This window comes from Blautia parvula, from assembly GCF_020215665.1.
In the GTDB taxonomy this organism is placed as follows: Bacteria; Bacillota; Clostridia; order Lachnospirales; family Lachnospiraceae; genus Blautia; species Blautia celeris.
In genome coordinates, this window is the sequence record NZ_CP084061.1 from 4,082,231 (window position 1) to 4,139,901 (window position 57,671).

General features: G+C 48.4%; 49 protein-coding genes, 1 tRNA gene and 1 riboswitch (2 of these 51 running past the window's edge). Of the genes, 8 read left to right on the plus strand and 42 right to left on the minus strand.

Features of this window, described 5'->3' with window-relative positions; all coding sequences use genetic code 11:
* From LC508_RS18965 to LC508_RS18980, 4 genes are all read right to left on the minus strand, one after another.
* Nucleotides 1-159 carry the 5' end (the start) of an SPFH domain-containing protein gene (locus tag LC508_RS18965; protein ID WP_033143338.1) on the minus strand. It extends 777 nt beyond the left edge of the window, so 159 of the gene's 936 nt are visible here — the first part of the coding sequence; it begins with the start codon at nucleotides 157-159; its stop codon lies beyond the left edge, outside the window.
* 1 nt (nucleotide 160) lies between these two features.
* A complete protein-coding gene (locus tag LC508_RS18970) occupies nucleotides 161-622 on the minus strand; it encodes an NfeD family protein (RefSeq protein ID WP_052099685.1) in 462 nt (153 codons plus the stop codon).
* Between the two features lie 108 nt (nucleotides 623-730).
* Nucleotides 731-3,313, minus strand: coding sequence for an ABC transporter permease (locus tag LC508_RS18975; RefSeq protein ID WP_103732533.1), 2,583 nt, complete (start codon nucleotides 3,311-3,313; stop codon nucleotides 731-733).
* Nucleotides 3,306-3,989, minus strand: coding sequence for an ABC transporter ATP-binding protein (locus tag LC508_RS18980; RefSeq protein WP_033143336.1), 684 nt, complete (start codon nucleotides 3,987-3,989; stop codon nucleotides 3,306-3,308). Before LC508_RS18980 ends, LC508_RS18975 begins: the two co-directional genes overlap by 8 nt.
* A 234-nt stretch (nucleotides 3,990-4,223) precedes the next feature.
* Nucleotides 4,224-4,319: riboswitch (purine riboswitch) on the plus strand.
* A gap of 147 nt (nucleotides 4,320-4,466) precedes the next feature.
* Here LC508_RS18980 and LC508_RS18985 point away from each other — a divergent pair.
* Nucleotides 4,467-5,840, plus strand: coding sequence for an NCS2 family permease (locus LC508_RS18985; protein ID WP_225305227.1), 1,374 nt, complete (start codon nucleotides 4,467-4,469; stop codon nucleotides 5,838-5,840).
* Nucleotides 5,841-5,937: 97 nt separating this feature from the next.
* On the opposite strand, the gene LC508_RS18990 is transcribed toward LC508_RS18985, so the two are convergent.
* The 22 genes from LC508_RS18990 to LC508_RS19095 form a co-directional block, all read right to left on the minus strand.
* A complete protein-coding gene (locus LC508_RS18990; RefSeq protein WP_103731898.1) occupies nucleotides 5,938-6,801 on the minus strand; it encodes a sensor histidine kinase in 864 nt (287 codons plus the stop codon).
* A gap of 4 nt (nucleotides 6,802-6,805) precedes the next feature.
* Complete coding sequence (locus LC508_RS18995) at nucleotides 6,806-7,492, minus strand: response regulator transcription factor (protein WP_081960525.1); 687 nt, start codon at nucleotides 7,490-7,492, stop codon at nucleotides 6,806-6,808.
* Nucleotides 7,493-7,602: 110 nt separating this feature from the next.
* The gene (locus LC508_RS19000; protein WP_103731892.1) at nucleotides 7,603-8,568 is read right to left on the minus strand and encodes a cell wall hydrolase; all 966 of its coding nucleotides are present in this window, start codon (nucleotides 8,566-8,568) and stop codon (nucleotides 7,603-7,605) included.
* 241 nt (nucleotides 8,569-8,809) lie between these two features.
* On the minus strand, nucleotides 8,810-9,613 hold the full coding sequence (locus LC508_RS19005) for a TrmH family RNA methyltransferase (protein WP_103731893.1): 804 nt from the start codon (nucleotides 9,611-9,613) through the stop codon (nucleotides 8,810-8,812).
* Between the two features lie 10 nt (nucleotides 9,614-9,623).
* The gene (locus LC508_RS19010; protein WP_103731894.1) at nucleotides 9,624-10,289 is read right to left on the minus strand and encodes a potassium channel family protein; all 666 of its coding nucleotides are present in this window, start codon (nucleotides 10,287-10,289) and stop codon (nucleotides 9,624-9,626) included.
* Nucleotides 10,290-10,301: 12 nt separating this feature from the next.
* Nucleotides 10,302-11,699, minus strand: coding sequence for a TrkH family potassium uptake protein (locus tag LC508_RS19015; RefSeq protein ID WP_103731895.1), 1,398 nt, complete (start codon nucleotides 11,697-11,699; stop codon nucleotides 10,302-10,304).
* A gap of 42 nt (nucleotides 11,700-11,741) precedes the next feature.
* Nucleotides 11,742-12,740: a 6-phosphofructokinase gene (gene pfkA / locus LC508_RS19020; protein WP_033143329.1), complete on the minus strand. Its 999-nt coding sequence runs from the start codon at nucleotides 12,738-12,740 to the stop codon at nucleotides 11,742-11,744.
* Between the two features lie 95 nt (nucleotides 12,741-12,835).
* Nucleotides 12,836-16,318: a DNA polymerase III subunit alpha gene (locus tag LC508_RS19025; protein WP_033143328.1), complete on the minus strand. Its 3,483-nt coding sequence runs from the start codon at nucleotides 16,316-16,318 to the stop codon at nucleotides 12,836-12,838.
* Nucleotides 16,319-16,355: 37 nt separating this feature from the next.
* Complete coding sequence (locus LC508_RS19030; protein ID WP_033143327.1) at nucleotides 16,356-16,955, minus strand: class I SAM-dependent DNA methyltransferase; 600 nt, start codon at nucleotides 16,953-16,955, stop codon at nucleotides 16,356-16,358.
* A gap of 92 nt (nucleotides 16,956-17,047) precedes the next feature.
* The gene (locus LC508_RS19035) at nucleotides 17,048-17,884 is read right to left on the minus strand and encodes a CvfB family protein (protein ID WP_103731896.1); all 837 of its coding nucleotides are present in this window, start codon (nucleotides 17,882-17,884) and stop codon (nucleotides 17,048-17,050) included.
* Nucleotides 17,875-18,597 (minus strand): acyl-[acyl-carrier-protein] thioesterase, encoded by a 723-nt coding sequence (locus LC508_RS19040; protein ID WP_103731897.1) that lies wholly within the window; start codon nucleotides 18,595-18,597, stop codon nucleotides 17,875-17,877. Before LC508_RS19040 ends, LC508_RS19035 begins: the two co-directional genes overlap by 10 nt.
* Nucleotides 18,598-18,679: 82 nt before the next feature.
* Nucleotides 18,680-18,751: transfer RNA gene (locus LC508_RS19045), tRNA-Gln, on the minus strand.
* Nucleotides 18,752-18,913: 162 nt separating this feature from the next.
* Nucleotides 18,914-20,263: a glucose-6-phosphate isomerase gene (locus LC508_RS19050; protein ID WP_103732479.1), complete on the minus strand. Its 1,350-nt coding sequence runs from the start codon at nucleotides 20,261-20,263 to the stop codon at nucleotides 18,914-18,916.
* Nucleotides 20,264-20,291: 28 nt separating this feature from the next.
* Nucleotides 20,292-21,257, minus strand: coding sequence for a D-2-hydroxyacid dehydrogenase (locus LC508_RS19055; protein WP_103732480.1), 966 nt, complete (start codon nucleotides 21,255-21,257; stop codon nucleotides 20,292-20,294).
* A gap of 105 nt (nucleotides 21,258-21,362) precedes the next feature.
* Entirely contained in the window at nucleotides 21,363-22,646 is a 1,284-nt protein-coding gene (locus LC508_RS19060) for a TRAP transporter large permease (protein WP_225305228.1), read from the minus strand.
* A 6-nt stretch (nucleotides 22,647-22,652) separates the two neighbouring features.
* Complete coding sequence (locus LC508_RS19065) at nucleotides 22,653-23,192, minus strand: TRAP transporter small permease (protein WP_033144058.1); 540 nt, start codon at nucleotides 23,190-23,192, stop codon at nucleotides 22,653-22,655.
* Nucleotides 23,193-23,213: 21 nt separating this feature from the next.
* A complete protein-coding gene (locus tag LC508_RS19070; protein WP_103732481.1) occupies nucleotides 23,214-24,257 on the minus strand; it encodes a DctP family TRAP transporter solute-binding subunit in 1,044 nt (347 codons plus the stop codon).
* 18 nt (nucleotides 24,258-24,275) lie between these two features.
* Nucleotides 24,276-25,814, minus strand: a complete 1,539-nt coding sequence (locus LC508_RS19075; RefSeq protein WP_103732482.1) for a xylulokinase — start codon at nucleotides 25,812-25,814, stop codon at nucleotides 24,276-24,278.
* 34 nt (nucleotides 25,815-25,848) lie between these two features.
* Nucleotides 25,849-26,691 carry a class I fructose-bisphosphate aldolase gene (locus LC508_RS19080; protein WP_033144055.1) on the minus strand — a complete coding sequence of 281 codons (843 nt, stop codon included), beginning with the start codon at nucleotides 26,689-26,691 and terminating at the stop codon, nucleotides 25,849-25,851.
* 71 nt (nucleotides 26,692-26,762) lie between these two features.
* Nucleotides 26,763-27,800 carry a zinc-dependent dehydrogenase gene (locus tag LC508_RS19085; RefSeq protein ID WP_033144054.1) on the minus strand — a complete coding sequence of 346 codons (1,038 nt, stop codon included), beginning with the start codon at nucleotides 27,798-27,800 and terminating at the stop codon, nucleotides 26,763-26,765.
* A gap of 375 nt (nucleotides 27,801-28,175) precedes the next feature.
* The gene (locus tag LC508_RS19090; protein WP_033144053.1) at nucleotides 28,176-29,024 is read right to left on the minus strand and encodes a MurR/RpiR family transcriptional regulator; all 849 of its coding nucleotides are present in this window, start codon (nucleotides 29,022-29,024) and stop codon (nucleotides 28,176-28,178) included.
* A gap of 122 nt (nucleotides 29,025-29,146) precedes the next feature.
* The gene (locus LC508_RS19095) at nucleotides 29,147-31,513 is read right to left on the minus strand and encodes a PAS domain-containing hybrid sensor histidine kinase/response regulator (RefSeq protein ID WP_052099756.1); all 2,367 of its coding nucleotides are present in this window, start codon (nucleotides 31,511-31,513) and stop codon (nucleotides 29,147-29,149) included.
* Between the two features lie 157 nt (nucleotides 31,514-31,670).
* Between LC508_RS19095 and LC508_RS19100 the strand changes: the two genes are divergently transcribed.
* Both LC508_RS19100 and LC508_RS19105 read left to right on the plus strand, forming a co-directional pair.
* Nucleotides 31,671-32,225 carry a M15 family metallopeptidase gene (locus LC508_RS19100; RefSeq protein WP_033144052.1) on the plus strand — a complete coding sequence of 185 codons (555 nt, stop codon included), beginning with the start codon at nucleotides 31,671-31,673 and terminating at the stop codon, nucleotides 32,223-32,225.
* Nucleotides 32,226-32,537: 312 nt separating this feature from the next.
* Nucleotides 32,538-34,001 (plus strand): nicotinate phosphoribosyltransferase, encoded by a 1,464-nt coding sequence (locus tag LC508_RS19105; protein WP_033144060.1) that lies wholly within the window; start codon nucleotides 32,538-32,540, stop codon nucleotides 33,999-34,001.
* A 79-nt stretch (nucleotides 34,002-34,080) separates the two neighbouring features.
* Here LC508_RS19105 and spoVT read toward each other — a convergent pair whose 3' ends face one another.
* The 5 genes from spoVT to LC508_RS19130 all read right to left on the minus strand — a co-directional run bounded on the left by spoVT (nucleotide 34,081) and on the right by LC508_RS19130 (nucleotide 39,470).
* Nucleotides 34,081-34,623, minus strand: coding sequence for a stage V sporulation protein T (spoVT, locus tag LC508_RS19110; RefSeq protein ID WP_033144051.1), 543 nt, complete (start codon nucleotides 34,621-34,623; stop codon nucleotides 34,081-34,083).
* A 136-nt stretch (nucleotides 34,624-34,759) separates the two neighbouring features.
* Nucleotides 34,760-35,701, minus strand: a complete 942-nt coding sequence (locus LC508_RS19115; protein WP_103732251.1) for a DMT family transporter — start codon at nucleotides 35,699-35,701, stop codon at nucleotides 34,760-34,762.
* A gap of 56 nt (nucleotides 35,702-35,757) precedes the next feature.
* On the minus strand, nucleotides 35,758-36,654 hold the full coding sequence (locus LC508_RS19120; protein ID WP_033144049.1) for an NTP transferase domain-containing protein: 897 nt from the start codon (nucleotides 36,652-36,654) through the stop codon (nucleotides 35,758-35,760).
* Between the two features lies 1 nt (nucleotide 36,655).
* Nucleotides 36,656-38,416, minus strand: a complete 1,761-nt coding sequence (locus LC508_RS19125; protein ID WP_033144059.1) for a phosphotransferase — start codon at nucleotides 38,414-38,416, stop codon at nucleotides 36,656-36,658.
* Nucleotides 38,417-38,624: 208 nt separating this feature from the next.
* Entirely contained in the window at nucleotides 38,625-39,470 is an 846-nt protein-coding gene (locus LC508_RS19130; RefSeq protein ID WP_103732252.1) for an HAD family hydrolase, read from the minus strand.
* A 206-nt stretch (nucleotides 39,471-39,676) separates the two neighbouring features.
* Between LC508_RS19130 and LC508_RS19135 the strand changes: the two genes are divergently transcribed.
* Entirely contained in the window at nucleotides 39,677-40,867 is a 1,191-nt protein-coding gene (locus tag LC508_RS19135; protein ID WP_103732253.1) for a MalY/PatB family protein, read from the plus strand.
* A gap of 63 nt (nucleotides 40,868-40,930) precedes the next feature.
* Here the strand turns inward: LC508_RS19135 and LC508_RS19140 are convergent, their stop codons facing one another.
* Together LC508_RS19140 and melA (LC508_RS19145) are read right to left on the minus strand one after the other, a co-directional pair.
* The gene (locus LC508_RS19140; RefSeq protein ID WP_033144189.1) at nucleotides 40,931-41,188 is read right to left on the minus strand and encodes a hypothetical protein; all 258 of its coding nucleotides are present in this window, start codon (nucleotides 41,186-41,188) and stop codon (nucleotides 40,931-40,933) included.
* A gap of 303 nt (nucleotides 41,189-41,491) precedes the next feature.
* Complete coding sequence (gene melA / locus LC508_RS19145) at nucleotides 41,492-42,814, minus strand: alpha-glucosidase/alpha-galactosidase (protein WP_103732254.1); 1,323 nt, start codon at nucleotides 42,812-42,814, stop codon at nucleotides 41,492-41,494.
* 300 nt (nucleotides 42,815-43,114) lie between these two features.
* Between melA (LC508_RS19145) and LC508_RS19150 the strand changes: the two genes are divergently transcribed.
* Nucleotides 43,115-43,936, plus strand: coding sequence for an AraC family transcriptional regulator (locus LC508_RS19150; RefSeq protein ID WP_103732500.1), 822 nt, complete (start codon nucleotides 43,115-43,117; stop codon nucleotides 43,934-43,936).
* 7 nt (nucleotides 43,937-43,943) lie between these two features.
* On the opposite strand, the gene LC508_RS19155 is transcribed toward LC508_RS19150, so the two are convergent.
* From LC508_RS19155 to LC508_RS19185, 7 genes are all read right to left on the minus strand, one after another.
* Nucleotides 43,944-44,762: an AraC family transcriptional regulator gene (locus LC508_RS19155; protein ID WP_103732499.1), complete on the minus strand. Its 819-nt coding sequence runs from the start codon at nucleotides 44,760-44,762 to the stop codon at nucleotides 43,944-43,946.
* A 78-nt stretch (nucleotides 44,763-44,840) separates the two neighbouring features.
* On the minus strand, nucleotides 44,841-45,881 hold the full coding sequence (locus LC508_RS19160) for a zinc-dependent alcohol dehydrogenase (RefSeq protein WP_054351601.1): 1,041 nt from the start codon (nucleotides 45,879-45,881) through the stop codon (nucleotides 44,841-44,843).
* 15 nt (nucleotides 45,882-45,896) lie between these two features.
* Nucleotides 45,897-46,895, minus strand: coding sequence for a Gfo/Idh/MocA family protein (locus tag LC508_RS19165; RefSeq protein WP_103732498.1), 999 nt, complete (start codon nucleotides 46,893-46,895; stop codon nucleotides 45,897-45,899).
* Between the two features lie 59 nt (nucleotides 46,896-46,954).
* Nucleotides 46,955-47,797 (minus strand): carbohydrate ABC transporter permease, encoded by an 843-nt coding sequence (locus tag LC508_RS19170; protein ID WP_225305229.1) that lies wholly within the window; start codon nucleotides 47,795-47,797, stop codon nucleotides 46,955-46,957.
* Nucleotides 47,798-47,810: 13 nt separating this feature from the next.
* The gene (locus LC508_RS19175) at nucleotides 47,811-48,701 is read right to left on the minus strand and encodes a carbohydrate ABC transporter permease (protein WP_033144183.1); all 891 of its coding nucleotides are present in this window, start codon (nucleotides 48,699-48,701) and stop codon (nucleotides 47,811-47,813) included.
* Between the two features lie 100 nt (nucleotides 48,702-48,801).
* Nucleotides 48,802-50,160: an ABC transporter substrate-binding protein gene (locus LC508_RS19180; protein WP_103732497.1), complete on the minus strand. Its 1,359-nt coding sequence runs from the start codon at nucleotides 50,158-50,160 to the stop codon at nucleotides 48,802-48,804.
* 467 nt (nucleotides 50,161-50,627) lie between these two features.
* Nucleotides 50,628-51,416, minus strand: coding sequence for an HAD family hydrolase (locus LC508_RS19185; protein ID WP_033144181.1), 789 nt, complete (start codon nucleotides 51,414-51,416; stop codon nucleotides 50,628-50,630).
* A gap of 690 nt (nucleotides 51,417-52,106) precedes the next feature.
* Here LC508_RS19185 and LC508_RS19190 point away from each other — a divergent pair.
* The gene (locus LC508_RS19190) at nucleotides 52,107-53,048 is read left to right on the plus strand and encodes a 3-isopropylmalate dehydrogenase (protein ID WP_118594065.1); all 942 of its coding nucleotides are present in this window, start codon (nucleotides 52,107-52,109) and stop codon (nucleotides 53,046-53,048) included.
* A 102-nt stretch (nucleotides 53,049-53,150) separates the two neighbouring features.
* Nucleotides 53,151-53,999 carry a delta-lactam-biosynthetic de-N-acetylase gene (pdaA, locus tag LC508_RS19195; protein WP_033144178.1) on the plus strand — a complete coding sequence of 283 codons (849 nt, stop codon included), beginning with the start codon at nucleotides 53,151-53,153 and terminating at the stop codon, nucleotides 53,997-53,999.
* Nucleotides 54,000-54,176: 177 nt separating this feature from the next.
* Here pdaA and melA (LC508_RS19200) read toward each other — a convergent pair whose 3' ends face one another.
* Nucleotides 54,177-55,643 (minus strand): alpha-glucosidase/alpha-galactosidase, encoded by a 1,467-nt coding sequence (melA, locus tag LC508_RS19200; RefSeq protein ID WP_103732655.1) that lies wholly within the window; start codon nucleotides 55,641-55,643, stop codon nucleotides 54,177-54,179.
* Nucleotides 55,644-55,912: 269 nt separating this feature from the next.
* Between melA (LC508_RS19200) and LC508_RS19205 the strand changes: the two genes are divergently transcribed.
* Nucleotides 55,913-56,863 (plus strand): AraC family transcriptional regulator, encoded by a 951-nt coding sequence (locus tag LC508_RS19205; protein ID WP_033141710.1) that lies wholly within the window; start codon nucleotides 55,913-55,915, stop codon nucleotides 56,861-56,863.
* Nucleotides 56,864-56,985: 122 nt separating this feature from the next.
* On the opposite strand, the gene LC508_RS19210 is transcribed toward LC508_RS19205, so the two are convergent.
* Nucleotides 56,986-57,671, minus strand: partial view of a galactokinase gene (locus tag LC508_RS19210; protein ID WP_033141709.1) — the 3' portion only. 571 nt of this gene lie beyond the right edge of the window; 686 of the gene's 1,257 nt are visible here — the last part of the coding sequence; its start codon lies beyond the right edge, outside the window; its stop codon occupies nucleotides 56,986-56,988.

The window sequence follows — 57,671 nt, forward strand, 5'->3', positions numbered from 1 at the left end:
CGGAATTTTAAAGTGAAGTCCTGTTCCCCATGTCTCCTTATACATTCCCAGGCGTTCAATGATCATGGCGTGTGCCTGGGGCACGATCCTGATACAGGACGCTATCACGATAAGCAGAAGTATAACCGCAATAATCAGTAATACTGTTCCTACATTCATATTATTTTTCCTCCTCTACAATTAGCTTTACTCCCTCGACCGCCACAATTCTCACGACTTTTCCTTCATCGATAATTGTTTCGTCCTTGGATTTAGCGGACCATTCCAGTCCATTTACCACAGCCTGCCCGGTACCTCTCAGATTATCTATGGTTTTTATAACCACGGCCTTTTCGCCGGGAAGACTGTCTACATTTGTCTTTGATACATTTTTGTTCATGTACTTTATTGCTATCGGCCTGGTAAAAATAAGCAGGAGTATAGAGACCGCAAAAAACAGTATGATCTGCAGCCATAAAGGTCCGCCTGCCAGCGCTGCAAGAAACGCGGCCAGTGCTCCTCCCGCAAACCAGATGGTTGTAAGCCCCAGGGTGATGATCTCAACCACCAGAAGCACCCCCAAAAGGATCAGCCACATCACTGCTATGGAACCTGCTGTAAAAGCTGTAAAGAATGTCAACATACCCATCTCTCCTTTCCGGATGATTTCAGGTAAAAAAAATCAGTCCTTTACGAATAATATATCCATTTGTTGATATTATATCGTAAAAGACTGAAAATAACAATATTTTTATTCCGCTTTTCTCATTCTTTCCGTCACGCTTGTCCTGCACATACTCCTATAACACAGCGCGGGAACTGCAAGCACAACCAGTACGAGAACCGGGAGACAGAGCAGTATGGGTGTGACCGTAAATCTCCAGCTATAGAAGAAAAGAGCGTCTCCTAAGCCGCGGATCGCTGTGGCATTCAGTATCCCGCCTAATATGACGGACGCTGCGCCTGTAAAAAGCGCGTACAGAAGGCCTTCACATCCCAGCATCCGGCGGAGCTGTGTCCCGGTCATCCCCACTGCCTCCATCATGGCAAACTCCTGCTTTCTGGACAGGACTGACGTCACCATGGTATTGATAAAGTTTAAAATACCAATGGCCGCCAGGATCAGTGACAGAAGCCCGCCAACTATGACGTACATATCTTTATCTTCCTCAAACTCTGCGGCTACTGTGGCTTTTGACGTATAATCCAAGTCTGCATTTACATTTTCGCAGTAGTTGGAAAGCCATTTTTCCATGTCAGCCTCTTTGTCCTTTTCCACATTGAAAAGTGTTCTCATGGGCAGCCTGTCTCCGATAAAATCCAGGTATTCCCGGTCAGGAAGTACGAAATTATATTCAAATACACCATAGGACTGAAGTCCGCAGGCATAGGGCAGATCCCCTACAGCCATCACCTCATACTCTCTGCTGCTGCCGTCATCCAGGCGGACCGTCACTTTGTCTCCGACTTCGTAATAATTGATCCGGTTCTCATCCGGGCCCAGATGTCCGAACTTTGAGGTTATCACGTATTTTCCCGTTTTAAACTTCTCCCAGTCCAGTTCCCCCTCCGAGAGTTCCATCTTCTCATAGATGAGGCGTCCGATTCCGAATATTTTGCCGTCTATAATGTCAAAGGTGCCGTTTGCAATGGATTCCTGGTAGGCTTCCTCTGCAAAATATTTTCCCAGATATGGCTGTGCCTTTGGATTCTGCAGTATTTTCTTATTAAACGCAGACCGCTCTTCCTCCGTAAAATTGGGTTGATTTATATAATTCATGTAAACATTGGAGATTTCCTCCACCCTGCTCTGCTCTGACAGCACATCCAGAAATTCTCTTGTCACACCCTCCACCGGTTTATCAATGATCGTAGGGTTATCAAGACCGGCTTCATATACGGAATAATCGCTGACCGTGGCGGAGGCAATGAATTTATCCATATCAAATCCGCTTACAAGCCCGTAGACACTGTTCAGCAGCACCAGTCCCAGGGAAAGGGAGGTGGTCACAATGACAACTTTCTTTTTATTTCTCTGCATATTGGCTGCCGCCATGGTCCAGGGCTTTACCTTCTTTGTCTTCCTGCCCTTTTTCCCGGCCGCTTTGCTGTTCTGTCCTTCCGTATACCGTACAGCCTCCACAGGTGAGACGGAGGATGCGATACGGCACGGTTTAATGCAGCTTATATAGACCGTCAGAAGGGAAAAAACAGCGGAGGCAGCAAAGATCCACAGTTTTAAAGTCACCTTCGTATCCGCTGTACTGGAAAACACCAGATTTTGCATCACAATGGGAAGTATCCATTTTCCTGTCACACCGCCCAGCAAAAGACCCAGAGGAATGCCGTACAGGCAGAGCATATAGGCCTGTCTGCGCACAATCTTCCTGAGCTGTCTGCCCGTTGTGCCGATGGTCTTCAAAAGACCGTACCGACGGATATCATGAAACACATTGATATAGAAAATGTTGTAGATGATCAGGTAGCCGGATATCAGGATCACCAGCAGAAGGGCAGCCACAGGAAGCATATCTTCTATATTGATATCCATTCCCATGTAGGCCCAGTTGATTCCATCGCTTACTGTATCCTTGGGGAATCCGCACCTCTCTGCCAGCGCCTCCATCTTCCCGGTCAGATCAAAACTATTACGAAAATTAAAATCCGCCATAATCCTTCCCGTATAACCGGATGCGTCTATATTGCTTCCCATGGCGGAAACCGTGGGTGTGGGCGCCAGCTCATCCGCCAGTTCTCTGGACACCAGCATGATCTGGGACATGGATATGGTATCTCCCTTGAAATAGCCGGTAAGTGTAAAAGTCCTCTCGTATTCCCTGTCACTGACTGTAAACTTGAGAGGGACTTTTTGCCCGACTTCGCAGGGTATGCCCATGGCTTTTAAAACCAGGTCGCTGGTGACAATCTCATCCGCAGCCTCCGGCATGCTCCCTTCCTCAGGATAGCAGAAGCTGAACTTTGCTTCCAAATCCTCGTAATATCCTATTTCTGTTCTCAGTTTTTTCAGCGACTCGTTCACAGCTTCGCCTACCACGATCCGATAGGACACTTCTTTTAACTTCTTATCCTTTTTGACTATATCGTACTCTTCCTGTGTCAGGTATTTGAATCTGCCGTGGGCGCTTCCTCCCACCTGGCGCATGGTGGCCTCCTGCTGCTTCTCCACAATACTTCCGCCGATGGTAAAGACCGAGGTAAAAAGCAGGGCAGTCAGGGCTATGGCAAGAACAGCAATGAGGTTTCTGCTCTTGGCTGCCTTTCTGGTCCTGTCAGCCACGCGGCGGATGGCTTTCCGGTTCTTGACTTTACGCATCTGCCTCACCGCCCTTTACGATTCTTCCGTCCTCTATGCGGATGATGCGGTCAGCCATCTGAGCAATCTCTTCATTGTGAGTGATCATAACTATGGTCTGTCCGAATTTCTCACCCGTCACTTTAAGCAGTCCCAGTACATCCTGGCTGGTATGGGAATCCAGGTTTCCGGTAGGCTCGTCAGCCAGAATAATGGCAGGCTTTGTGGCAAGCGCCCTGGCAATGGCAACTCTCTGCTGCTGTCCGCCGGAGAGCTGGCTGGGCAGACTGTTCAGCTTGCTCCCCAGACCAAGCACCTCCACTATTTGATTTACATAACTTTTATCCACGTCATTTCCGTCAAGTTCGATGGGCAGAACAATATTCTCATACACGTTCAGGACAGGTACCAGGTTATAGCTCTGGAAAATAAAACCGATCTTGCGTCTGCGGAAGATACACAGGGAATCTTCCTTGAGCCGGGAGATATCCTTGTCATCCACATAGACCTTACCGGAGGAGGGACGGTCCAGACCGCCCAGCATGTGCAGCAGCGTGGATTTCCCGCTCCCGCTGGTCCCCACCACCGCCAGGAATTCGCCCCGCTCCACAGCCATATCCACGCCGTCCAGGGCCTTTACAAGGTTATCCCCTGTACCGTAATATTTTCTGAGTGCTTCTGTCTTCAATACTTCCATATCTTCACCTTTCTGCTGCCCGTATCATGTGTATCTGCAGGGACAGGCAAGTAATTTTTTTTACTGTCCTTATCCTATCATTTTATTCTTTCCACATTATTTCGGAAATCTAACACTTGTGAAAGAATTGCGGCTGCCGGTACTTGATGATTATAGAAAATTTCATTCTCCTATTGCCTTTCCGTTAAAAATGTAGTATGCTAGCATTATAAAGTCTTAATAAATTTTTTATGGAAATAAAATATTTGTGAAGTTTATATAGGCTCATAATTGGATGGGCGTCTCTACCAGCTACCGTAATAGCTGCCTATAAATTTCCGGATGAGGAATTGTGCCGGAAATCAGCAGTTTATGACCGGTAGTATTTTTTACGGAATTTTTTAAAGGAAAGGAGGCAGAACTATAACGACCCGGCGGCGGTTCATCCATAAAAAATAACATTAGCTCGTATAATGAGTGGAGGCAGGAGGAAAATTTATGAGTTTAGAAAAAATATTTCATTTAAAAGAAAATCACACGGACGTTAAGACTGAGATTCTGGCTGGTGTTACCACATTCATGACCATGGCGTACATCCTTGCCGTAAATCCCAATATCCTTTCAGAATCCGGTATGGACCGGGGTGCGGTCTTTACAGCTACCGCCCTGGCATCCTTTATCGCTACCTGTCTGATGGCAGCGCTGTCCAACTATCCTTTTGTATTGGCTCCCGGCATGGGGCTGAACGCGTATTTTACCTATACGGTTGTTATGGGCATGGGATTTTCCTGGCAGATGGCACTGAGCGCGGTATTTGTGGAAGGTATCATCTTCATCGTACTGTCGCTGACCAATGTGCGTGAGGCTATATTCAACGCCATACCCATGAATCTGAAACATGCGGTATCCGTAGGTATCGGCCTTTTCATTGCATTTATAGGACTTCAGAATGCCAAGATCGTTGTGGACTCCTCAACACTTGTCACCCTGTTTTCCTTTAAGAGTTCCATCAAAAACGGGACTTTTCAGTCTGAGGGTATTACCGTGCTGTTAGCTCTCATCGGACTTTTGATCACAGCCATTCTTCTTGTAAAGAACATAAAGGGAAATATCCTGTGGGGCATTCTGAGTACCTGGATCCTTGGTATCCTCTGCCAGTTTGCAGGGATTTATGTGCCCAATCCAGAAGCCGGCTTCTACAGCCTGCTGCCGGATTTCTCCAACGGTATTTCCATCCCCAGCATAGCTCCTACTTTTATGCATATGGATTTCTCAAAAGTGTTTACCATGGACTTTGTAGTCATCATGTTCGCATTCCTGTTCGTGGATATGTTCGATACACTGGGCACTCTGATCGGTGTAGCTTCCAAAGCTGACATGCTGGATGAAAACGGAAAGCTTCCGAAGATCAAAGGCGCTCTCATGGCAGACGCTGTCGGTACCGCTGCCGGTGCGGTTCTCGGTACCTCCACAACCACCACTTTCGTGGAAAGTGCTTCCGGCGTAGCAGAAGGCGGACGTACAGGACTTACAAGTCTGACAGCGGCCCTTTTATTCGGCCTCTCCCTGTTCCTGTCACCTATTTTTCTGGCTATTCCGTCCTTTGCAACGGCACCAGCGCTGATCATTGTAGGCTTCCTGATGCTGACATCCATCACGAAGATCAATTTTGAGAACTTCACAGAAGCGATCCCGGCATTCATCTGTATTATCGCAATGCCGTTTATGTACAGTATCTCCGAAGGAATCTCCTTTGGCGTTATCTCCTACGTGGTCATCAACCTTGTATCCGGAAAGGCAAAGGAAAAGAAGATCAGCCTTCTGATGTATATACTGGCTGTGCTGTTTATCCTTAAATATATTATGATATAACCACAGCATCCGGTAACACAGCCGTTCCCCGGAATGTCCGGGAGAAAACCGCCCCCATGGTTTCTCTCCCGGGCATTTTTAATTCTCATAAAATCTGTTATATCCTGCCGCGCTTAAGGTAAAGAAAAAACTCCGATCCTTTCCCCTGCGTGGATTTCACCTTAATATACCCGTTCTGTTTTCTCAATATTTCCCTGGTAAGATAAAGCCCGATTCCTACCCCGTCCTCCTGCTGTACTGACTCAGCTCTGTAAAACCGCCGGAAGATTCCGGCTGTGTCCTCCTCCGCGATCCCGATACCCTCATCTCTCACAGAGACAGCAGTATACAGCTCATATTCTGTCACTGAGAGCGTGATCTTACCTCCCGGCCGGGAATATTTCACCGCATTGTCCAGCACATTGTAAAGCGCCTCCTTTGTCCACTTGAAATCGTAAAATGCTGTGATGTTATCCACACAGTTGTTGATAACCTGTATCTGTTTCTTCTCCGCCTTTGGCGCCACATCCGCGATACATTCCTCCAGAAGCTTTCCCAGGTTCTGTTCCTTTGGCCGGACCTCCAGAATATTGCTCTCAAGTCTGGACATCTTCGTCAGGGACTGTATGAGGAAATCCAGCTTTTCCGCCTGTCTTGCTATCTCCTCAGCCATCCGGATCTCCTGCTGCCTTTCCGGTGTATCCTCCTCCCGGCAAAGCCGTTCTCTCAGCAGCTCTGTATAGAGCCTGATATTGGCAACCGGCGTTTTGGTCTGATGGGAAATGTCGGATACCAGGCTTTTCACATTCTCCTTCTCCCTCTCCAGGTGCTCTCTTGACAGTGCAGAAGTGCTCAAAAACCGCTTCCACTTTGTCTCCACCCTGGAAAGCTCCGACTCATCGTAGTCAGATTCCCGGAAACTGCCTGAGAGGGCTGCGTCCAGCATCTCCTCCACTTTTCTCGTCTTTCTGATCCTCAGCATGGACTTATTCACCTGCCCTTTCACGTCTCCACACATATCCCTGCCCATACACGGTCTGTATATAGGTAATGCCTTCCCTCTTGTCCTCCAGCTTGCCCCGCAGTCTGTTAATCGTGACAGAGAGGGCATTCTCATCCACATACTCCGCACCGTCCGTCCAGAGCCTGTCCACAAGCACGGAACGGGTCAGAACCCTGCCCTCGTTCTCCAGAAAAAGTCTGAGCAGTCTCTGTTCATTTTTGCTGAGAGATATTTCCTGCCCTCTCTTTTCAAAAATGAGGCCTCCGAAATCAAAGATAAAACCATCAAACTCGAAACGCTCCGGCCTCGCTTTTTGCTGCCTGCGGAGCAGTACCCGGATCCTCGCACGAAGAACAGCCAGGCTGAAGGGTTTTGTCATATAATCATCCGCTCCCAGGCTCAGTCCCATAACTTCGTCCATCTCCATATCATTGGCAGTAAGCATGAGTACAGGGGTATCCGCCCGGCTGCGGACCCATTTCAGGTAATCATATCCGCTCCCGTCCGGCAGGTTGATGTCCAGAATAATCAGATCCGGACTCTGCTCCCTGTAAACTTTCTCCGCGGATTTTACACCTGTGCACTGTACAAACTCCGTCCCCTGTTCCCCAAGCGCCAGGACGATTCCGTCACTTAATGCCCTGTCATCCTCTACTATCTGAATCAGCATATTTTCCTCTCCTTTGCACTTCATTCTAATACACATTAACCTGCAGGACAATGTTTCTCATAAAAAAAGAACGGAACAGGTTCTCCCCGTTCCGCTCTTGCTCGAATATTTTAGTAAAATGTCTGATTTCCAATAGTCAGACCGCTTCCGCCTCCTGCGTGGAAGAAAAGACGGTCTCCGATCGTATTTGCTCCTGCGAAGACATCCTGAGCGGCCGCATAACATGCCTCACTTGCTCCCCGTGAGAGTACGTTTGACAGTTTGCCCGTCCAAGTCGGTTCAAACTGGCCGCTCTGGTAGATGACTTCTGATAATGTATTTGGAAACTCCCCGCTTCTGATGCGGTTCATGATGACAGCACCGACGCCGACCTTTCCTTCATAAGATTCACCGCCTGCTTCACATTCAATGATCGCTGCCATCAGGTCAAGATCTGATGTTGAGACGGATACTTCCTGGGCTGCTGCCTGTGCGTTGTCCGTCTCTGTCTCCTCTGCTGCCTGTCCCTGCTCCGGCTGTTCCGCCTCGGCAGATGCCTGTACGGCCCGGGCTGCTGCCTCTGCTGCCGCTTCTGCCTCTGCATCCACAGTCACGGCCTCCACAGAGATATCACCTGCTCCATACATAGCTTCATATAAATTCCTGGCTTCGTCACCGGAAACCACCAAATCTTCTCGGATATATCCATTGACTTCCCCGGAAGTCACCTGCAGCCATCCCTCATCATTTCCGACTACAGTTGCCACAGCTCCGGAGGGAAGTCTGCCGATACACTGGCTGCTCACATCTGCCCCTTCACGGATATTGGCATATGTAAGAACATTTGCCGCGACTTTATCGCTCCAGCTGTCATCCTGTGTATCCTCAGTCTGTGCTTCCTCATTCTCCTGCATATCTGCATCCTGTCCGTCCTCTGTATCCTGGACGTCAGTCTCTGTCTGTTCTGCTTCCTGCATCACTTCTATATTCTGATTATCTTCCGTAACGTCTGCTGCCATTGCCGGAACCGCCATCATAACTGTCATAACACCTGCAGTTCCCATACAGCATAAAATACGTCGCATTCTTTCTTTCATAAAAAAGGGCCTCCTATCAGTCCATTTGTTTTTATTTGTTACAAATTTATTAATTTTTGTTACGAATATATTGTATCAAGATTACATTTTATTGTCAAGCGGGTAATTTTTGTAACAAATTGTAGATATTTACAGAAAGCGAATCGTTTTTTGCAGCATTTGAACGATATATTGCTTGTACTGAAAAATGTACATGGCATCACAACAAAAAAAGGTTCTGTAAAAACGGATATCTCCGCCTTTACAGAACCTTTCTTCTCTGTCTTGATGTCTCATACATGAGTATCCCGGCAGCCATAGCTGCATTCAGGGATTCTACCTGTCCCTGCATGGGGATTTTAATGAGGCAGTCAGCCTGACCGGACAGTTCATCAGACAATCCGTTTCCCTCATTTCCTATAAAGAAGGCTGTCTTTCCCCTGAAATCCTCCTGGTCGTAAAAATGTTCCCCCCGCAGATGGGCCGCATATGTCCGCACACCCTGCTTTTTCAGTTCCGGCAGGATATCCGATATGCTGTCCACTGTCAGCACAGGCATACGGTACACGGAACCCATAGTGGAGCGAATCACTTTGGGGTTATATAAATCCACACAGTTCTTATTCAAGATAACACCGGAGACACCTGCGCCTTCCCCTGTGCGCAGGATTGTCCCCAGATTGCCCGGGTCCTGCAGATCTTCCAATATCATGAGCAGAGGCTGCCGCGCCTCCAGCATGGAGGAAAGAGGGGTATCCACCTGTCTGACCAGACAAAGAATCCCCTGGGGCGTCACCGTATCGGAAAGGGAGCGGAACACCTTGTCATCCACTACCTCCATGTCCGGACTTTCACTCCCGAAACCTTTTTCTTCCAGAACTGCCCGGTTGTCCCCGGATTCCAGAAAGGATGTGGATGCATATACCTTTTCGATCCTATCCTTTGGCGCCTCCCGGAACATTTTCATACCTTCCACCACAAAAAGCCCGCTTTCCCGGCGGGCTTTGGCTTTTTTCATAAGCTGCTGTATGTGTTTTATCTGTGCGTTTGACATGCTTGTAATCATATGGAATACCTCAATCCTGATAATTGGTCTCGCTGAGCCTGGAAAGGATCTCATTCTTGCCTACGATTCCGAGAGTCTGTCCTGCCCTGAGCGGTTCCTGTGGATTCATCTCAATGGTGACGTTCTCCCCTTCCTTGATGGCGATCACGTTGATTCCGTAACGCCCGCGCAGGTCCAGTTCAATCAGGCTTTTGCCCACCCAGGTATCCGGCACGTGCATTTCCACCATGCTCACCTCATCCGACAGCTCAAAGAAGTCCTTGAATCTTCCGGAAATAAAATTCTTGGCAACCCGCACACCTGTATTGTATTCCGGAAAGATCACTTCATCCGCGCCGATCTTCTTCAGAATATGCCCGTGGAGCACGCCGTTTGCCTTGACCAGGACATAGGATACCCCGGCTTCCTTTGCGTACAATGTGGCTATAATGCTGGCCTCCATGTGGTCGGAAATACCGATGACTGCCACATCCACATTGGAAAAATCCAGAGACTCCATCACCCCCGGCTCCGTTACATCTGCACACAGGGGGTAGGAGGCATAGGGGGCAATCGCCTGCACCTTCTCATTGTCCCCGTCCACTGCCAGAACCTCATATCCGGATTTTGCCAGTGTCTCCGCCACAGCGTAGCCGAATTTTCCCAGACCGATGACTGCAAATGTTTTTTTCTTCATATCCTCATTCTCCTAGCCAATAAATATTTTCTGGTCCGGCAGATGCATACCCGAAGGTTTCTTCTCGCCGTGAATGGTAAGCGCTGTCGCCAGAGTTGTGGGGCCGATACGCCCGATATACATAGTCAGTATGATGATGAGCTTGCCTGCCGCAGGAAGAAGAGGGGTCAGCCCTCTGGAAAGCCCCACGGTAGCGCCCGCTGAAGTCACTTCGTACATAATATTGATCAGATACGCGCCTTCCTCCATCCCTTCCGTGGCGATCGCCAGCCCGATAGTGGATGTAAGCACAACAGCCAGCCCCAGCATAAGAACCACCCAGGCTGTCCTGATGTTGTTCTCCGGGATTCTCCTGTTGAATACTTCAGTATCCTCCTTACCCTTGAAAAAGGAAGATCCGGTCAGAAGCAGAGCTGCCATGGTGGTAGTCTTCACACCGCCGGCTGTACCCAGAGGGGAGCCGCCTATGAACATGAGGATCATACAGACCATAGCGGATGCCTCCTGAAGATTTTCCTGGGGAATCGTAAAGAAGCCCGCTGTCCTGCAGGTCACGGACTGGAAGACCGCAGCCATGCATTTTTCCCAGAAGGGCATATTACCCAGAGTTCCCGGATTTCTGTACTCCAGGATCAGGATCAGGAACGCACCGCCGAAGATCAGGATGACCGTAGCAGTGACCGCTATTTTCGTGTTCAGCTCCAAAGCCCTCACCGCCTGCCGGAAGCCCATCTCCCTGCGAAACAGCCGTTTTGCGCATTTTATCAAATCCCACCAGACCAGGTAGCCGATGCCGCCCAGTACAATGAGAGTCATAGTTGTAATATTCACCAGAGGGCTGCCCGCATAATTTGCAAGGCTGTTGTCACCGATGATATCCATACCCGCATTACAGAACGCGGACACAGAGTTGAACAGTGAGATCTGCAGTCCCCTCTGTATGCCGAACTCGGGAACAAACTGAAAGGAATAGAAGACCATTCCCACACCTTCCACCAGAAGCGTTCCCAGTACGATCTTACGCACAAGAGCGATCAGTCCCTTCAGGGTATCCAGATTGTAGGATTCCTGGATCAGCCGCCTGTTGCGGATGCTCACACGCTTTCCCATTGCCAGAACCACCAGGGTCCCGCAGGTTATGACACCGAAACCTCCAAGCTGGATCAGAAACAGGATGACCACATGCCCGAACCCGGACCACGCCGCGTAAGTGGACTCTGTCACCAGTCCTGTCACGCAGATAGAAGTCGTGGACGTAAAAAGGGCATCGATGAACTTAATCTGATGCCCCGGTGCCCACGCGATGGGAAGGGAAAGCAGCAGTGCTCCCAGAAGGATAATGGCTGCAAATCCCAACGCGATGATTTGTGCAGTTTTAAATTTTGTCTTTCTAACATGCATCTTTCTCATATACACACCTTAACTCCTGTCCCATATGCGGCAGGAAAAAATTTATACGTTCTTGCTGTAATTGTGTGACAGAGAATAGCTGATCTCAAACTGATAATCCGGAATGGTTTTCTTCATAGCCAGTGCCTCGTTGATGTCAAAATCCACATACTCGCCATTCTTGTAACCGATAACTCTCTTGGTCTTGCCTTCCAGCAGGACATCCACCGCTTTCGCGCCCATGATGGATGCATATACACGGTCCTTACATGTAGGGCTTCCGCCTCGCTGCATGTGTCCCAGTATGGTAGCCCTTGTCTCAATGCCTGTGGCAGCCTCGATACGCTTTGCCATTGCCTCAGAATGTCCGATACCCTCGGCATTGATAATAATATGATGCTTCTTGCCTTTTTTACGATTATCAATAATATTATTTATAATCTGCTGTTCGTCATAGTCATATTTTTCAGGAAGAAGAACATCCTCGGCGCCGTTGGCAATACCGCACCACAGTGCCAGATATCCGGCATTTCTTCCCATAACTTCGATAATGCTGACACGCTCATGTGAGGTGGAGGTATCACGCACTTTGTCGATGGCTTCCATAGCTGTATTCACAGCGGTATCAAAACCGATCGTATATTCCGTACATGCAATATCCAGGTCGATGGTTCCCGGAACACCTACAGCATTGATTCCCAGATTGGCCAGCTTCTGCGCACCGGCAAAGGAACCGTCACCACCGATCACGACAAGGCCGTCAATTCCGTGCTTTCTGCACACTTCAGCACCGCGTCTCTGTCCTTCCTCTGTACGGAATTCTGCGCAGCGTGCCGTATAAAGAATCGTACCGCCTCTCTGGATGGTATCGGAAACGTCCACGGCTGTCAAATCAATTATCTCTTCGTTTAATAATCCGTTATATCCCTTTAAAACACCTTTCATGTTAATACCGCGGCTCAGGCCTCGTCTTACAACTGCACGGATGGCAGCATTCATACCCGGGGCATCCCCGCCGCTGGTTAAAACACCGATTGTCTTGATTTCTTTATTCGCAGCCATTTTTCTCCTCCATTACTGTATTTTCATGATTCCCTCTTGACCTCTAATCTTAAACTGTTCAGCAATCTGAATAGTTACCTCTAATCTTCCTTATTTTAATGCATTTTGGTAAGTTTTTCAATACTCTTTTCCACAACTTTTACGTTGTCAGAGCCGTACTTTTCGTACAGTTTGCCAAGAAGTTCTCCATTTATCTTTACATTCCTGGACGGGCCGAGCCGTTTTACAGCCTTGGGAGAGCGGATATATACCACCACAGAGTCCCTTCCGTCCGAGTCATTCAACAGCCTGTAAAATTCTTCCTCACCTGACAGAAAATCCTCTTTTGTGGCAAACTGCACCCACAGTTCACTGGGTACATCGTCAAAGGAACGTATATTTTCACAGATCAGTTTGCTGGCCTTTTCATCCTCCGCCGACACTCTTCCCTGGATAAATACTTTGTCGTCCACCTCCATGAGCTGGGCATTCTTCTCATAATCCCTTGGGAAAACAACAATCTCCACGGTTCCCACAAGATCCTCCACTGTGAGGAAGGCCATTACCTTGTTGGTCTTGGTATATTTGATGGTCTTGCCTGTGATCATGCCGCCCACAGTGACCTTGGAATTATCCATGACCCTGGGCATTCCGGTCTCATCATCAGGCAGGAAATCCGTGGTTACTGCAGTGATGTTGTTTCTCCACCTCTGTTCATATTCTTCCAGAGGATGACCGCTGATATACACACCCAGCACTTCTTTTTCAAATGCCAGTTTTGCTTCCTTGGGATACTCCTCCACATTCGGCATACGGATCTCGTAGGCTTCCTTTTCCTCCTCGGAGACCAGGTCAAAAAGGCTCATCTGCCCGGTCATGGCAGTTTTTTTCTCCTGGTTCACCGCATCCAGTATCTGTACATAGACCATCATCTTCTGGCGTCGGTTGCCGGGAATACCGTCAAATGCACCTGCCTTGATGAAGTTCTCTATGGTCCGCTTATTTATGTCACGCCCGGACATGCGCTCTATGAAATCCCGGAGTGTTTTAAACTCTCCCCGCAGGTTTCTCTCCTCCACAAGTCCCTCAATGACGGGTCTTCCGATGCTCTTAATGGCGGAAAGGCCGTAACGTATGGAACCTCCGTCCACAGAAAAGGAACTTTCTCCCTTGTTGATATCAGGGGGGAGAATGTCGATTCCCATCCTTCTGCTGGAGAGGATATATTCAGACACCTTGGATGGATTGTCGATCACAGATGTCATGAGGGCTGCCATAAATTCCACGGGATAGTAATATTTTAAAAACGCGGTCTGGTAGGCCACAACCGCATAGGCTGCCGCATGGGATTTGTTGAAAGCATATTTTGCAAAGTCTATCATTTCGTCATAGATCTTGTTAGCCACCTGTTCGCTGATCCCCCGGTTGACGCAGCCGGGAACCCCTTCGTCCTCGTTGCCGTAGACGAAGTTCTGACGCTCCTTCTCCATGACGGACGCTTTCTTTTTACTCATGGCGCGGCGCACCATATCACTTCTTCCCAGGGTATAGCCGCCCAGGCTCCGCACGATCTGCATAACCTGCTCCTGGTATACAATACAGCCGTAGGTAGCATCCAGAATAGGCTCCAGCTCCGGACAATCGTATGTGATGCTCCCGGGATTGTTCTTTCCTCTGATATACTGGGGGATAAAATCCATAGGGCCCGGACGGTATAGGGAGATTCCCGCAATGACATCCTCCAGATTACCGGGCTTTAACTCCTTCATAAAGCTTGTCATCCCGCCGCTCTCAAGCTGGAACACGCCTTCCGTCTTACCGGCTCCCAGCATGGCATACACTTTCTTGTCATCATAGTCTATGTGGTCCATATCCAAATCCACACCCTTGTCACGCGCCACCAGTTTTGCCGCATTCTGGATAACCGTCAGGGTACGCAGGCCCAGAAAGTCCATCTTCAGAAGACCCAGCTCCTCCAGCGTGGTCATGGTAAACTGCGTCACCAGGGAACCATCGGATGCCCTGGAGAGGGGGACATACTCCACTACGGGCTTCTGGCTGATCACCACGCCCGCCGCGTGCATGGAGGTATGTCTCGGAAGCCCCTCCAGCCTCTTGCTCATGTCAATGAGCTTTTTCACCGTCTCATCCGTCTCATAGAGACCCCTCAGCTCAGGATTCATCTTCATGGCCTTGTCAATGGTGATGTTCAGCTCTGTGGGGATCATCTTGGCAATAGCGTCGCACTGGGCATAGGGCAGGTCCATAACACGGCCCACATCCCGGATAACGCCTCTGGCAGCCATGGTACCGAAGGTGACGATCTGCACCACCCGGTCCTTGCCGTACTTCTCCACCACATAATCAATGACCTCCTGCCTCCGCTCGAAGCAGAAGTCCACGTCAATATCAGGCATGGACACACGTTCCGGATTCAGGAAACGCTCAAAGAGCAGATTGTATTTGATAGGGTCCAGCTTGGTGATTCCCAGAGTGTATGACACAAGGCTTCCTGCAGCGGAACCACGCCCCGGTCCCACAATGATATCGTGGTCCCTGGCATACCGGATAAAATCCCATACGATCAGGAAATAATCCACATATCCCATATTCTTAATAACATTAAGCTCATAGTTCAGACGCTCTTCCAGCTCTTCCATATTGCCGCTGTACCTCTCGGCAAGCCCGTCAAAACACAGCTTGTTCAGGTATTCCCAGGCTGTATAGCCCTCCGGGACATCGAATTTCGGCAGCTTTGTCACGCCGAATTCTATCTCCACATTACAGCGCTTGGCTATCTTGTGGGTATTTTCCAGAGCCTCCGGTGCATAGGGAAACAGAGCTGCCATCTCCTCCACGGATTTCACATAATACTGGCCGCCCTCATAGCGCATTCTGTCCTCGTCCTGAAGCCTTTTGCCGGTCTGCACGCACAGGAGAATGTCATGGGCCTCCGCGTCTGTGCTGTAGGTATAGTGGATATCATTGGTAGCCACCAGTTCGATTCCCGTCTCCCTGCTCATACGCACAAGCTGCTGATTCACTCTGTGCTGCTCCGGTATACCGTGGTCCTGCAGTTCCAGGAAAAAATTCCCCTTTCCGAAAATCTCTTCATATCGCAGAGCCGCCTTTTTGGACTCCTCATAAAAACCTTTTGTGATATCTCTTGCAACTTCTCCTGCAAGGCAAGCGCTTAATGCAATAATTCCTTCATGGTATTTTTCCAGAATCTCCAGGTCTACACGTGGTTTGTAATAAAAACCGTCCACGAAACCCGTGGATACGATCTTCATCAGATTCTGGTAGCCCTCCTGGTTTTCAGCTAAAAGTACCAGGTGATAGTAACGGTCCTCTTCTCTGCCAATCTCCTTGTCAAACCGGGAACCGGGCGCCACATAGACTTCACATCCCAGAATAGGCTTGATTCCTGCAGCTTTTGCCGCCCTATAAAAATCTATGCAGCCAAACATGACACCGTGGTCCGTTATGGCTGCACTATCCATTCCCAGTTCTTTTACTCTGGCTACATATTCATTTATTTTATTAGAACCGTCCAACAGGCTGTACTCTGTATGTACATGTAAATGGGTAAATTCCACTGTTGTTCTCCTCTGTTTTACTGTTCCTGTATGGTGTCTATTCTTCTTTATTTTTTACTTTCCGAAGCAGCACATTGTACCACCTGTTATTGTGATCCTCGCCGCGGGCATCGCTGGTCTTCCAGATGTCCAGCACTTTGATATTCGGAATTGAATCCAGAAGGTCATCCAGGGAATCCCTGCTGTAATCGTAGTAATAACGACCGTTGTATCTGCCGTTCCTGTCGCCTTTGCGCACAGAAAAATACAGAACACCGTCATCCTTCAGTGCATTGAGAATCTTCTGCATCACTTCCTGGATCTTGTCCGGCGGGAAATGCCCCAATACGGCACACGCCCAGATACCATGGAATACATCGTCAAACTCCATGTCTTCCACGCGCAGATGCAGGATATCCCGGCCCGTATGAATCTCTGCCAGCTCACACATTCTGGCGGAGCCGTCCATTGCGGTTACGCTGAATCCTTCGTCTTCGAGAAACAAGGTGTCTCTTCCCGACCCACAGCCCAAATCAAGAACCTCTGCATTCTCAGGCAGCAGGTCCATAAAACGCTGAAGCTGCTCCTCCATGCTCAGTTCTACAGTTTCTTCATAATAAGGTACCGCGTATCGGTCATAATAATCTATCGAGTCCACTTATTTTCCTCCTTCTGGACAAGTACAAAAAAGAATTTGATAAATTGATTTACGGTACAAGTATATCATACCTTTTCCTATTCGTGAAGCATCTAACGTATATAAATTTTATGGTTTTTCAGTTCTATTTTCTCTTCTTTGAGCAAATGCCCCACAGCGCGTTTGAACGCATTCTTGCTCAGGCCGAACTCACGCTTTATGATTTCCGGTGAAGCCTTGTCATCAAAGGGCAGAACACCTTCAAACTCCCTGATGATCTCATACACGCTCTCGGCATCTTCATGGAGCTGGATATGGGCCTTCTGCTTTGCGCTCAAATTCAGCTTGCCGTCTTCCCTGACCTGAGTGACACGCAGTGTCAGCTCCTCGCCCACCTTATAATTGCCCTGGGCCTCCTGTTTTGGAATCAGGCCGGAATACTGCCCGTCCACTGCCACAAATACGCCGAAGTTGTCACTGTGCTCATACACCACACCTGTCACAGTATCTCCTATAATGTAGGGAGAATTTGTCTTGAGGTAGTGATACACTTTCATGGTAGCGCACAGACGGCTGCTCTTGTCTATATAGAGGGATACCAGCACTTCCTCCCCCTCATGCACCTTCTTTGTCTGTTCTTTATATGGAAGGAACAGGTCTTTTTCCAATCCCCAGTCCAGGAATGCTCCGATCTTCGTCACCTGGGCAACTTTCAAAAATCCCACCTGGTCCATCATCAGTGCCGGAGTCCTGGTGGTTGCGATCAGACGGTCAGAGGAATCCTTATAGAGGAATACCTCCATCTGGTCCCCTTCCTTCGTCCCCTCCGGCACCTCTTTGCCGGGAAGGAGCACTCTGTCCGTTTCCCCTGCGTCCGGTCTGTCTCCCAGATACACACCGAAATCCACAGTCTTCACAACAACCAGTTTCTGTTTTCTGCCTAATTCCATTCTTTTTTCTCCTTTAATTCCACAACCGCATAGGGTTCGCCGTTCTCACTGCAGAGAGCCACGGTACATACCCCCTGCTCCTGCTTCACTTTTGGTACTATGATATCTCCCAGCACTGCCTGTCCCTTGTACTCCGCCCGCATCTGGTGCACACAGAATCCGGCGGGCACGTATTCCTCTGCCATAGCCACGTACTGTCCGTTGTTTACATGGTGATTGGTATCCAGATGGTGGGGACGCACGGGAAAGCTCTCATACTCTGCCGTGTCCACAGGCATTTTGATCTTCCTGGGCGCATATTCCATGGGATATCTTTCTTCCAGTGTATAGGCCTCGATCTGCTGCTCTGATACATTTGCCGGCATACCGGTCTCCAGATCCAGATATGTCCACAGAGAGTTGGCATAGGCAACCGTTGCCCCGCTCTCATCCTCCATGGTAAAATTCCTGCTTCCCAGAAAACGCTTAAACGCATAGGGCCAGGTAGTTATTTTTATTTTCTCGCAGAGCTTTGGATACCGGTCCACAACAATCTGCCAGGAGGAAAGGACCCATACCCGGTTCTTCTCCTGCAGATAATCAATCCCCACACCTGTATGTTCCGAATGAAAGGTACTGCAGTCCTGGAAATAATTGATGACGGAATTCAGGGTCAGATTCCTGTCCTCCCCAATCTCACTGTAGCGGACATAACTTTCAAAAGAGTATTTCATTTTTTCTGCCTCCCGGGTATATAACAATTATTCCTGTATACCAAAATATCCCAGACACTTAGTCTGGGATATTGATTCTTAGCTGGGCTACAAGGATTCGAACCTTGAAATGACGGAGTCAGAGTCCGTTGCCTTACCATTTGGCGATAGCCCATTGTTTTGCAACAAAATAAATTATAAAGGATAACTCAAAAAAAATCAAGTCCTTTTTTTAATTTTTTTAAAAAAATTTTTTTCACTGTCCCGGAAGGCCCAAATACCGCATTTTCCGGCCTGGTTTCTTCCGGGACAAACAGAATACAAACAACTTTTAAGTCTACAGTCTTTCCATTAACTCCGCATGCTTTTCCTCATATCCCGGCTTTCCCAGCAGAGCGAACATGTTGCTCTTATAACTCTCAACGCCCGGCTGGTTAAAGGGATTCACTCCCAGCAGATAACCGCTGACGCCGCAGGCAAATTCAAAGAAATAGAATAACTGCCCCAGACAGAACTCATTCTGTTCCGGTATATTTACCCGAAGGTTTGGCACATTGCCGTCAGTATGAGCCAGCGCCGTGCCGTTCATTGCGCTTTTATTGATGAAGTCAACGGTTTTTCCCGCCAGATAATTGAGGCCGTCAAGATCTGCCGCTTCTTCTTTGATGACCAGTTCCTCCCTGGGTTTCTCCACATTGAGGACTGTCTCGAACATGATTCTGGATCCGTCCTGGATGAACTGACCCATGGAATGAAGGTCTGTGGTCAGGTCAACGGAAGCGGGCATGAGTCCTTTCTGGTCTTTGCCTTCGCTCTCCCCGTAGAGCTGCTTCCACCATTCCGACACGTAGTGCACGCTGGGTTCATAGTTTGCCAACAGCTCTACGGATTTGCCTTTGCGCAGAAGAATATTGCGGACTGCCGCGTAAAGGAGTGCGTCGTTCTCTTCATATGGAAGATGCAGGGCATTTTCCCGTCCAAAAGCGGCTCCTTCCATAAGCCTGTCAAGATCTGCGCCGCTGACTGCGATGGGAAGCAGACCCACTGCGGTCAGCACGGAGAAACGGCCGCCCACATCGTCAGGCACTACAAATGTCTCATAGCCTTCCGCTTCTGCCAGACTCTTTAAAGCTCCCCGGGCCTTGTCCGTGGTGGCATAGATTCTGCCTGCAGCTTCTTTCCTGCCGTATTTCTTCTCCAGCATTTCCTTGAATACACGAAAAGCGATCGCCGGTTCCGTGGTGGTTCCTGACTTGGAGATCACGTTGACGGAAAAATCCCGGTCCCCTATCACATCGATCAGCCCTTTCAGATAGGTACTGCTGATATTGTTGCCTGCAAAATAAATCTCAGGCGTTTTTCTCAGTTCTCTGCTGATATTATTATAGAATCCATGTCTCAGAAATTCAATGGCTGCCCTGGCACCCAGGTAGGAACCGCCGATGCCGATCACCACCAGAACCTCTGAATCGGACTGGATCTTTTCAGCCGCCTTTTTGATAGCCGCGAACTCTTCTCTGTCATAATCAACAGGCAGGTTGATCCATCCCAGGAAATCGTTTCCCACGCCGTTTTTTGCTGCCAGCGCAGCTCTGGCTCTTTCGGCGGCTTCTTTCATATATTCTACTTCATGGGCACTGACAAAGCCCGCTGCCTTAGAATAGTCAAATGATACCTTATTCCCCACTGCACTTCACTCCTCTCTCCACATTGCTTTACTTATTCACAACATTCACAGGACTGCCTTCTGCATAAGCCCTGATATTGTCAGCGGTAATGTCCATGATCCGCTGGCGGGATGCCTGGGCTGCCCAGGAAATGTGGGGTGTAATGAAGCAGTTCTTTGCCTTCAGCAGCGGATTACTGCCTTTGATCGGCTCTGTGGACACAACGTCCAGACCTGCGGCATATACTTTCCCGCTGTTAAGGGCATCCGCCAGATCCTGTTCCACTACCAGTTGTCCACGGCTGTTGTTGATGAGAATCACGCCGTCTTTCATTTTCGAGATATTTTCTTTATTGATTATGCCTTCTGTCTCCGGGAAGAGAGGACAGTGAAGGAAGATCACATCCGACCGGGCAAACAGGGTGTCTAAGTCCACATACTCTGCCAGCTTTTTCCCTGCCTCGCTCTGGTAAGCGTCGTAGGCGAGCACCTTCATATCCATTGCCTGAAGGATTTTTGCTGTTGCCTGACCGATCCGTCCCAGTCCGATAATGCCTGCCGTCTTGCCGTAAAGCTCTATCATGGGGTAGTCCCAGTAGCACCAGTCCGCATTGCTCTCCCATCTGCCCTCAGCTACCGTCTGCGCATGATGTCCATAGTGGGAGCAGATTTCCAGAAGAAGGCCCACTGCATACTGGCCTACGATCTGTGTCCCGTAGGTCGGCACATTCACCACCGGGATTCCTTTTTCCTTTGCATAAGCGCAGTCTACCACATTGTATCCGGTAGCCAGCACGGCGATCAGTTTAATGTTCGGGCATTTCTCTATGGTCTCTCTGGTGATCGGTGTCTTATTCATGACTACCACTTCCGCGTCTCCGATCCTCTCGGCGATCAGCGGTGAGTCCACATAGGAAGTACGGTCATATACCGTAAGCTCCCCGTATTTTTCAAGAGGTTCCCAGCTTAAATCTCCCGGGTTCTCTGTATATCCGTCCAACACTACAATTTTCATAACAATTCCTCCTTGAATGTTCCCTGTCCTGTGTCCCGGCACACGTCCCTTATCACACCTGCTTGTATGCTTTCTAAGGGGCGGCGCCGTTTTCTGTCAGTGCTGTCAGCCGAATATGAGGCCCACAGGCACTGTGATGATAGATGGAAATACTATAAAGATACATAACGCAACTGCGATCAGAATGATCCACGGCACGGATGCCTTGATGATCTTCTCCAATTCAAGTCCCGTGACATTCTGCGCCGCGTAAAGACATACTCCCACCGGCGGGGTGATCAGTCCGAAGGACAGGGTGATTACCAGGAATACCACGAAGAACAGCGGAGATACACCGACTGCCTGCACTGCAGGAAGAAGGATGGGAACCAGAATGAAGATTGCCGCTGTGGCATCCATGAACATGCCCACACAGATCAGGAACAGGTAAAGCACAAACATGATGACAATACGGTTGTCGGAAATACCTGTGATCATATTCGCCACTGCGCTTGGAAGTCCGTCCAGCTCAAAGATCAGTGATGCAGGCTTTGCCGCGATGGCCACAAAGAGGATCGTTCCTGTGGAACGGGCATTTTTGCAGATAATGCGGGGGATATCTCTCCATTTCAGGTTCTTATAAACATATACGGAAACCAGTATGGTGTAGACAACAGCGATCGCTGCACCCTCTGTGGGGGTATAAAATCCTGTATATACGCCGCCCAGCAGGATCACAGGTGTCAGCAGCGCGGGAATGGCGCTCACAAATGCTTTGCCCAGGCGTTTTCCCTGGAAAGGAGTACGGTCACCGATATTATGCTTTTTACAATAGAAGTAATTGTAAACCATAAAAATGAGACCGATAATGATTCCGGGGATCAGTCCTGCCAGCAGTGCCTGTCCAATGGACACATTGGCGGTTGCCGCTGCGTTGATCATCAGGATACTGGGGGGAATCACTGACGCCAGCATGGAACCCGACAGGTTGATGGCTGTGGCATAATCCTTGGGGTAGCCTTTCTTCTCCAGGGCATTGATACTCATCTTACCGATGGATGCGATGGCCGCTACAGAGGAACCGGACATACCCGCAAAGAGCATATTTACCACAACAGATACATGGCCCAGGCCTCCGAAGATCCAGCCAACCATGGACTCAGCCAGATCATAGATCTTATCCGCAACTCCGCCTTCATCCATAAGGGAACCGCACAGAATAAACAGCGGGACCGCAACCATAATAAAGCTGTTCATAGATGTAAACATGGACTGTGCCGCCATGGAAAGAGGCAGAGAAGACATTGTCACAATTGTAAACACAGATGCCGCACCAAGGGAAATCGCAATGGGAACTCCCAGGAACATCAGCAGCATGAAAACCACCAATAACGTAATACTCATTACCATCTGCTGTCACCCCTCCTTCTCTTCTGTTTCTTTATCTTTTTTGCTTTTTCCTGCAATCTCCACATTTCCGTGATATTCCATAAAGCTCTGCAGGACACCGATGATACCCAGTACACCGGCGATCGGCTGGCAAATGCCGATCAGATACATGGGAATCATAAGCGCTGTTCCCATTTCCTTCATCATGATCTGCTGCTGCACGACTTCCCATCCGTAAATGATCATGAAGCCGAAAAACAGAGTCACTATCACCGCATATAATATTTCGCTGAACTTTCTAAGCCATTTGGGTCCCTTTGCCACAAACAGGGTGACACGGGAAGATTCCGCCTGGTTAAAGCCTGCCGCCAGTGCCACGAACATCATCCACAGGAAGAGATACCTGCTGGTCTCCTCTGTCCAGGGAAAAGGATGTCCGATGACACGCCCGATGATCTGCACCAGGATCGTGAATATCATGCCCACCACCATAACGGCAAGGACTGCATTCTCCACTCCGTCGATCACATCAAAGAATCTGGACAGGGCTGTTTTCTTTCGTTCCATAAGAACACCTCCACCATTTTCTTAGTTTTTACCGCAGAATTTTGCCGTAGCGTCGAACAGCTCATCGTCATCGATCAGTTCTTTGAACTTATCGTAGCAGGACTGGGATACTTTAACGAATTCCTCACGACCTTCGTCGGAAATGTCATTGTACTCCATGCCGTTGTCAAGCAGGGTCTGCAGGGCAGTCTCATCTTCTTTTTCCATAAAATCAACATTCCACTGCTGTACTTCCTCACCGGCCTTTGTGATGGCATCCTGCTGTTTCTCGGATAAACCTTTGAAAACTTCGCTGTTGATCCCTACCAGCCATGCGTCTGCCATATGGTCTGTTCCGGAGATGTATTTCTGTACTTCATAGAACTTGTTGGAGAAGGGAACATCCACCGGATTTTCCTGTCCGTCCAGAGTATTTAACTGAAGCGCATTATAAACCTCACTGAAGTTCATGGGTGTTGTCACCGCACCGCAGGCACCAAAGAATTCCACATACAGTGCATTATTGGGTACTCTGAGGACCATACCCTTTAAATCCTCCGGTTTGCTCACAGGGTTTTTGGAATTGGTGATCTTACGGAAGGATCTGGTCCAGCTTCCCACCGTGGTGATTCCCATATCGGAAACACGGTTCATCAGTTCTTTTCCTGTGTCGCTGTTCAAATAATCCAGAAGCTGCTGCTGGTCATCAAACATATAAGGTACGGATATCACATTATAACCCGGTTCAAAGCTGGCATATACGCTGCTTGCCAGGATCAGCATCTGCAGGGAACCTGCTGAGAGCTGTTTGATACCTGCAGCGGTATCGCCGCCATAGAGGGAACCGTTTCCGGAAACCGTAAATTCCAAAGTTCCGTCAGAATACTCACTGGCCCGGTCTGCGAATTCCTGTGCTGCCTGATATATGTAAGACGCTTCCGGGTCCGGAACAGCGATGGTGATTTTTGTCTTCTTTTCCGCTTTGCCTGAAGCATCTGTGCTTCCGGAAGCGTTTCCTCCGCATCCTGCCAGACCGGTACAGATCATTGCTGCTGTCATTATTGCTGCTAATACTCTTTTCTTCATTTTTCTTCTCCTTTTTTACTAATGTAAATTACTCCCAATCTTATATAATTCCTTAATCTGTGGATATAACTGTATATATACCTGATACCTTTTGTTGTAGATATCATCATGTGCCCGGCTGCTTCGGATAACTTTATATACTTTCTTCTCCACCTTATCAGCAGCTTCATAGACATCTTTGAAAATTCCGGCTCCCACTCCGGCAAGCAGTGCTGCGCCGATGGGGGCCATATCATTCATATCCAGAATCTTGATATCTTTTCCTGTGATATCCGCTTTGATCTGTGCCCAGGTCTCACTCTTGGCACCGCCTCCGATAGAGGTGAATTCCTTGATTTCCCGGCCTGTAACACGTTCGGCGATCTCTGAGAGCTGTCTCAGTCCGTATCCGCAGCCCTCCATGACCGCCCGGTTCATTTCTTTTCTGGTGGTCTGCAGGGATATGCCGAAGAAGACGCCCCTGGCGTAAGGGTCCCAGATGGGGCTTCTCTCACCAAGCATGTAGGGAAGGAATACAAGGCCGCCGCTTCCCGGCTCTGCCATGTCGGCTTCCTCATTCATGAACTGAAAGGCTGTCTTATCTGTACCTACTGCCCTGTCCACCAGGTCCTGGCAGAAATTGTCCCGGAACCATTGGTAGGAAGCGCCTGTGTGGGACAGTGCGCCCTGATAGATCCAGGTTCCCTCCACCACATGGCACCTGTTGATAAATCCCTTGTCGAATTTCGGCTGGTCCACGCAGATAGTAAGGACATTGGTGGTACCCACGGACTCACACACCTGCCCGGCTTTGGTCACGCCCGCAGCCAGAGTCGCGCAGGCTGTGTCACCGCCGCCGATAATAACCGGGGTATCTCTGGGAATTCCCATCTGGATCAGGTCGGGATGGATAAGCCCTCCCACAACGTCAGTGGAAGCGTGAAGCGGAGGCAGCTTCTCCATATCGATCCCAATCTTTTCACAGAGAACTTCGGACCACTGAAAGCCGCCTGTTGTCTCGAACAGATCCGTATAGGACGCATTGGAATAATCAATAGCAAAATTACCCGACATCCTCTGGGCCAGCAGTGTGTTTACATGACCGAAATATTTTGTTTTCTCATAAACTTCCGGCAGGTTCCGCTTGATCCACAGCATAGAGGTTCCTGACATGGCACCTGCCATGGCTGTGTTCGCCGTGATCTCAAAAAGTTTTTCGCGGCCCACGGCTTCCAGGATCATCTCCGCCTCCTCGGTGCTGCGCCTGTCTGAATATATGATGGGGTCTGTAAGCACCTCTCCGTTTTCCCCCAGGGCAGCCAGTCCGGGACACAGGCTGGAAATGCTGATTCCTGCCACCCGGGACATGTCAATGTTCTTTCCCTCCTGAAGCAGACGGATACATTTTAAATACGCTCTCCACATATCCTCTGTGTCGATCTGCGCATAATCCTGATTTGGCGTGATCAGCCGGTATGAGCTGCTGCTCATGCCCAAAACCCTGGCCTGTTCGTCTATAATCGCTACTTTGATGCTGGTGGTTCCCACATCCACCCCCAATAAGTATCTATTTCCCATTTCATACACCCGTTTCGTTCTTTATTGGTTTTTCTTAGAATTCGCTGTAGTTTTTGTCGTTTTCAAGCTGAGCTAAAAGCTCTTTTGCTTCTTTTACGCTGTATCCCTCGTGGATAATGTAACGAAGAGCAATCACAAGTGCTGTCACATCTTTGTAATCCCATACGAATCTTCCCATGGTCACACCGCCGACACCACAGTCCATAGCGTCTCTTGTCATCTGCAGATAGTCATCCAGTGTCTTGCAGGCATCGCCGCCCTGGATAACGATACGGAAGGTGGAAGGTACGGTTGCCACTACTTTTGCCATGCTTTCCGGGTCACCTGTATAGGTTGTCTTGATGATATCCATACCCAGCTCACAGGCACTTCTCACACAGTATGCAATGTTTTCCCAGGCTGTTCTGTCTTCCGGTTTTACGCTCTCTCCCTTGGGATATACATGTCCGATCAGCGGCATTCCTTTTCTCATACATTCCTCTGAAACCCTGCCGATGGCCTCAAACTGCTCGCCCTGGAAATCTCCCAGTGTCATGCATCCCATAGATACAGCGTCAGCGCCCATGCGGATGGCTTCATCTACAGTGCCGAAGATGGTGTCTTTGGTGGGGGCTACCGGGGAATAGTTGGAGATTTTCATGAGCATTGCCACTTCGCCTGCGTGGTTCCACATGCAGTGTTCTGCGATTCCCTTTGTCAGTGTCATGGCATCCGGTCTTCCCAGAATGATCTTATCAATAGTATCCTGCACATGATGCAGTCCTGTCAGAGGTGCGATTCCCCTGGAAGTTGCATGGTCAACTGTGATTGCCATCATTTTGTTGCTCTTCGGGTTAACCAGTCTGCTCATTCTTACTTCTTTACCTAACATTGCCATAATTTTAATCTCCTTTTTTATCATAAAATATTGTAGTTTTTCTGCTGCTGTTCACACGCTGCTGCGTGATCCTATGGTTCAATGATCACTTTCAGGCCCTGGCCGCTTTTACACATCTCGTAAGCCTGCTGGAAATCATCAATTTTATATGTATGTGTTGCGATCTTATCCAGATTGATCTTGCCTGACATGACCATGTCCGCCGCTTCCAGATAATCAGCGCGCTTATAAGCTGTACTGCCGTTGACCGTTATTTCATTATAATGGATGGTATTTACCTCTATGGTGCACTCGCCTGTTCCGGCAAAGCCTGCGAAGAGGTTTACAGTACCGCCTTTTTTACAGAGCTTCAAAGTGGAATTCACAAGTGCCGGTACGCCGATGGCCATAACGATCACATCTGCTCCCATGCCGCCGGTGGCTTCCTTGATGATCTGTTCCAGGTTCTCACTGGTGGGGTCTACCACTCTGTCTGCGCCCAGTTCAAGGGCAACCTGGCGTCTCATCTCGTTGGGTTCGCTGACGATCACCTGCTTTGCTCCGGCAATCCTGGAAAGCTGCATGTGCATCAGTCCGATCGGTCCGGCTCCTACTATCAGCACGGTATCATTGAATCCGGTACCGGCATTTTTAAGACCGCGGATACAGCAGGCCAGAGGTTCTATCAAAGCGCCTGCGGTGAAGGATACATGATCCGGAAGTTTGATGACATTGCCGCTCTTGATGGCGATCTCCGGGATCAGCACATATTCTTCAAAGCCTCCGTCAAACTCATATCCCACTGCCTTACGGTTCATACAGGCGTTTTCCCTTCCCGCCAGACAGGCCGGACAGGAGCCGCAGGGGATCACATTGGCGATGGAAACCTTGTCTCCCGCCTGGAATCCTGAAACATTCTTTCCCACCTCACTGATGACACCGCACATCTCATGGCCGATCACGGACGGATAACGGACACCTTTTGTCTTGGTTCCTGCAAGAATCCGCATATCTGTTCCGCAGATCGCGGCTTTCTTCATCTCCAGAAGTATGTCATTATCTCCGATTTGAGGCTTCGGCAGATCTGTTGGTGCGAAATCATTCGGACCGTTCAAAACAACTGCTCTCATACTTTCTCACTCCTTTTTTTATCTTGATGACATCATAGCATGTTTAAAAATAATTTTCAATAGTATTTTTATTTTTTGTAAATTATTTTCAATTTAGGACTCTATTTTTGTCTATATTGCTGTATTTTCATTGTTTTTCATCTTTGCAAAGGACTAAATAAAAATATTTTTCAAAAAGTATTCCACTTTATTTTCACATTATTTTTGTCTTTTCTGTAATTTTTTTTCAGTTACAGCCATAAAATCCCCATCTGACTGACCACCTGACAGCGTGCAGACCTGCGCAGTCATCCTGCTGTCCGGACCGGAGAGCCTGAACAAAAAACCGCTGCAGATCACAACGACCTGCAGCGGCATTCGATTTGTATTACCTGTTTACAATTTATTTTCTGAAGTGGCTTTTCTGGTTTTCTGGATAGCCATGTAGGAGTTTTCATAATCTTCAAAGGCTACGATTGCTACCAATGTATCTATCATGGCCAATTGTGCGATCCTTGTACTGACAGACTCTGACTGGAATATAGTCTCCTCTGCCGAGGAATACAGAACCGTATCCGCAATTTTGGACAGAGGCGTCTTTCCCTGACTCACCAGAGCCACCGTATCCGCTCCATTCTCTCTGGCGTTCCGCAGACAATTCATTACATTGTAGTTGCTTCCGCTGTGGGAAATGCCGAAGGCAAGCTCACCCTCCTCCATAAGAGACGATACCATAAGCTGCATATCCGCATCATCATAGACAAAAGCCCTGATGCCTATCTTCATAAACTTATGCTGGGCATCCCTTCCCACCAGAAGGCTGCCGCCGCTGCCGAAGAAGATCAGCCGCTTTGCACTGCGTATCTGGTCTGCCACCTTTGTCAGCAAAGGCAGGTCAATACCCGCAAGGGTCCTGTTTAATACATTTACCTCTGAGGCAAAGATTTTCCTGCAGATGGTCTCCGGATCATCTCCCTGCTCCAGGCTGGGATTAAAGTGCTTGTCCCTGGGCAGCACATCTCTGGCTGCATTCACCTTGAAGTCCTGGTACCCTTTATATCCCACACTTTTACAGAACCTCACCACAGACGCATCACTCACGCCTGCCTCTTCCGCAAGCTCTGTTATATTATAGTTCAGCACTTCCTCATAATGCTCCAGTATATAAGATGCCAGTTTCATTTCTGTATTGGTAAGCAAGTGCATTCTCCCCAAAATTTTTTCCTTGCAGCTTCCTCCTACCACAATCCACGCTCCTCTTTGAACTATTTTTACAATTTACAGAAAAATCATATCATATTTGAAAAAAATTTTCAACACCAATTTCTTTTTACACATGCGCAGCTCAAACCCCTGTGTTCTTTTCTCTATGATTCCCATCCCGTAAGATCCCGTAACGTACTGATGATCTTCTCCATATCGATTGGTTTGGCAATATGGGCGTTCATGCCGGAATCCAGGGACTTCTTCACATCCTCTGAAAAGGCGTTGGCTGTCATGGCAATGATCGGGAGCTGGTCTGTATCCTGTCTCCCCAGGGCACGGATGCGGCGGGCCGCCTCGCATCCGTTCATGACCGGCATGCGGATATCCATAAGGACCGCGTGGTATCTCTCCGGATTCTCCCGCACCATATCCACTGCCTCTCTTCCGTTCACGGCCTGTTCCACCTGCGCTCCGGCCATACTGAGCAGCTCCCGGGCGATTTCCCGGTTCAGCTCATTGTCCTCGACCAACAGGACCTTCATATCCCTGAGGGGCGTTTTATCCAGGATATCTGTGACCTTTCTGTCTGTATCCGGCTTCTGGGAAACTGCATTCCTGTCCTGTAACTCCAGATACAGCGTCACTGTAAAACGAGTCCCTTTTCCCGGACTGCTGTGAACCTGCACATCACCCTGCATCATGCTGACAAGCCCTTTTACAATGGACATGCCAAGGCCGGTCCCCTGGATGTTCTTCACGCGCTCATCGTTGGCGCGCTCAAAGGGATCATAGACATGCTCCAGAAATCCCTCATCCATTCCGATGCCGTTATCCTCCACAATGAACTCAAATTTACCATAACCGCATATGTCAGACGCCTTCTCTCTGACGGCAATACCGATACATCCGCCGTCCGGGGTATATTTCACCGCATTTGTTATGAGATTCAGCAGGATCTGCCGGATACGGCCGGTGTCCCCCTGCACATTCCCGTGTATGATCTCATCTGTACATACGGTAAGCCTATGGCTCTTTTCCTCTGTCTCATGCCCGATTATAGTGCCGATATCACGCATCAGTTCCTGCAGGCAAATAGATTCCCGGGCAAGGATTATTTTGCCCGTCTCAATCCTGGTCATATCCAAAACTTCATTGAGAAGCTTCAGAAGATGCTCACTGGAAACACTGATCTTATCCAGGCAGTCCTGTATCTTCTCCGAATCCCCCGCATTTGCCTGGGCTATGGCGGTCATCCCCACAATGGCATTCATAGGGGTCCGGATGTCATGGGACATTCTGGCAAGGAAGCTGGTCTTGGCCTCATTGGCAGTCCTGGCTGATTCGTAGGCTGTTAAAAGGGCCTGGCGGTTCTTCTCATCCTCCGCACGTCTGGCATCCACGTTCCGCATCAGCAGCAAAAAACCGCCGCCGGTATCCTGCTCTATGAGCGCTGAATAATACGAATAGTAGTGAAGCTGGTGTCTCTTATCCCACATGCGCAGTTCGCCTTCCAGCCACCTTCTGTCCCGGTAGCTCTCCTCCCGGTAGAGGCTTTCCAGGACTTCCCTGTCCTCCTCATAGACACACTTCCTAAGCTGCGCCGTATAGTCCGCAAAACTGCCGTTCCGCCTGAACTCCATACTCTTCTCCGCATAGTGGACACAGTGGTATTCCGTTCTTCCCACATCCACACTGACAGCCAGCGTGTACATTCTGGACACTGCCACCTGGGCGATCATCTGGTCATAATGCTGCTCCATCTCCGCATTCTGGTCGTCAAAAGCCATGATGACAATAGGACTTTCCACACCGGATACGGCAAAGGGCAGAAGGAGTATCTGCCTCCAGTCACCGGATGCCACACGGTAGGTATATTCCACACGGCTCCCCTGGCCGTTCAGCCGCTCCGGCAGCCTGTTTCCTGATGCCAGCTCCAGAAAATATTTTCTGTACTCCGGAAGCACACTCCCTGAGGCATAGACGCACAGGAACTCCCGAAGGCTGGAACAGCCGCTCACGTATCTGCCGATTTCCTGGTAATCCTTTATGGTCTTGATCTCCTCTGTCTCTATATTGCACAGATAAATCCCTTTGTACCGTTCACTTAACGTCCTGATGACCGCATCGGATTCCTGCTCGGCCCTGATGGTGTCTGTGATATTCTGGTGATAACCCCGCAGCCGGATTCCCTCTTTATAGCTGTCATCCTGTACACCGCCGCAGCGGACATAGATCCTTCCCCATTTCGGATGTCTCCAGGGGTATTGTACCTCCGCACGCCTGTGGCTTATCATCTGCTCCACCACTTCCTGGACCTGCGGATAATATTCCGGCACGATCCTGTCATACCAGGCCCTGTAGCAGACCTCCGGTTCCGGCTCCTCATCCAGACCCAGCAGCCCCAGCATGGCTCTGTCTGCGTACATCCTGGGTTCTTTCCCTTCTTCTATCTCTATGATCCAGAGTCCTGTCTGCGCCTGCTGAAGGACCTCCTGAATCATTGTTATATCCCCGAAATGTTCCAGCATAACTCTATCCCCTTTTCTGAATGCTGCCCGTTCACGCGCTAAAACCTATGTACAGTATACTACAAAATATTTCCCAATACTATCCTGGAGCAGTGTTTTTTTCTCCTCCCTCTGCATAGAATACTGGTTGAATACGAATAATAAGGCTGGTCAATCCATGTCGAAATTTTCCATACTGGTCAATCGGGAGCGCCCCCTGCCAAAAGGCTGCATTCCGCAAAATCTGACTGAACCCGCGATTCCCTTTCAAGCACCTCCCGGTGACGCCAAACGGCTCCTGGTCAGGGAGGCAGCCGCAGCCGCTGAAAAACTGTTTGCCCGTGCCCGGGAGGAGGGGCTCTGTCTGTGCGGTATCTCAGGCTACCGTCCCTACACCCGCCAAAGTGAACTGTACCGGGCAGCTCTTGCGAAAAACACCTCCATGACCGCCGTAGCGCCTCCGGGATGCAGTGAACACCAGACAGGCCTTGCCCTGGATGTATCCTGTCCCTCTGAAGACTACGAGCTGGAGGAGACCTTCGCCCTGACGCCGGAGGGCAAATGGCTCAATACCTATGCCTCCCACTTCGGTTTTATCCTCCGCTACCCAAAAGGAAAGGAGTCGGTCACCGGATTTCCCTATGAGCCCTGGCATATCCGCTATGTAGGGGACCCCCTTGCCCTTTACCTGTCCCTCACCGGATTGACCCTGGAAGAATACTACTTGTTATAATTAGACGAAAATATGTTACTGTTCACTGCGTGCCCAGCAACACGCTTCGCGATGCACAGATATGGAGCATTTTGCTCCACATCGCGCTGGCTGCCTCGGGATTTTCATGCCTTCGGCCTGAAAACACCTCGCGGGACAGTGGTATGTGAACAGTAACGAAAATACACCAAACAATCCGGCAAAATGCCAGTGTATCCTTGCATTTTGCACAAAAAGTGCTATAATATCACCAAGGCTGACGCAATCCCGGAGAACAGACTGATTTTCAAGGGAAGGCAGACAGATAAAGCTATTGCAAAGGAGCACTATAGTATGAGAGCTTTGAATTTAACATTACTGACCGATTTATATGAGCTGACCATGATGCAGGGTTATTTTAAGAACCCTACTGACCAGGTAGTCGTTTTCGATGCCTTTTACCGAAAAAATCCGTGTGACGGAGGATACGCCATTGCTGCCGGACTTGAACAGATTATCGAATATATTCGCGACCTCCACTTCACCCCGGATGACATCGACTACCTGAAATCTCTGAAGATCTTCGACGCAGATTTTCTGGAATACCTGCGGGGCTTCCATTTTACAGGTGATATCTACGCCATTCCGGAGGGGACCGTAATCTTCCCAAGGGAACCTCTTGTGAAGGTCATTGCCCCTGTTATGGAGGCCCAGCTTATTGAGACAGCTCTGCTGAACATTCTGAACCACCAGAGCCTGATCGCCACAAAGGCCTCACGGGTGGTATATGCTGCCAAAGGGGACGGAATCATGGAATTCGGCCTGCGCCGCGCTCAGGGCCCGGACGCGGGGATCTACGGCGCCAGAGCCGCTATGATCGGCGGCTGTATCGGAACTTCCAATGTGCTGACCGGTCAGATGTTCGACGTGCCCGTAAAAGGAACCCATGCCCATAGCTGGATCATGAGTTTCCCTGACGAATACACCGCGTTTAAGGCGTACGCAAAACAGTACCCCAACGCCTGCATTCTGCTGGTGGATACCTATGACGTGCTGGATTCCGGCGTGCCCAATGCCATCCGTGTATTTAAGGAAATGCAGGAGGAGGGCATAGAGCTGAAAGGCTACGGTATCCGCATTGACAGCGGTGACCTTGCCTACCTCTCCAAACAGGCCTACAAGATGCTGGCTGACGCCGGTTTTGAGGATGCCATTATCTCCGCCTCCAGCGATCTGGACGAGTACCTGATCGACAGCCTGAAGGCCCAGGGAGCCAAGATCAATTCCTGGGGCGTGGGCACCAATCTGATCACCTCCAACGGCCATCCGGCTTTCGGCGGTGTGTACAAGCTGGCTGCCATAAAGGAAAAGGATGACGAGGACTTTGTTCCCAAGATCAAGCTTTCCGAAAATGTAGAAAAGGTGACAAACCCGGGAAACAAGACCGTTTACCGGATATATGACAAGGCCACCGGTAAAATCCGGGCGGACCTGATCTGCCTGGCGGACGAGACCTTTGACACGGAAAAAGACATGATTATTTTTGACCCCATGGCTACCTGGAAGAAGACCAAGATTGCCGGCGGCACCTATACACTGCGCGAACTTCTGGTTCCTGTATTCCTGAAGGGTGAATGTGTCTACACCTCCCCCTCCGTCATGGAGATCCGCGATATATGCGCCAAAGAAAAGGAAACTCTCTGGAGTGAGACCATGCGTCTCGTCAATCCCCAGGAAGTCTACGTGGACTTATCTGACAAGCTGTACGCGATCAAATCCAGACTTCTGGAGGAGATGGGCGAAGCTGCCATCGAATAAAGATTTGTACATGAAAAATGCACCTGTCCCCGAATCCCTCTTACCGATTCCGGACAGGTGCACTGTTTTTTTCTTTTCCCTACTGTTCCATCTGACGTCCCAGAAATCCGGAAGCCGCCTGGGCAAGCTTCAGCTCTGTCTCCGTAAATGCCCTGCCGCCCTCTCTTCCAAGCAGGATCACAATGCCGATGCTGTCCCCGGCGCATGTGATGGTGCTGTATGCCTGCGAGCTGTAATCATACCGGTCATCCTCCACCACTTTCAGGAACCCCTTGTCTGTGACAACATCATTTCCCCTGTCAGCGATCACATCCTCCAGCTCAGAATGTATCCTTTTTCCCAAATATTCCTTGGAACCGCTTCCTGCAGCGGCGATCACCTGGTCATGGTCACAGATGCATACCATACATCCGGCTACCTGGGCCAGGCTCTCTGCATACTCCTTTGCAAAATTCCCAAGCTCTCCAATGGGTGAATATTTTTTCAGGATGATCTCCCCTTCCCGGTCCGTAAAAATCTCCAGGGGGTCACTCTCTCTTATACGCAGTGTTCTTCTGATTTCTTTCGGAATTACCACACGCCCCAAATCGTCGATTCTTCTGACTATACCTGTAGCTTTCATAAAAAAATTTCCTCCATTTTACACTATGACATTTATCTTCTTTAACTTCACCTTCGCCTGAACGAATGGTAACTTTGGCAGTTAAATGTAGTATTTGTAAAATAGAGGAAACTATACATTTTTTGTTATTTTTAATCTATGCTGTTTTCGCCTTCATCCCAAAGACTTCCTTTAAATCAGCCGCTGCCGTAAGTGAACCCAGCAGGATCACGATCCCGCAGATGACGCTCTTCACATCCGGCATCTGGCCCAGGAACACAAGTGCCAGCACGATGGACCAGGCAGAGTATGTAATATCCAGAGCCATGCCTCTGGCGGCTCCCAGTGTGTTGATGGCTTTATAGTAGCACAGGTAAGAAGCTGTGCCGAAAAATGCGGATATGAGAATGATCGCCGTAGTTTTTGTAAACGCAATATCCGCGGTGAATCCCCATCCCTTAATGACCGTGAGGATCACAGCCCCATAGAAAACAGCGCTGGTCATCTGACGGATCATCAGGGCATGTTCGTTGTTCACATTCGGGTCCTTCATGCCGTAAGCACAGATCACCACCTCAACAGCCCAGCCCACCACACAGAGTAGCGCGCACGCAAATCCCAGTCCGAAATTGCTGATCTGATTGCCGCCCGGTGTATATCCAAGGGCCACCATACCGCCGATACTCACAATAAATCCCGCGATCTGAACAGGCTTCATCCGCTCTTTCAGGAAAATATAGGACAATACCGCGCCCAATGCCGGAAACATGGCGGAGATCATGGCTGTGTAGGTCGCACCCAGATACTTGATGGCAAATACATACCCGGTCATACCAATCGGCCCGCCGAACAGAGCACCCAGTATAATGAATTTGCCGCTCCTGGTCTTCAGTGCCCGCACCACATTTTTCATCTGTTTTCTGACTCCCATATAGAAGAGCATCCATACTGCAGAGCAGAAATCATGCAGAAAGGTACTCACAAAAGGCGCCAGAAAAATTGCCTGTTCCGTGCTCACAAAGGGTGTCATAGCAAGGGCGATTCCCAAAATAATGGTATCTGCCGCCCAGAAGATACCTGCTGCCAAACCTGTAATCATCTTATACTCTCCATTCTTTCAAAACCACACACCGGACTGCCCTGCTGCTTTCAGGCCTATGACCTGCCGCTTCCCTGCATTGCATATCTGGCGATATTTCCTGCTTCGTAATCATACTGGTAGGCACCGCCCGGTGCCAGAAACTGTATGCCCGATACGGAACCGTCCGCGCGCTTTGCCGGATTGATACTGTGTATCTCACTTTCCCTGCATCCCAGCGTCTCTGCTATGTATTCCATGATGCGGGAACCGGAATGATCCCTGTAGACACTGTCAAATTCCCGCAGCTCCTCCAGGGAATCGAACTCGTAGATATTCCTCTCATCACATTTTTTCAGTTTCATGGGAAGCTTCTCTATGTTCTCCAGATAGATATTCTCCCACAATTTTTCCGCAGTCTCCGGCTTCCCGTACGCCTCATCCAGAATCTCCAGAAACTGCCGGGTGTACTCCTCTGTCCAGAAGGCAGGACCGTTCATGTACCAGGAATCCCTGCCTCCGATCACCACTGAGGTGATGATTCCCTCCTCATTTTCCTGCATACACCACTCATTCGTCTCGCCCTCCGCATAAAGAGCGGAGTAAAAGCTGCCGTCCGCTTTCTTCTCAAAAGGGTTCTCATTAAAGTAATTATCTGCGCAGCATATATAGGTATTGTGCAGATATTCCCTCACCGCGTAGATGGAGCTGTGGTTGTTCTTCCTGTCATACTCCGGGTTGTGGACCAGAGTGACACCCAGCTTTTCCTTCAGATACTCAAACATTTCTGCCTTGTAGCCCGTCACCACGATGACTTCATCAATACCCGCCTCGCGGAGCTGGCAGATCTGACGTTCGATCAACACTTCACCTCTGACGGGAATCAGAGCTTTGGGCATCTCATATGAGATCGGGGCAAATCTGCTGGACAGACCCGCTGCCAGAATCACTGCATTTTCTGCCTGATAAGACATATCACTGTTCTCCTTCCAATCCCTGCTTTACATACCTGTAATATTCTTTTGCATATCCGTACTGTCTCAGAGAGTATTCCCCGAACTCCACGCCTTCATGCCTCTTGAACTCACACCAGTTGCTCCACAGAAAACCGCAGACCGCAATGTAGGCGTATATCTTAAGCCTTACCTCTTCCCTGCACCCTTCCGTATAGTAGGCATCTATCAGCTCGTCCACCTTATCCTTCTCGTACAGGGCATAAATGGCGAACATGGCAATATCCACATCCTCATCCTGCATGCCGGCATACTCCCAGTCGATCAGGGATATTTTCTCATTCTCCCCCTCACCCTGCATCAGGAAATTATCCGGAACTGAGTCTATATGGCACAGAATCCAGTTCTTGGGCTGTTCGTCAATAAATTTCTTTAATTCATATACCTTTTCCTTGGTCCTGTCGTAGTCGCGGTAACAGGATGGCTCTCCTTTCCACAGACTCTCGTAGAACTCGATCCTCTCAAAGATATCAAAGGTATGTCCCGCCTTAAGGCCGCTGCTGTGGAATTTCCTCAGCACCTTCATGCACTTCTTCACATCCTCAGGGTTTTCCGAGTCGCAGCACCTGGCGCCTTCCAGGTACTCCGTCAGCTTGCAGCCGCTGTCCGGGTCAAAGTAACGGATGGTATCGCTGAGCTTTAAATCCTTTATGACCTGATACACCTCATATTCCTGCCTGCGGTTGATGAGCTGTTCGGTTCCCTCCCCCGGGATTCTCATAATATAGCTCCTGCCCCTGCAGGAAAACCGGAATGAACGGTTTGTCATGCCCTTCTTCAAAACCTCTATCTGTTCAATCTCTTTCAATTCACAGTCCAGTGCCCCTGCGATCTCCTGCAGAATTCCGGAGTTGAGCTGCTTTGACTCCTCGTCCAGCTCTCTGAGCTGCTCATATGTATTAATCTCATACACTTCCCTGGCCGGAACCACTCTGGCGGAGACCGTCATCTTCTCCCTGTCCATAAGGGCCGCCTCCCAGAACGCATTGTTGAAGGATTTTCTCCCGGTCAACTCCCGGATCCTGGTTCTGAGCCGCTCCGCGTCCCGTTCCAGAATATAGGCAATCCCTATCATGCCGTTTCCGCTCTTCTCCGCATCCACTGCCACCAGCTCCAGCTTCCGGTTCACCCGCACATCGCTCTCGTCATCCACCAGATCGGTGACCATATACCAGGAATACAGTTCTCTGTCGGAAAAAGGATTAAAGCTGCACCACACATCACAGGGAATGATATATGTATTGGAAATCCTGTCTGCTGCCAGCTTCAGAGAGTGGAGATTGTTCTTATCCCCGTATTCCCGGTTGACGATCAGATTGACGCCGTACTGGTCAATCAGGTATTCATACTGCTCCTTCATAAATCCCACAACGATATCAATCTTATGTATGCCCGCCTCATGAAGCTGCCGGATCAGGCGCTCTATAAGCGGTTCTCCGCCTACCTCTATGAGTCCCTTGGGAATCTCACGGTTGATGGGGACCATGCGCACCCCGTATCCAGCCGCCAGGATAATGGCGTTCTTTGGCTTCTTCTGCTGTATTTCCTCCACTGCCCTGTCTGTCAGAGTATACTCCTTATTCAGATACCCGTCCTTCACCAGAGCGGCCAGCGACTGATTGACTTTTCCCAGGGAATATCCTGTGCTCTCTGACAGGGTTCTCTGGTTGTGGTAGCCTTTATCTATAATTGCGTTCATTACGTCGTATTCTTGTATATTCATGTAATTATATTTTCTCCTTTTCATGAACATTGTGGTTTTATAATAGCACTCCCTCTGCCCTATTGTCAAGATTTTTCTACCCACAAAGTGCCGCTCTCCCGGCACATATTCTTTTTCCAAGAGCTTTCCACGCAAAAAAAGACCCGCCAGACGGAAAATTTCATCCGAATCTGACAGGTACTTTCTCCATTATTTATCTTCCGGACGGTTATATGTCCAGATTGGCGTAAAATTCTTTTATTTTTGCCTCCTGGTAGGTTCCGGCAAAGGTGCCCTCCAGGAAATGCTGCAGCCCTTTCTCCGCAAATTCCTCCCAGGACTCCGTCTCCTGGTATGCCAGAACAGGGTAAAACAGGACACCTGTGCTCTCTGCCGCCATTTTGTCTGCAGGGGCATCCCCGATCATGAGCACATGGTCTTTCTCATAGCCCCGCTCTGTCAGGGACTGAAGGCATGCCTCCTTTGTGCCGGACTCCTGGGACAGAAGCAGATCTGCGTATTCCATAAGACCGCTGTCCTCCCATTCCCTGCGGATTTCTTTGCCGTTGGAGGCTGTGACGATCACCACATCAGCTTTGCCTTTCATGAGCTTCAGGGCATCCTCCACACCGTCAAAGGGTGACTTTCTGCTGTTGGAGAGCATCACAATGGAATCATTGACCAGTCTTGACCACTCCAATGCTTTCTTCATGCAGATACTGTCTGTTCTCTCATATGCCTCCCTGAGGCTTTCATCTGACAGCTCATCTGTTGTCTGGACCCAGTAGATCAGCTCATCCAGACCGTCCACCCTGGCGTAATTCTCGTTAATCTCCACCAGAATCTTAGCCAGCCCCTTAAACCGGTTGATTCCCCGGCTTCTGCTCAGCAGGTTGATCTTCCTCCAAAGCCGTACAATATCCTCCCTGTAATCCCCCAGATCCCATTCATGCACAAGGCACGGCGCAAAGCAGCGCATATGTTTTACATCCATAGTGTCCATGGCACAGCCATCAGAGTCAATACATATCAAAAAGTCCCTGGACTTTTCAAAATCCTTTGCTACATTTTTCATTCTCCTGCCCTCCATTTACAACATAATAATTATATCTATTATACTATCTTCTTATTCATGCCGCAATAAACATACTTCCGGCACTTTGCAGAAATATTGAAGTTATCTTTGTATAACTTGCAGAATCATGTTTTTCCGGTAGGAATTTTTCAAAAAAAATGTTATACTGTTGCAAGCAAATACCGTTACGCAAAGGAGAACAAGATATGCCAGAATACAATTTCGACGAATATATTGACCGGACCGGGTCCAATTCCATAAAACACGCATTTAAAAAGGAATATCATGTGCCGGAGGACGTTATCCCCCTGTGGGTAGCCGACATGGATTTCCGCTCACCCAAAGAAGTCTGTGACGTGATCGCGGAGGCCGGAAAATTCGGTATCTTCGGCTATGCCGGTGTGCACGATGATTATTTTGAAGCCATCCACGCCTGGATGCTGAAACGCCACGGCTGGGATGTGAAAGAGGAGTGGATGGTCCGCATCCCCGGTGTTGTCTGCGCCATTGCCACGGCTGTGCGCGCTTTGACGAAGGAGGGGGACGGCGTCATGATCATGCAGCCGGTCTATCATCCCTTTAAGAATGTACTTGTGGCCAATAACAGAAAGGTAGTGAAGCACTGCCTGAAAACCGGAGAGGACGGCCGTTTCCATATTGATTTTCAGGAAATGGAGCGCCAGATAGCTGAGGAGGACGTCAAAATGCTGGTCCTCTGCACGCCCCACAACCCGGGCGGCCGTATCTGGGATAAGGAAGAGCTTGAGAAGATCGCGGATATCTGTCTGCGCCATCAGGTCTATGTGGTCGCCGATGAGATCCACCACGATTTCATCCTGCCGGGCCACACCTTCACAGAGTGGGCATCTGTAAGCGAGGAGATGAACCAGCACAGCCTTATCTGCACTGCTCCCAGCAAAACCTTCAATATTGCGGGCCTGGGCCTGTCCAACATCTTCATTCCGAATGAAGAGATCCGCAAAGCCTTTGAAAAAGAGATCTCGCGCGCCAGCATAGAGGCCGGCAATGTCATCGCCCTGGACGCCTGCAAGGCAGCCTATACTTACGGCGAGAACTGGCTGAATGAGCTGCTGGAATACCTGGAAGGAAACGTTGCACTTGTCCGCAGCTTCCTGAAAGAGAATCTGCCCCAGATTAAACTCATGGAGCCGGACGGCACCTATCTGATTTGGCTGGATTTCTCCGCCCTCGGAATGGACAGTGACGCCCTGGATGAATTTCTTATCCACAAAGCCAAAGTATGGCTGAACAAAGGCTCCATGTTCGGTGACGGGGGCGAGCGCTGCTTCCGGATGAACCTGGGAAGCCCACGCCATGTGATCTTAAAGGCACTGGAACAGATCAAAGAGGCAGTTGACACACTGGAAATCCAATAAAATAATTACGGGCAGTTCCGCCGGAAGCTGTATCTTCCCGGCGGGACTGCCCTTTTTGATTTCTCATAGCTCTCTCTCCTGCTGCCGGCCCCGGCTTATGCGCCTGGCATCCTGAAACAGCTCGATATCTTCCCTTGTGACTTTAATATTCGTGATATAATTCTTTCCCTGGGGCGTTGTCACGCTAACTTCCACCACGGTCCCCTCCTGAAGTGCATCCGCGGATACGGATTCCAGAAATCCCCGGACTTTTGGATGGCGTTTTTCAAACTGTGCCATGGCCGATCTGGCCTGCATCATTTTTATCGGATTGAATCCCATACTGTTTTTCTCCTTTATCCGCCTTACACAAGTCTCCCAGACCTGCCCGCCGGCTTTTGCCGTCTGCCGTTTATTCTTCCGGGCATCATGCATTCTGTGTACTTTTGGCATAGTCATTGTTTGATAAAGTATTATATCATGAATTTTCTGCATTAATATGCCATTTCCCTAATTTATTGAAATTTAATATTTACCGGGGAAGAATCCGGCCTGAAAACACCTCGGGGGACAGTGGCATATGAACAGTAACAAAAGGGTACCGCAAATCTGCAGTACCCTTGAATATCCGTATATTTTGATTTTTTATTTGTACATTTTCATGTAGTCGCCGTGTGCGTCAATAAGCTCGTCACACATTTTCACAATATCATCAATGCTCAGCTCTGCACCTGTATGCGGGTCCATCATGGCAGCCTGGTAGATGTATTCTTTCTTCTTGGTCGCTGCTGCTTCAATGGTAAGTAACTGTACATTGATATTGCTCATGTTCATGGCTGCAAGCTGTACCGGCAGTCTTCCGACTCTGCAGGGGTTCACACCTGTTCCGTCAACCAGGCAGGGAACTTCCACACAGGCGTCTGCCGGAAGGTTCTCAATGGAACCGTTGTTGATCACATTGCCGCCGATCTTGTACGGCTGGTTGGTCACAACTGCCTCCATAATATAGGAAGCATATTCCTTGCTTCTGTCATGGGTGATCTTACCGTCTTTGAGGATGCTGTTTCTCTCCTCTTCCCATCCCTTGATCTGCTCAATACATCTTCTCGGATACTCATCCAGCGGAATATTGAATTTCTCGATCAGTTCCGGATATTTGGATTTGATGAAGAACGGATTGTACTCTGCATTGTGCTCGCTGGACTCTGTGCAGTAATATCCAAGGTGTTTGATATATTCAAAACGAACCATGTCGTCATGTTTCTGTGCTGCATTCATCTCTGCTGCTCTTCTGCGGATCTCCGGATACAGATCATTGCCGTCCTTATCCTTGATGTCCAGCAGCCATGCCATATGGTTGATACCCGCAATGGTCTCCACACGGCCTTCCAGCTTGTCCTTCATATCCAGCTTTTCAAGCAGCTTCTCTGAACATACCTGAACGCTGTGGCACAGACCTACGGTCTTCACGCCTGTGTAACGCTGCATATATCCGGACAGAATGCCCATGGGGTTTGTGTAGTTTAAGAAAAGCGCTTCCGGGCAGACCTCTTCCATATCTCTTGCAAAACCTTCCAGTACCGGAATGGTACGGAGCCCTCTCATGATACCGCCGATTCCCAGTGTATCTGCAATGGTCTGACGAAGGCCGAATTTCTTCGGGATCTCAAAATCTGTGATGGTGCAGGGATCATATCCGCCCACCTGGATAGCATCTACAACAAATGTTGCATCCCGCAGCGCTTCTTTTCTGTTCTCCACGCCCAGATAAGTTTTGATATGTGCACGTCCCTCGTTTACATTTTTGTTGATTGCATTGAGGATGATCTCGGAATCCTCCAGACGTTTTCTGTCAATATCATATAATGCGATCTCGCTGTCACACAGTGCCGGGCTGCACATACAGTCGCCAAGTACATTTCTTGCAAATACGGTGCTTCCTGCACCCATAAAAGTAATCTTAGCCATTTTATCATTTCCTCCGTTTCTGTTGTTTTCTGATGGTTCTTATTATATAATCAGAGCAGAAAATATTCTATCTTATTTGTTTCTTATAATTGTAAAAATGTTGCATGTAGGTTACGATTCACGACCAATGTTCCGGGAGGTGTTTTGCGAAGCAAAATCCCGAGGCAGCCAGCGCCAAAATGCAATTTATTGCATTTTGTGTGCATCGCGAAGCGTGTTACTGTTCACAGAACTGCGCTTTTTGCAGGGCTGTGAATAGTAACGCATATAGGTAATTATTCGGATAAAGGAGTGAGCAAAATGAACCCAGAACCATCCGGTACCCTGTCCATCTATTTCTGCGGCACCGAGCCATGCGCCCCCGGACATGCCTTTGGCCCGGCTGTCCGTCCCCACTATCTCATCCACGTGGTGCTGGACGGAAAGGGGATCTATAAGCGAAACGGGGAAACCTATCATCTGAAAGCAGGGGATGCTTTCCTCATCTCCCCCATGGAGTCCACCTATTACCAGGCTGACGAAAAGGAACCGTGGCGGTACGCCTGGGTGGGATTTGACGGCATGAGTGCGAAAGACCTGCTGGAGAGAACATGTTTCCGGAACTCCTGTGTGTACTTCTGTCCCGATGACGAAAAAAAGAGAGAGGCTGTCATTGCCCATGTTCTGGAACTTCTGGATTCCTTTCTCTCCCGGGGGCAGAACAGCCTGACTCTGTTAGGACATTTTTTCCAGCTCCTGGGCACCATGCAGAGCCCGGAGCCGGCCGGACGGGAAGAATATCCCCGCCAGTATCTGGCAAAAGCCATGGAATATATGAACAACAACTACAGCTACAATATACGAATCTCTGATATTGCATCCTATATCGGTGTGGACCGCTCTTATCTGTACCGCATTTTTATGGAGGAGGAACACATCTCACCCAAACAGTACCTGATGCGTCTGCGGCTTCGCACCGCTGCCAGTATGCTGCGCTCACCCCGGTATACCATCACGGAGATTGCCTACTCCTGCGGGTTTCGGGATGCGGCTGCCTTCTGCAGCCAGTTCCGCAGGGCCATGGGATTTACGCCCAGCCAGTTTCGGGAATACCTAAAAGAGGAGACAAAATATACCCAGTAGCTGAGGTTTAAAACCCTGTATTTCTGAACTCCTTTGGGGAGATTCCGGCCTTTTCCGTGAAAAACCTGGTGAACACCGCATGTTCGGAAAATCCCAGCTCCTCGGAAATCTCATTTATATTCATGGCAGAGGACAGCAGATAGTCCTTCGCCTTCTCAAACAACATATTTCTCTGCAGAAAAATAGGGGATATTCCGAAATACTCCTTGAATTTGTTGGAGATATAGGTGGGATTCATGTGGTATTTCTCTGCCAGTGTCTTCAGATTCATGCCTGCTGTGGGTCTCTGGGAGATATCGTCAAAAATATCCATAAACACCGCCGGAATATCCGGTGCAAGCTGGGTTTTTTCTGATTTCAGAAAGCTGTCAAAGATGCATGCCAGGACTTCAAGCGCTTTTGCATTTTTATATATCATATCGGCAATCGTCTCTTCATTCTGTATAGCTTCCATATAGTCAAAGAATTTCTGTTCAAACTCGCTGCTGTTTTCCATATGGACTTTGCAGGGCAGTTTGAGCAGACTCAGCACATCTATGTTGTAAGCTGTCCTGAAGTTAAAATGCCACCACAAAAATTCCGACTCCTCCCTGGATACCTTTACATGGTCATGGATCACATTGGGAGGCACAAAAATAGCATCCCCGTCCCTGCAGCGGTACTCTCTGCCCTGAATGCGCAGAAGGGCCTCTCCTTTTTTCAGATAGGACATTACACAAAACGGCATCTGCCGGTTAAGCTGCACCATTTCTGTTCTGGTCTGGTAATCATACTCCACGATATCCAGCACCGCACGCTGTATCAAAGGTCTTAAACGTTCACTCATGCTGTCTCCTCTCTCTGCGTCCCGGACTGCCCCCTCTGCAGTCCCTCCCGTCAGGCTGTCTGAATCTTGCCTCGAAATTTACTGATTCTTAAAAGCAACCCCCATCTTCACACTCTCCTGCGGGTTTTCCACAATATAGTGCAGATAGCTCTCATCACAGGTATCAAAATCCACCACGGGATCAACGATATTTTCACAGGAGAACATGCCTTTACAGAGCATATCCCATGCCTCTTGGCATATTCTGTCAAAGCTCCATCTCGGATAGTCATTGTTCGGCTCACTGCATGCCCGTGAAAAGTAAAAATGACACTGGTTAAAATGTCCCTCATATCCCAGATTGATGGGAATATGGCATTCTCCCAGCCAGCCCACCATGGCAAAATTTCCTCCATAGGCAAGAGCCCGGATTCCCTGCTCCACTGCCTTATAATTTCCGCTTGTCTCGATCACAACATCCATACCGATTCCGTTTGTCTTATCCCTTAAAATCAGCCCGAAATCCTCCTTCGTCGGGTCAAACGCCATATCCGCGCCATTATCCAGCGCAGCCTGCCGCCTTTTCTCTATGGGGTCTGTTACCACAACAAGGGAAGCCCCCGCCGCTTTTGCAGCCTGGGCAGCCATAAGTCCAATAGCCCCAAGACCGGAGATCAGCACTTTATCGCCCAGACGTACATGGCCGTCCCGCATTCCCCCCAGGGCAAACTGAAGGGGATCATAGCAGACTGCCTCCTTCCAGGTCATACTTTCCGGCATGACCAGGACATCCTCTGCCTTTACTGTGTGGGTGTTTTTCAGATTGCCGTATCCGGCAACCCTCTGCCCTGTCTCCAGGCCCTCTACGCCCTGGCCGATCTCGGTGATTCTGCCCACCCACATATTTCCCAGGCCGGATGTTCCGTCATACACAAGCTCCTTTTCTCTCGGTCTGAAAATGTGTGTGCTCTCATCGTAGTAAACCTTTGCAAAAGGATTTTTCTCATATCCGTGCAGTTCTGTGCCGTGTTTCGGCGCACCGTAATCCGATACCACTCTTACATAACCTGCCTGCAGAGGCATTTCCTGATATTCTTCCAAAACAGGCTTTCCGTTTCGTCCTAAGAGTAATTGTTTCATAATGTGTGTCCTCCTTTATTTATGTAAACCTACTTTTATGCCGTCCATGCCTGCGGATTCCACCACGGTCTCCACATAACAGAGGCTTTTATAACCTTCTTTGATGTCGCATGTTGTCTGTTTCTTTTCTCTGACACATTCCAGGAACTCTCTGACCTCATCCAGATATGCGTCCTCTTCAGAATCTACCGTCTCTGTCCTTAACCCGCCTTCACCCGTGTAAGTAAAGACCGCATGGTTAAAGTCACGGAAATCAGCGGTGACTTTCTCGTATACCACCTTGAATCTGCCAATCCATTCTCCCGGGACCTCACAGTTATTGGCAGTGATAGCGGCCACAGCACCGTTGGTAAATCCGGCAAAGGAGGCACTTACATCCTCTACTGTGTAGTTATGGATATGGTTGTGGCATACATTTCCCATGACACCTGCGGCGTATTTTGGTTCTCCCATCAGGTAACGGCATAAGTCATAGACATGAATTGCCTGCTCATAGATCTGTCCGCCGCACAGATCAACATTGATCCACCAGGGTGTGTGAAGGGAATTGCAGGAATAATGTCCGTGAAACAGCACCGGCCTTCCCGCCTCACCGGACGCGATCAGCTCCTTCATTTTTTTAACCGCTGTCCCCTGTCTCATGTGAAATCCGACTCTGGTGATAATCCCGCTTTTCGCGGCACTCTCCACCATTCTTTTCCCTGTCTCTGTATTTAGAGCAATCGGTTTCTCTATGAAAATGTGCTTTCCTCTCTCTGCGGCACGCTCAAACTGATGGTCCTGGGCAAAGGGCGGAAGACAGATGAACAATACATCAAAATCACCTTCATCCAGCATTTTGTCAAAGTCATCGTATTCCTGTATATTTTCCTGCGGTATTTCCTCACAGAAAGCCTCTCTGGCTGCCCTGCTCTTGTCGCATACGCAGGATATCTGTGCACCTGATTCCAGGAGCCTTTTGGCATGGCCTTTTCCCATATTTCCGGCCCCCAGTATTGCTGCTTTTACACTCATTAAATTTTTCCTCCTCTATTTTAAATCGTTCTTTGCTCCGGCTGCTGCCTTTTCTGCTGCTATCCCTTCACGGCTCCGGCAGTGATACCGTCAACGAAACTTCTCTGGAATATGGAATATACAATGATGATCGGCACCGTACAAATGGTCACTCCCGCCGCTATCAGCGATGTATTCATGGTATATTCCCCCTGGAAATACATAAGCCCCAGAGGCAGCGTCCTGTATTTATCGTCATACACCATCAGCATGGGCAGAAGATAATCATTCCAGGACCACATAAATTCAAAAATCAGCAGGGAAGTCAGAGCAGGTTTTGTCAGCGGAATCATAACATACAGCCACGCCTTCCACTTTCCGGCCCCGTCAATGGTGGCCGACTCTATCAGTTCATCCGGCAGTTCCCGGAAAAATGACCGCATCATAAAGCAGGCAAACGGCATGGACAGCCCAAAGTACGGCAATATCATAGCCTGCAGTGTGTTGATCATGCCAAGCTGCTGTACATTATAGTAAAGCGGTATGATCATGGCATTGATCGGTATCATCATACCTATGAGAATAAAATAAAAAATCTGGTTTCTCCCTTTCCATTTCAGTTTGCCAAAGGCATACCCTGCCATGGACGAAAGCAGCAGCACCACAAAAACCCTGGGTACAGCCACTAAAATGCTGTTTTTCATATAGCCGCCCATGCGCCCGGTTGTCCATGCTTCTTTTATGTATTCAAAGGTCACTGAAGTCGGAAATGCAAACGGATCGTTTACGGAAGGGTCAAAGGGCTTTATTGCTGCCATCCACATCCAGAAGATGGGAAGAACGGAGACCAGCACAAATAAGATCAATATGGCATGTGTCAGAATACTGACCAGGTGCCGCCTGGCCGCTGTGTGTTCACTCATATTTTCCCCTCCTCTACTCTTTGTCTGTCAGTTTCATGAAAATTCCGGAGCATACCGCAATGATCACAGCCAGAACCACAGCAAGTGCCGAACCATATCCGTAATCATTCATATTAAAAGCTGAATTATACATGTAGGTGGAAATAACCTCTGACGAGTGATAAGGCCCACCCTTCGTCATAATATAGATCAAGTCAAATACTTTAAACGAACCGATCAGTGAATTGGATACCAAAAGTACGATCGTCCCCTTAATAAGCGGAACAATGACATAGATAAACTTCTGAAAGGCATTGGCCCCCTCCAGTTTTGCCACTTCCAGATAGCTGGTATCAATCCCCTGCAGCGCCGCAAGAAATACCACCATATTAAATCCGTAACAGGTCCAGCTTCCCGCAAGCACCAGGAACCATATGACCATTTTCTCATCCCCGAGAAAATCGATTCCCGCGGCCCCATGCATTCCCAGAGCATTCAGCATCCTTCCCAGGATTCCGAATTCCGGATTGTAGATCCATCCCCATACGATGCCGACTGCAACAAGCGAAACCACATTCGGCATGAAATAGGTAAGCCGGTACAGAAATTTTCCTTTTACATACTTCTGTGTCAGCATCACCGCAAAGATCAGCCCCAGAAGTACAGGAACAAAAATGGTAAACAGTATCCAGATGACATTGTTCCCCAATGCTTTATAAAAAATGGGGTCCTTCAGTACCCTTGCATAATTATCCAGACCCACAAACTTCATGAAAGGAGCCGCTCCGTTCCATTCATGAAAACTGATCCTCACAGTTGAAAAAATAGGTATCACCAGAAACAGGCAGTAGAACAGCAGTGCCGGAAGTGCAAAAGCAAAGCATCCCATCCAGTTTTTCAGCAACATCCTTTTTCTTTTATCCATAAAAACACCCTTCCCGCTGCACGTGACAGGGCTGCAGCAGAATCCTGCAGCCCCTCACTGATTTATAACAATAGAATGTTCACAGGTATGCTTCTGCCGCCTATTCTACTGAGTAGTTTCCTGCCTCGATCTCTTCCTCAAATGCCTTCTGCTTCTGTTCCATACAGGCAGCTCCGTCAATCTTGCCCGCAATAAGCTGCTGCACGTAGTTCTGTGTCACATCATTTACCTTAGGCGGCATAAGCACGTCTATATTCTCGCCAAGGTTCTCGGACGCGTTGATCTCATCCACCACATCTTTGAACAGCTCACTGACTTCGTAGGCGCTGTAATCCACATCTTTTACAGAGGGGATCAGACCTGCTTCATACCAGAGTTCCATGTTGTCAGGCTGGAACATATAGTCCAGGAATTTTACTGTCTCTTCCGGATATTTCGTCTTAGAATTTACAACTACAGCTTCACCAAGTCCCCCCGGAGGGCAGTTGTCCAGATCATCCGACGCTACCGGTACGAAGAAGAATCCCACATTGTCCTTCATATTCTCCACACACGCGGATACCAGCCAGGTACCGGTCACACGCATGGCACCTTCCCCTGCGTAGAATGCTTTATTTGCATCTTCGGATGCCAGGCTCAGAGGCTTCTCTGTGGCATATCCCTTTTCAAACACACTGTAAAGTTCATCAAGAGCTGCCCCGAATCCTTCGCTTGTCCAGGGTATTTTTCCCGCTACCGCTTCTTTTACTCTGTCCGCTCCCACAAAACTGTTCAGCCAGATTGACTCATAGTGAAATCCCGGCCACTGCTCTTTGTCATCCATGATAAGCGGCGTGATGCCTTTGTCTTTGAATTTCTGGCATATCTGCATAAACTCTTCGTAAGTCTCCGGTACTTCAATGCCTTCCTCCTCGAACATTTTCTTGTTGTAATATACGCCCAGCATTTCCAGCTCATTGGCTACACCGTACAGTTTGCCGTCGTATACGGTTTTCTCCAGAGCCCAGTCATGGAACCTGTCATCCCATTTATACTGTTCCCTGTAGTCGCTCAGATCCATTGCCAGACCGGCATTTGCCAGAACGCCCAGATAACCGGCACCGGCGTCATAACTGAAGATATCCGGGCCTTCTCCGCTGTTGATGGCAGGCTTGATGGTATTTCTCAGGTCTGCAACCTTGAAAGCGGTACGCTTGATGGTGACATTGGGATTTTCCTTCTCAAAATTCTCGATGATGGTGTCTATCATTTTCGCTCCGGCACCCTCTGTCCTTAAATCCCACATGTTCAGTTCAATTTTTTCTGTGGAAGCAGCATTATCCCCCGAGTCACCTGCATCCGTTTTTGTCTCTGTCTTGCTTTCAGCCGTATCGCCCTCTTTTGCCGTTCCGGGCGTACATCCTGCCAACATTGTCCCCACAAGCACCAAACCGGTCAATACCTTCCATTTTCTTCCCATAAATACATCTCCTTTGCATAATATTTAATATTTTTGGTATGTTTAATATAGCATTTCTTGTAGAAAATGTACTTACCACTCCTTTTCCTGTTCTTTGCAGTTTTACATATTTTGGTAATATCTTTGCAGATTTACATATTTTTCTTCGATTTTGGCTGTTTGCATGGTGTATTTTTCTGCGGAAATACTGTAGAATTGCAAAGGAATTTGTTATTGATTAATTTTTCTGATAAATACGATTATTTAATTATCAGATACTTTTTCTAAATTAAATACTTTTTGCGCTGAATAGCCAAATAATCATCAAAGGGATTTCCTTTTGGAAAAAGAAATGCAAAAAAGCAACTGTCCGGCAATTTTATGCCGGGCAGTTGCTTTTTTGGGTGGGACTCTATTATTATTGATTGTTTAAGAGCGTGTCTTGTGTCTGATAATTGATTTTGATAAGCTGTGCATGACAATGCGCATCATATTATTCCGTAATGTTTCAGCGCATAATGGATTCCATCTTCCTCGATTCCCTTTGTCACATAACTGCAGTACGGGAGGATCTCTTCTTTGGCATTTCCCATTGCTATGCTGTTCTTTACTGCTTTCAGCATATCCAGATCATTCTCACTGTCGCCTACAGCAAAGCAGTTCTCCATATCTGCATCCAGATGGCTGCACATAAACCGGATTCCTGTAGCCTTTGTGTAATCTTTCTGCGTCACCTCCCAGACATTGCCGCCCCGGGGGATGCAGTAAAAATGTTCATCCAGAAATACTTTTATCTCCCCGGCTGCTTCTGTGTCCGGAAGGAATATAAGACATTTATCATAAGTCTGGTTTTCATCGCGAAATAACTCTTCGATATTTCTCCCTTTCGCCGCAAATATCTGTATTGCCTCCTGAAGCCATGGATTGGGGTAACTGAAATCAAAATATATAGCCTTGTCAGCCTCATAAAATACAGGGATCTTGGCATCCCTCAGCATTTTTGCAACTTTCACGCACATATCATGGGGAATTGCGGATTCCAGCAGCTTTTTGCCTCTGTAATAAATGTGGGTGCCGCAGCCACAGACATATCCGTCAAAGTCCATGGAACGGATTTCCTCACTGATACTGTAATACGTCCTTCCGGTATTGACAAACACCTGGTGCCCGTTTCTCTTTGCCCCGGCAATCGCAGCCCTGGTACTGTCGGGTATGATCCCGGAGGGCTCCATTGCAAGTGTGCCGTCTATGTCAAAAAATATTAGTTTACTGTCCATAATCTCTCCTTAATGTTAAAGTCCGCTTTTTTTAGGTGTCTTACTGCATATAAAAACCACCCTTAAACCTTTGCATGTCAGGGTGGTATCCTTTACTTTCAGAGGTCAGCCGCGCTTGGCTGTTGTGTTCTTTTCCGTCTTCAATTTATCATATTTCTGTTAAGAATTCAAGCGATTATTGCCGGTCGTTATTGACGCTGTTATTGCTGTGTTGCTGTCCACACGCCACTGTCCCGCGAGGTATTTTCAGGCCGAGGGCACGAAAATCCCGAGGCAGCCAGCGCGATATGGAGCATTCTGCTCCATATCTGTGCATCGCGAAGCGTGTTGCCGGGCACACAGTAAACAGTAACATTGCTGCGCCGGCAAGTGGTTACTGACTGCGCCGCGCCCGGCAGTTACCAATCCATTCTCCTGCTAAACTACACTAAGTTTTACATGTAAACCGGAAATACCTGTTGCCGGCAGAAAAGGCCTGTGCTAAAATTAAAAAAGCATATTTTCTGGATCATCTTTCTATTTTTGAATCAGTCTTGGGATTCATAATATCTTATATCATTTCATAATAACGGGTCGACGTATGTCCGGCCTGTCCTTTCGGAAAATTCGTGCTTTTCACCACATTTTTTGCAGGAGTTTTCGGAAAGGTTAGAAACCTCCTGCGTCTATAATTAAAAAAGGAGGTTTTATATGGAAAAACGGAAACAGCAGCCGCATGCCCTGCAGTGGCATCCTGCTTTTTACGCCGGGATTCAAATTGAACTGGAAGCAGAGGCAGATCTGCTGCTCTTTGAAAACGAACATCAATTGGGTACAAAACCAAAGGAAATCGATGTGCTGATCGTAAAAAAAGAAAGAGATGTTTCTATCCGGAAAAATATCGGAAGGATTTTCAGGACGCACAATATTGTGGAATATAAAAGTCCTAAAGATTATCTGAGTGTGGATGATTTTTATAAGGTTTATGGTTATACTTGTTTTTATAAGGCAGATACCGCGCAGGCTGACAGCATCGCCATCCATGATATTACCATAACCTTTGTATGCCACCGGTATCCGCGCAGTCTCATGCGGCACTTGACAGAGGAACGGGGCTATGAAATCCACAGAGAAGAGGATGGCATTTATTATATCACCGGAGATAATATCCCAATTCAGCTGATCCTGACAAAGGAACTGTCTGAGGAACAGAATCTATGGCTGAAAAGCCTGACAGATGAACTGGAAGAAACAGAGACGGCAAAACATTTGATTGAGCAGTATGGAAAGCATAAAGGTAATAACCTGTATAAATCCGTTATGGATCTTATTGTCCGTGCAAACAAAGATAAATTCAAGGAGGCGAAGATTATGTGTGAAGCATTAGAAGAATTAATGGAGGATGAACTGGAAGCTAAAAGGACTCAGGGACTGGCAGAAGGACTGGCTTTGGGAGAGGCAAAAGGACTGGCCTTGGGAGAGGCTTTGGGAAAGGCAGAGAGTATTGTGGTTCTGCTGAAGGATCTGGGTGATGTATCTGAGAAACTGCAGCGAAATATTATGGAACAAAATGACACTGAAATTCTGAACCAGTGGCTCAAATACGCGGCCAGGGCCAAGACAATCCGGGACTTTGAACAGAAAATTCAATAACGGCTAACCGGAAGCATGCTCCGCATCCGCAAACTTTAAGTCCTGTCATAAAACCTCTGCAAAGGAAATATGATAGAATAAACAACCCTTCCAGGACTTATTATGCTACATAACATTCCAATTAAAAAATTTCTGGCAATCGCTCTTCTCTTTGCCGCAGCCTACTTTGCCGGCTGTTTTATTGCCGAGGCGGTAAACGGCAGGCAGGCAGAATCCGTCTCCACCTCCGCTGACGGCAACTGGGGCCTTAGTTTTCAGGAGGAGGGCAAACCGCCTGTGGCAAACGCCACCTTCGATGAATTGAAACAGTACGATGCCTATTATGCCGAAAATACAGAAGAGAAAGTCATTTACCTCACCTTTGACTGCGGCTATGAAAACGGAAATACAGCCACCATCCTGGACGCACTGAAAAAGCACAATGCCCCGGCCACCTTCTTTGTGGTTGGAAATTTCATCTCCACCAGCCCTGATCTGGTGAAACGGATGGTCAAGGAAGGCCACACCGTGGGCAATCATTCCTTCCATCACCCGGATATGTCCAAAATATCCACCATAGATTCCTTCTCCAAGGAACTTCAGGAGTTGGAAGACCTCTACACAGAGACTACCGGTAAGCCCATGACCAAGTTCTATCGCCCGCCCCAGGGCAAATACAGTGAAAGCAACCTGAAAATGGCACAGGAACTGGGCTATAAGACTTTCTTCTGGAGTCTTGCCTATGTAGACTGGTATCAGGATAAGCAGCCTTCAAAAGAGGAGGCCTTCAGTAAACTTATCGGAAGAATCCACCCCGGCGCCGTCGTACTCCTGCACAGCACCTCCAGCACAAATGCCCAGATTCTCGATGAACTGCTGAGCAAATGGGAAGAGATGGGGTATACTTTCCAGTCATTGGATCAGTTGGTGGAAAAGAGCGGGACGGTAAAGAAGACATCTAATATTGTCTGATACAGATTATCTGACATCTCCGGCCAGGATAAACGTATGAAATAAGAATAGCAGACAAACGTCAATAAGCCTGCCCTGTACTTAACCGTCAGGCAGGCTTATTGCTTACTTAAGGTCAGCCGCTTTACGTGCGGCTGTTCCTTTTCTAACTATAATATAGCATTATGGAGGTAATATTTATACCGTAATTTTCCTCTTTTCATGCTCCGCAGCAACTTCCTCAACAGATTTCTCCTGAAGTCTCACTGCTCCTTTATATCCCTCTTTCGTAGGAATCAAATCGCCCTTTGCCAAGTTCTCTTTTGCCTGTGCAATGGCTTCTTTATACTGCGGCAGCCATTGTTCCTGCGCAACCAGCATTTCGTCGATCATCTGCCATACTTCCGGCGGGTTGCAGACTGCGCCTGTGAGCGGATCCATTAATGCAGCCTGTTTCAGCAGTTTTGCATCTCCATGCACGGCTGCCTCTACTGCCAGTTTCTGAACCCAGATGGACTGTGAACACACTGCAGCACATCCCAGAGGAAGGTCTCCCACCTTAGGAACACTGATTCCGTTTCCATCTACATAACAGGGAACTTCCACTACGCTTTCATAAGGAAGGTTCGTGATGCAGCCCTCATTCATCATATTGAAATGTCCTCTGTATTTTTTACCCGTTTCAAGTGATTCAATGATGTAAGAACAGTGCTCTTTTCCTCTCTCGGAACCGTCCAGTTTCTTCGGCTCCTCAGCCAGGATCTTCGGATAATCGGTATCAAACCAGTTTCTCTCCTCTCTGGTCACGCGCAGATATCCGCCTGTCTCTCCGTTGATCCAGTTGTCCAGATTGATCCAGTCTTTGATCTCATCCGGACGTTTGCGGTACCAGGAAACGTACTCGGAAAGGTGTCCGTTGGATTCTGTGGAATAATAACCAAAACGTTTCAGCATATCAATACGCACTTTTTCTTCTTCGCTGAATTTTTCATGCGCTTCAAATCCCGGCAGGATTTTCGGCAGCATATCTTCTCCGTGATGTTTTACGGAAATATACCATGTCTGGTGGTTGATACCTGCGCAGATAATATCCAGCTCTTCTCTGGGGATTCCAAGAACTTCCGCAATCTGCAGTTCGCCGTGGATCTCACCGTGGCAAAGGCCGATGGTCTTCACGCCGCCGTATTTATTGCAGGCCCAGGTAGCCATTGCATTGGGGTTTGAGTAATTGAGCATAATTGCTCCCTCCTCAGCCACCTCACGGATATCCTTACAGAAATCCAGCATGGCAGCAATCACTCTCTGTCCGTACATGATCCCGCCTGTGCAGAGTGTATCACCTACACACTGGTCAACACCGTATTTCAGCGGAATCTCAATATCTGTCTCAAAGCCCTCCAGACCGCCGACACGTACACAGTTAATGATGTAGCGGGCATTTCTGAATGCCTCTCTTCTGTCTGTGGTTGCCTGAATCTTCACAGGGATTCCATTGGCATCCAGGTCTCTCTGGCATAATGCTCTTGTTCTCTCCAGGTTCTCCCCATTGATATCTGTAAATGCGATCTCCACATCGCGAAGCTCCGGCACTGACATGATATCTGTGAATAATGTCCTTGCAAATACAAGGCTTCCCGCTCCGATAAATGCTATTTTAAAACTCATAACATAACCTCCCGTTTTTCTTTTGGTTTTTATGATGTTTATTATAAACGGTGGTTTTTATTGATGTGGAAAGTATTGTTGTGCAAATTTGAAAATGCAAGATATTGCCGTATATATTTTTCTTGACAACCGACGGGCCAGCTCTCACAATAAAAGTAACCGAAATGATCCTACCCAAAATGCATAAGCGCCGGAAACCATGTCACCTTATCATCCTCATAGATATTCTGAATACGGATGACCGCGCGATCGCTGAAAGGAGAACTGCCATGAGCATTTTTAATCCCACACATCATTTCATTTCCATAACTGCTTTTTACGCCCTTTCCCTGACAGAATATGATATGCACGCTCATGCCCATGCCAGTTGTGAAATCATGTATGTCACAAAAGGAAATTGTCATATTTATGTAAACCATGAAGCGCACTGTCTGGAAGAAAGACAGTTTATATTTCTGGACGCTGAAGTGCCTCACCGTTTATGGATTCCCAAAGGCTCTCCCTGCTCCCTGCTGAATCTGGAGTTTCGCTGCCAGGAGGAGAAGACTACACTGGACATCTTAGAACCAAGGAGGGAAAGTGCGTCTTTTGACCGTTTCTGCCGTTCCAAAAAGGCTATCTGGATTTCCAATGACACAGGAAATCTGGGGTATTCCCTGAAAGACCTGATCTCTCAGTTAGAGCAGAAGATTCCGTATTCCAAAGATGTACATATGTCCCGCAAATTCACTGCCCCGGACACGGATTACCTTATCCGGCTGCTGTTTTTCCGCACCATGCTGGAGCTGTCCCAGTGTCTTCTGGAAAATAACAAGGCAACAGGTGCCGTATACCTGAAAAAAGCCTTACTGTATATCTCTGCGCATCTGACAGAAGATATACGGATTCCGGAACTGGCTGCTTACGCCGGAATTAACAAATCTTATCTCCAATCCCTGTTTTCCAGACATATGCACTGCACGATTACAGATTATGTCAACCGAAAAAGATTGGAACAGGCTGCTTTTCTGCTGACAAACAGTTCTCTGTCCGTGACAGATATTGCGTTCCATGCAGGATACAACAGCCGCCAGCATTTTGGCAGCACTTTTGAAAAATATTATGGAACAAGCCCCAGGGCTTACCGTCAGCTTCATGAAAAGAAGATAGATACTTCTACCGGACATGGACAGTATACGATTCGGGAGGATGGAACCTGGGATACGGAACCGCTGGAATAAAAAAACAGGAGAGTGAAGTAACCGTTATGGTTATCCGGCAACAGCTCAGCTATCCGAATTTTGCTGAGCTGTTACGTTATCTTCACTCTCCTGGCTTATTTATGATTCTGCCTTCAGAAATTTTAGAAATCCATATGTACTGCGCCTGTCTGGCGAATCTGCATTACATAAATATTTTCTTTACCCATGTATGGTGTCATGTATTCTACATAATCTGCTGTCATATCTTTAGGAAGCACTGCTGCGATCACACCGGCAAATCCACCGCCGTGGACTCTGCAGTAACCTCTTCCGGCCTCTTCGATGAACATTTCTGTCAGAGCCAGGGCTACCGGAACCGCCTGTTCTGTCTCATCCTTAGTTGCAAAACAGTTCTGCAGCCATTTCCAAGAACTATTACCTGATTTTGTGATGCACTGTAAAAAGGTATCGTAATCCTTTTCTTTGATCGCTTTCACTGCAGCATCCACACGGTTCTGCTCCGCGAAGAAATGCAGTGCGCGCATAACAGCTCTGTCTCCGGCTTCTTTTCTGACTTTGTTCAGATTCTGCATAAACTCTTTTTCATCCACATCGGCAAGCACTTCTTTGCCCATAACCTGTGCTGCTTTTTTCATTTCGATGGGGACAGAGGAATACTCTGCACTTAAATCCGCATGGCCTTTTCCTGTATTTACAATGATCAGGTCATATCCAAGCTGGTCATATCCGAAATCCAGCTTCTCTACTTTCGGCATTTCCTCTTTGAAATCAATGGTGATCACACCGCCCACTGCACATGCCATCTGATCCAGCAGACCGGACTGTT

Bases quoted from the DNA above. Each gene is read 5' to 3' on its own strand.
- LC508_RS18970 (WP_052099685.1), bottom strand. From the start codon at position 622: ATGTTGACATTCTTTACAGCTTTTACAGCAGGTTCCATAGCAGTGATG.
- LC508_RS18975 (WP_103732533.1), bottom strand. From the start codon at position 3,313: ATGCGTAAAGTCAAGAACCGGAAAGCCATCCGCCGCGTGGCTGACAGG.
- LC508_RS18980 (WP_033143336.1), bottom strand. From the start codon at position 3,989: ATGGAAGTATTGAAGACAGAAGCACTCAGAAAATATTACGGTACAGGG.
- LC508_RS18985 (WP_225305227.1), top strand. From the start codon at position 4,467: ATGAGTTTAGAAAAAATATTTCATTTAAAAGAAAATCACACGGACGTT.
- LC508_RS18990 (WP_103731898.1), bottom strand. From the start codon at position 6,801: ATGCTGAGGATCAGAAAGACGAGAAAAGTGGAGGAGATGCTGGACGCA.
- LC508_RS18995 (WP_081960525.1), bottom strand. From the start codon at position 7,492: ATGCTGATTCAGATAGTAGAGGATGACAGGGCATTAAGTGACGGAATC.
- LC508_RS19000 (WP_103731892.1), bottom strand. From the start codon at position 8,568: ATGAAAGAAAGAATGCGACGTATTTTATGCTGTATGGGAACTGCAGGT.
- LC508_RS19005 (WP_103731893.1), bottom strand. From the start codon at position 9,613: ATGATTACAAGCATGTCAAACGCACAGATAAAACACATACAGCAGCTT.
- LC508_RS19010 (WP_103731894.1), bottom strand. From the start codon at position 10,289: ATGAAGAAAAAAACATTTGCAGTCATCGGTCTGGGAAAATTCGGCTAC.
- LC508_RS19015 (WP_103731895.1), bottom strand. From the start codon at position 11,699: ATGAGAAAGATGCATGTTAGAAAGACAAAATTTAAAACTGCACAAATC.
- pfkA (WP_033143329.1), bottom strand. From the start codon at position 12,740: ATGGCTGCGAATAAAGAAATCAAGACAATCGGTGTTTTAACCAGCGGC.
- LC508_RS19035 (WP_103731896.1), bottom strand. From the start codon at position 17,884: ATGGAATTAGGCAGAAAACAGAAACTGGTTGTTGTGAAGACTGTGGAT.
- LC508_RS19040 (WP_103731897.1), bottom strand. From the start codon at position 18,597: ATGAAATACTCTTTTGAAAGTTATGTCCGCTACAGTGAGATTGGGGAG.
- LC508_RS19055 (WP_103732480.1), bottom strand. From the start codon at position 21,257: ATGAAAATTGTAGTGTTGGACGGATATACAGAGAACCCGGGAGATTTA.
- LC508_RS19060 (WP_225305228.1), bottom strand. From the start codon at position 22,646: ATGGTAATGAGTATTACGTTATTGGTGGTTTTCATGCTGCTGATGTTC.
- LC508_RS19065 (WP_033144058.1), bottom strand. From the start codon at position 23,192: ATGGAACGAAAGAAAACAGCCCTGTCCAGATTCTTTGATGTGATCGAC.
- LC508_RS19070 (WP_103732481.1), bottom strand. From the start codon at position 24,257: ATGAAGAAAAGAGTATTAGCAGCAATAATGACAGCAGCAATGATCTGT.
- LC508_RS19075 (WP_103732482.1), bottom strand. From the start codon at position 25,814: ATGGGAAATAGATACTTATTGGGGGTGGATGTGGGAACCACCAGCATC.
- LC508_RS19080 (WP_033144055.1), bottom strand. From the start codon at position 26,691: ATGGCAATGTTAGGTAAAGAAGTAAGAATGAGCAGACTGGTTAACCCG.
- LC508_RS19085 (WP_033144054.1), bottom strand. From the start codon at position 27,800: ATGAGAGCAGTTGTTTTGAACGGTCCGAATGATTTCGCACCAACAGAT.
- LC508_RS19095 (WP_052099756.1), bottom strand. From the start codon at position 31,513: ATGCTGGAACATTTCGGGGATATAACAATGATTCAGGAGGTCCTTCAG.
- LC508_RS19100 (WP_033144052.1), top strand. From the start codon at position 31,671: ATGTCGAAATTTTCCATACTGGTCAATCGGGAGCGCCCCCTGCCAAAA.
- LC508_RS19105 (WP_033144060.1), top strand. From the start codon at position 32,538: ATGAGAGCTTTGAATTTAACATTACTGACCGATTTATATGAGCTGACC.
- spoVT (WP_033144051.1), bottom strand. From the start codon at position 34,623: ATGAAAGCTACAGGTATAGTCAGAAGAATCGACGATTTGGGGCGTGTG.
- LC508_RS19115 (WP_103732251.1), bottom strand. From the start codon at position 35,701: ATGATTACAGGTTTGGCAGCAGGTATCTTCTGGGCGGCAGATACCATT.
- LC508_RS19120 (WP_033144049.1), bottom strand. From the start codon at position 36,654: ATGTCTTATCAGGCAGAAAATGCAGTGATTCTGGCAGCGGGTCTGTCC.
- LC508_RS19125 (WP_033144059.1), bottom strand. From the start codon at position 38,416: ATGAATATACAAGAATACGACGTAATGAACGCAATTATAGATAAAGGC.
- LC508_RS19130 (WP_103732252.1), bottom strand. From the start codon at position 39,470: ATGAAAAATGTAGCAAAGGATTTTGAAAAGTCCAGGGACTTTTTGATA.
- LC508_RS19135 (WP_103732253.1), top strand. From the start codon at position 39,677: ATGCCAGAATACAATTTCGACGAATATATTGACCGGACCGGGTCCAAT.
- LC508_RS19140 (WP_033144189.1), bottom strand. From the start codon at position 41,188: ATGGGATTCAATCCGATAAAAATGATGCAGGCCAGATCGGCCATGGCA.
- melA (WP_103732254.1), bottom strand. From the start codon at position 42,814: ATGGCTAAGATTACTTTTATGGGTGCAGGAAGCACCGTATTTGCAAGA.
- LC508_RS19150 (WP_103732500.1), top strand. From the start codon at position 43,115: ATGAACCCAGAACCATCCGGTACCCTGTCCATCTATTTCTGCGGCACC.
- LC508_RS19155 (WP_103732499.1), bottom strand. From the start codon at position 44,762: ATGAGTGAACGTTTAAGACCTTTGATACAGCGTGCGGTGCTGGATATC.
- LC508_RS19160 (WP_054351601.1), bottom strand. From the start codon at position 45,881: ATGAAACAATTACTCTTAGGACGAAACGGAAAGCCTGTTTTGGAAGAA.
- LC508_RS19165 (WP_103732498.1), bottom strand. From the start codon at position 46,895: ATGAGTGTAAAAGCAGCAATACTGGGGGCCGGAAATATGGGAAAAGGC.
- LC508_RS19170 (WP_225305229.1), bottom strand. From the start codon at position 47,797: ATGAGTGAACACACAGCGGCCAGGCGGCACCTGGTCAGTATTCTGACA.
- LC508_RS19175 (WP_033144183.1), bottom strand. From the start codon at position 48,701: ATGGATAAAAGAAAAAGGATGTTGCTGAAAAACTGGATGGGATGCTTT.
- LC508_RS19180 (WP_103732497.1), bottom strand. From the start codon at position 50,160: ATGGGAAGAAAATGGAAGGTATTGACCGGTTTGGTGCTTGTGGGGACA.
- LC508_RS19185 (WP_033144181.1), bottom strand. From the start codon at position 51,416: ATGGACAGTAAACTAATATTTTTTGACATAGACGGCACACTTGCAATG.
- LC508_RS19190 (WP_118594065.1), top strand. From the start codon at position 52,107: ATGGAAAAACGGAAACAGCAGCCGCATGCCCTGCAGTGGCATCCTGCT.
- pdaA (WP_033144178.1), top strand. From the start codon at position 53,151: ATGCTACATAACATTCCAATTAAAAAATTTCTGGCAATCGCTCTTCTC.
- melA (WP_103732655.1), bottom strand. From the start codon at position 55,643: ATGAGTTTTAAAATAGCATTTATCGGAGCGGGAAGCCTTGTATTTGCA.
- LC508_RS19205 (WP_033141710.1), top strand. From the start codon at position 55,913: ATGAGCATTTTTAATCCCACACATCATTTCATTTCCATAACTGCTTTT.